This is a genomic window from Bradyrhizobium sp. CIR18 (assembly GCF_014198295.1).
Lineage (GTDB): Bacteria > Pseudomonadota > Alphaproteobacteria > Rhizobiales > Xanthobacteraceae > Bradyrhizobium.
This window is the reverse complement of the sequence record NZ_JACIHF010000019.1, coordinates 56,760-113,686: the sequence shown is the minus strand read 5'-3', so window position 1 is coordinate 113,686 and position 56,927 is coordinate 56,760. Positions and strand designations below refer to the sequence as shown.

Sequence of the window (56,927 nt, the reverse complement as noted above, 5' to 3'; positions counted from 1 at the left end):
CTGGTGATGCACGGCTCCTCCTCGGTGCCGCAGGACCTGCAGGAGATCATCAACGCCAATGGCGGCAAGATGAAGCCGACCTGGGGCGTGCCGGTGTCCGAGATCCAGCGCGGCATCAAGAACGGCGTGCGCAAGATCAACATCGACACCGACAACCGCATGGCCATGACCGGCCAGATCCGGAAAGTGCTCAAGGACAATCCGGAAGAGTTCGATCCGCGCAAATATTTGAAGCCGGCGATGGAGGCGATGACCAAGCTGTGCAAGCAGCGCCTCCAGGAGTTCAACACCGCCGGCCAGGCCTCCAAGATCAAGAAGGTCCTGACCACCGCCGATATGGCCAAGCGCTACGCCAAGGGCGAGCTGGACCCGAAGGTAGCGTAAGGGCCGCAAACGCTCTCTCGTCGCCCCTCGCCCCGCTCTTGCGGGGAGAGGGCGGGGTGAGGGGCTGTTTCCGCATAATTGGTGACAATGGACTCGCGGAGAGTCCCCCTCGCCCGCCGCGCCGGTGCGCGTCGGCCTCTCCCCGCAAGCGGGGAGAGACGAAGAACCCAGCCTCCCCCCTTTACCCTGCGACGAACGTTAACTCGGCAATTGCCCGAGAACGGTCTATTTTCACGGGCAAGGGCAGAATCGTTTTGGGAGGACCTCTCGATGAATCTGACTGAGCTCAACAGGATCGCGACCGCCATGGTCGTATCAGGCAAGGGTATCCTCGCCGCCGACGAATCCTCCGGCACCATCAAGAAGCGTTTTGACGCGATCGGCGTGGACTCGACCGAAGGCAACCGCCGCGACTATCGCGAGATGCTGTTCCGGTCCACGGAGGCCATGAGCCAGTATATTTCCGGCGTGATCCTCTATGACGAGACGATCTGGCAGGATGCCAAGGACGGCACGCCGCTGATCAGGCTGATCGAACAGAGCGGCGCCATTCCCGGCATCAAGGTCGACGAGGGCACGCAGGCCCTGCCGATGTGCCCGGGCGAACTGGTCACCGTCGGGCTCGACAAGCTCGCCGAACGGCTGAAAAAATACTATGAGCGCGGCGCGCGCTTTGCCAAATGGCGCGCGGTGATCGACATCGGCAGCGGCATCCCCTCGATGACCGCGATCAGCGTCAACGCCCATGCGCTGGCGCGCTATGCCGCGCTGTGCCAGGCCGCGCAGATCGTGCCGATCGTCGAGCCCGAGGTGCTGATGGACGGTGATCACGACATCGACCGCTGCTATGAGGTGACGACCCGCGTGCTCAACAAGACGTTCCAGGAATTGCGCGTGCAGCGCGTCGCGCTCGAAGGCATGGTGCTGAAACCGAACATGGCGATATCAGGCAAGAAATGCGCAAAGCAGGCCTCCGTCGAGGAGGTCGCCGAGAAGACGATCCGGCTGCTCAGGGCTTGCGTGCCCGCGGCCGTGCCCGGCATCGCCTTCCTCTCCGGCGGCCAGTCCGACGAGGAGGCGACCGCGCATCTCAACGCCATGCACAAGCTCGGCCCGCTGCCCTGGGGCCTGACCTTCTCCTACGGCCGTGCCCTGCAGGCCGCGCCGCAGAAAGCCTGGTCCGGCAAGGCCGAGAACGTCGCGGCCGGCCAAACCGCCTTCAGCCATCGCGCGCGAATGAACGGCCTCGCCTCCAAGGGCGAATGGCAAAGTAGCCTGGAAAAGAAGGCAGCCTAGATCTTGTCGAACAAACCGCCTCCGCCGCGCCCGGCGCCGCGCCTCTATCTCGCGACGCCTGTCGTCGATGATCCCGCTTCGCTTGTGGCCGAGCTGCCGGGCCTGCTGGCCGCCGCCGACGTCGCGGCCGTGCTGCTGCGGCTGAAGGAGACCGACCAGCGCACCATGATCTCGCGCATCAAGGCGCTCGCGCCGCCGGTGCAGAAAGCTGGCGCCGCGCTGCTCGTCGAGGATCATGCCGAGCTGGTCGCGCGCGGCGGCGCCGATGGCGCACACCTCCCCGGCATCGCCGCGCTGAAAGAGGCACTGCCATCGCTCAAGCCCGATCGCATCGCCGGTGTTGGCGGGCTGACCACGCGGCACCATTCCATGGATGCGGGCGAGATGGGCGCGGATTACGTGCTGTTCGGTGAGCCCGATGCGAAAGGCCAGCGCCCCCAGGCGCAAGCCATCGCGGAGCGGCTGGACTGGTGGGCGGAGCTGTTCGAGCCACCTTGCGTCGGCTTTGCCATGTCGCTGCAGGAAGCCCACGATTTCGCTGCCAGCGGCGCCGATTTCGTGCTGGTCGGCGACTTCATCTGGGCCGATCCGCGCGGGCCCAAGGCCGCGCTGATCGAGGTCGATGCTGCGATCAAGAAGGCCCATGCGATGGCGCTTGCGGGCCAAGATCCTGCGGGCCAGGAGCACGGCTAGCGCCCGACATGAAGCTCCCCTGCATCACCTTGCTGGCTACGCTGCTGCTCACAGTGCCCGCGGCCGCGCAGCTCCAGATTACCCCGCCGGCGACAACGCCGAGCGCGGCGCCTGAGAAGCAAAAGTCCAAGCCGCACGCGCTCACCAAGAAGAAAGAGGCCGCGCCGTCGCCCAAGCCTTCCGCCTCACCCAAGCCGACCGCCTCGCCCAAGCCGGCGACCGTGATCCCCGCGCCTTCCACCGACAATTCCAATGTCGATCTGGTGTTCGGCGCCTATCAGCGCGGCCAGTACAAGACAGCCTTCGACCTCGCCACCGCCCGCGCACAAGCCGGCGATCCCAAGGCGATGACCATGCTCGGCGAGCTCTATTCCAATGCCATGGGCATGCGGCGCGACTACGCCAAGGCAGCCGAATGGTACAAGCGCGCGGCCGATGCCGGCGACCGCGAGGCGATGTTCGCGCTCTCCATGCTGCGCATTTCGGGCCGCGGCGGCCCGATCGACAAGAGCGAGGCGGTCAAGCTGATGGCGTCCGCCGCCAAGCTCGGCGAGCCCAGGGCGGCCTATAACCTCGCTCTGCTCTATCTCGACGGCCAGACCCTGCCGCAGGACGTGAAGCGCTCCGCCGAGCTGCTGCGCCAGGCCGCCGATGCAGGCCTGCCCGAGGCGCAATACGCGCTGGCGACCTTCTACAAGGAAGGCACCGGCGTGCCGAAGGACCCGGAACGCTCGGTGCGGCTGCTGCAGGCCGCCTCCCTCGCCGACAATGTCGACGCCGAGGTCGAATATGCCATCGCCATGTTCAACGGCACCGGCACGCCGAAGAACCAGCCTGCTGCCGTCGCCCTGCTCCGCAAGGCCTCCCGCCAGGGCAGCGCGATCGCGCAGAACCGGCTGGCGTGGGTGCTGATCAACGGCGTGGGCACGTCCGTAGACAAGGTCGAGGGCTTCAAATGGCACCTGGTGGCCAAAACCGCCGGCAAAGGCGACCCGGAGCTCGACAAGCAATTGTCCGACCTGCCGGCCGAGGACCGGGCCAAGGCGGAGGCCGCCGCCAGAAAATGGCTCGGGACCAAATGACTTGACGCAATGACTTGACCTGAGGGCCCTTGCAGGGCACCCAGTCCCCCAAACAGGCGCGATTTCCCGCCATTTCCCCCGATCAAGACCAGAGCTCATGCTGTATTCCGCCACTATCAACGTCATGGTCAAAGCCGCGCGCCGCGCCGGCCGCAGCCTCAAGCGCGATCTCGGCGAGATCGAGCATCTCCAGGTCTCGCTGAAGGGGCCAGCCAATTTCGTTTCGCTCGCCGACAAGCGCGCCGAGGAGATCCTCTACCAGGACCTCGCCAAGGCGCGGCCCGGCTATGGCTTCATCGGCGAAGAGGGCGGCACGCGCGAGGGCTCCGACAAGAGCCACACCTGGATCGTCGACCCGCTCGACGGCACCACCAACTTCCTGCACGGCATCCCGCAATTCGCGATCTCGATCGGCCTCGTGCGCGAGGGCACGATCATCGCGGGCGTGATCTACAATCCCGCCAATGACGAGCTCTACATCGCCGAGCGCGGCAAGGGCGTCTTCCTCAACGACCAGCGCCTGCGCGTCGCCGGCCGCCGCCAGCTCAACGAATGCGTGGTGGCCTGCGGCCTGCCCCACATCGGCCGCGGCGATCACGAGGAATTCCGCCGCGAGATGACCGCGATCCAGGACCGCGTCGCAGGCCTGCGCCGTTTCGGCGCCGCCTCCCTCGACCTCGCCTTCGTCGCCGCCGGCCGCCTCGACGGCTATTGGGAACGCAATCTGCAATCCTGGGACATCGCCGCCGGTATGCTGATGGTGCGCGAAGCGGGCGGCACGGTGAGTGACATCAACACGCCCGGCGATCCGCTGGTCACGGGGCACGTCGTGTGCGGCAATGAGTACGTGCACGGGGAATTGGTGAAGATCTTGCGGAAACCGGCGTAGCAGTCGACGCGCGAGCCAATCACTCCGCTGTCATCATCCGCGAAGGCGGATGATCCAGAATTCCAGAGACGCTAGTGGGATCTGGAGAAGCCGCAGCGTACTGGATGCCCCGCCCCCGTGCGCAACTGCGCACCAGGCGCGCATGACAGTTTGCCTCACGGCTTGACCGGCGCCGGCGGACCGTAGGCCTCACCTTCCCTCACCGCCTCCGCCTCCCTGTCCCCTGCCAGCACGCGCTGCACGGAGACGAAGAACACCGGCACCATCAGCAGCGCCAGGATCACCACCGCGATCATGCCGCCCATCACGATGGAGCCGAGCGCCTGCTGGCTGGCACCGCCGGCGCCATGGGCGATGGCCATCGGCAGCACGCCGCAAATGAAGGCGAGGCCGGTCATCAGGATGGGGCGGAAGCGCAGGCGGCAGGCCTCGATGGTGGCTTCCACCAGCGGCTTGCCCTCTTTCCGCAGATCTTTGGCGAATTCGATGATCAGGATCGCGTCCTTTGCCGCAAGGCCGATGATCGTGATCAGGCCGACGGTGAAATAGACGTCGTTGGGCAGGCCGCGCAGCATGGCCGCGATCACCGCGCCGACGATGCCGAGCGGCACCGTGAGCAGCACCGCGAGCGGAATGGTCCAGCTCTCGTAAAGTGCGGCGAGACACAGGAACACGACGAATACCGACAGACCGAGCAGGAACGGCGCCTGCGAGCCCGACAGCTTCTCCTGGAGCGACTGCCCGGTCCATTCGTAGCCGAAGCCGCGCGGCAGCCGGCCGGCAAGACGCTCCATCTCGGCGATCGCATCACCCGAGGTGAAGCCGGGCTTGGCCTCGCCGGAGATGCGCACCGCCGGATAATAGTTGAAGCCTGCGATCTGGGTCGGGCCTCGCGCCCATTCCACCGTGGCGAAGGACGAGAACGGCACCAGCTGGCCGCGGCTGTTCTTGACGTTGTAGTTGAGGATGTCCTCGGTCCGCATGCGGTCGCGGGCGTCGGCCTGCACCACGACGCGCTGCATGCGGCCGCGGTTCGGGAAGTCGTTGATGTAGTTCGACCCGAGATTGGTCGAAATCGTGTTGTTGATGTCTTCGAAGGTGACGCCGAAGGCGCCGGCCTTCTCGCGGTCGATCATGAGATTGACCACCCCGGCCTCGGGCAGGCCTTCGACATAGACCTTCTGAAGCACGGGACTGGCGTTGGCTTCCGCGATCAACTGATCGGCGGCGCGCATCAAGGCCGGATAGCCCTTCTGTCCGCGGTCCTGGAGGCGGAACGAGAAGCCCGACGAGTTGCCGAGATTGTCGATCGGCGGCGGCTGCAGCGCGGAGATTTTGGCATCGCGGATCGACGCCCCCAGATCGCGGTTGATGTCGTTGACGATCGCCGCGGCCGAATCCTTCGGTCCACGCTCCGACCAGTCCTTCAGCGTGATGAAGGCCTGCGCGGTGTTCATGCCCTGGCCGGAGAAGCTGAAGCCGGTGAGGAAGGTGACATCTTTCACGCCTGGACGTTCGGCGAGGTATTTCTCGACCTTCTCGATCACGGCCTCGGTGCGGGGATAAGAAGAATCCGACGGCGTTTGCACGTCGGTGGTGACGAAGCCCTGGTCGTCGATCGGCAGGAAGCCGCCCGGCAGGCTGACGAAGGCCCAGGACAGGCCGACGAGCAGCGCGACATAGACCAGCATCAGGCGGCCGGTCCGCTTCAGCGAGAAGCCGACGGTGCGGGAATAGCCTTCCTTGCCGCCTTCGAGCACGCGGTTGAACCAGCCGAACACGCCCCGCTTCGCATGACCGTGGCCGGCCGCGACCGGCTTGAGCAAGGTCGCGCACAGCGCCGGCGTCAGCGACAGCGCGAGGAATGCGGAGAAGCCGATCGCAGCGACCATCGTCACGGAGAACTGGCGGTAGATGATGCCGACCGATCCCGGGAAGAACGCCATCGGCACGAACACCGCCATCAGCACCAGCGTGATGCCGATGATGGCGCCCGATATCTGCGACATCGCCTTGCGCGTCGCCTCCTTCGGCGGCAGCCCCTCCTCGCTCATGATGCGCTCGACGTTCTCGACCACGACAATGGCGTCGTCGACGAGGATGCCGACCGCGAGCACCATGCCGAACATCGAGAGCATGTTGATGGAATAGCCGGCGAGCAGCAGCGTGGTGCAGGCGCCCAGAAGCGCCACCGGCACAACGATGGTCGGGATGATGGTGTAGCGGATGTTCTGCAGGAACAGGAACATCACCACGAACACCAGCACCACGGCTTCGACCAGCGTCGTCAGCACCTTCTTGATCGAAGCCTCGACCACCGGCGTGATGTTGTAGGGAATCTCGTAAGTGATGTTGGCCGGAAAGAACCGCGACAGCTCCTTCATCTTCTCTTCGACCGCGCTCGCGGTCGCCAACGCATTGCCGGTCGGCGACATCAACACAGAGAGACCGGCGGTCGGCTTGCCATTCAGGCGCGTGTTGAACTGGTAGCTGAGGCCGCCGACCTCGATGCGCGCAACGTCGCGCAGGCGCACGGTCGAGCCGTCGGCATTGGCGCGCAGGATGATGGCGCCGAATTCATCCGGGGAAGACAGCTGGCCCTTGACCAGCACCAGCGAGGAGGTGCGCTGGCTCGAGGTCGACGGCTCGGCGCCGATGCTGCCCGAGGCAACCTGCGCGTTCTGCGCGGCAATGGCCTTGTTGACGTCGTCGGCGGTGAGCCCATAGCCGACGAGCTTGGCCGGATCGACCCAGACGCGAAGCGAGCGCTCGGTCGAATAGAGCGTGGCGCGGCCGACGCCGGGGATGCGGCGGACTTCACCGAGCACGTTGCGGATCATGAAGTCGCCGAGCCCGACCTCGTCGAGGCTGCCGTCGGTCGAATTCAGCGTGATGATCTGGAGCACCGCGCTCGAGGCTTCCTCGATCAGGATACCCTGCTGAATCACCGCGCGCGGCAGGCGCGCCTCGACCCGCTTGATGCGGTTCTGCACCTCGACCGAGGCCGCGCTGGTATCGGTGCCGGGCACGAAATTGGCGATGATCTCGACCTGGCCGAGCGAGTCGCTGGTCGATTCGAAATTGAGGATGCCGGAGGCGCCGTTGAGCTCCTCCTCGATCAGGCGCGTGACGCTGTTGTAGAGGTTTTCGGGCGAGGCGCCAGGATAGCTGGTCGAGATCGAGATCGAGGGCGGCGCGATGATCGGATATTGCGCGATCGGCAGCAGCGGCACGGCAATAGCGCCGATCAAGCAGATGAACAGCGCGACCACCCAGGCAAAGATTGGCCTGTCGATAAAGAAACTCGCCATGGCGCGTTATCGCGTGAGCTTCAGGGCGTGCCGGTTGTCCGCGGTCGCGTCCGCCTCCGACCAGGATTGCGGCTTGACCTTGTCGCCGGCGGCGAACTTCTGGAAGCCTTCAACCACGACCTTGTCGCCGGCCTTCAGGCCTTCGGTGACGAACCAGATTCCGTCCTGCACCGACCCCGTGCGCACCGGCTGCACCGCGATGTGGTTGTCGTCCTTGACGACGAACACTTCGCTGCCGCCGCCGCCATTGCGCTGGATCGCTTGCTGCGGCACCGCGATCGCGTCGCTATCGAGACCCTGGTCGATGCGGACGCGGACATACATGCCCGGCAGCAGTTCGCGCTTGGGATTGGGGAACTCGCCGCGCAACGTCACCTGCCCGGTGTGGGCGTCGACCTTGGCGTCGGAGAACAGCAGCTTGCCGTCGAGCGAATAAAGCGTGTTGTCGTCGAGCACGAGGCGCACCTTGGCGGCGTCGGACGCGATACGCTCGAGATCGCCGGTCTCGAAGGCGCGGCGGAGCTGGTTGAGCTCGGTCACCGACTGGGTGAAGTCGGCGTAGATCGGATCGAGCTGCTGGATGGTGGCGAGATTGGTCTCGTTCTGCACGGCGAGCGCGCCTTCGCTGACGAGGGCCGCACCGACGACGCCGTCGATCGGCGCGCGCACGGTGGCATAATCGAGATTGAGCTTTGCCCGCGCGAGCTCGGCCTTGCGTCCCTCGACCTCGGCGTGGGCCTGACGCTCAGCCGCGATCGCCTTTTCGTTCTCGGCTTCCGGGGCGGCGCGGTCCTTGGTGAGCGCAGCGACGCGGCGTGCCTGCTGGTGCGCCTGCATCGCAGCGGCCTCGGCCTTGGCGAGCGCCGCCTCGTTGGCCAGCACCTCGACCTCGAACGGACGTGGATCGATGCGGTAGAGCGGATCGCCTGCCTTCACCTCGCTGCCCTGGCGGAACAGGCGCTCGACCACGATGCCGGAGACGCGCGGCCGCACGTCCGAGACACGCGTCGGCGCGATGCGTCCCGGCAATTCCCGGACCACTGCGCGCGGCTGCGGCTTAACAATGACGATGCTGACGTCCGGATAGGTGGGCGGGGCGGCAGACACGGCGGAGCTGGATTCGTCGCAAGCACCAAGCAGCGGCGCCAGGGCCGCGAGCAGTATTGCAACGCATGCCGATCGCGCGCGAAGTCCTGACATGAAATGGGGTGCCCCGATATTGTTGAAACTAATCATGCTCGCGCGAGGCCCGTTCTGGGCCCTTTACACGCGGCTGATATCGCCAAAATAGAATGCATCTGCTGCGATGCAACGCATGACGCGGGCGGCTCATTGTCACACAGCTTACGCGATTGAAATAAGAAGGCTTTTGCCGTGTCACTTGATTGTGAGTCGGGGTTCCACCGGCGCGTGTGCGGCGGAACATCGCAATTACTCGGCGGCCTTCATCCGGTAGTGACTGACCCCCCATTCGGTTCCATCGGCATAGCCGAACAGGCCCGATGTTGCGAGCAAGAACCAGCGCCAGCGCCGCATCCACAGGCAGGTCTGTTCGCCATAGACCTGGCGCAGGGACGCCTCGATCGCATCCCGATGCGTGTCGAAATTGTCGAGCCAGTCATTAGTGGTGCGCTGATAATGTGTGCCGCTCCAGCACCATTCCTTCTCGACCGTGAAGATGTCGTGGAATTGCCTGACGAGGTGATGGCTCGGCATCAGCCCGCCGGTGAAGACGTGCTGCGCGATCCAGTCCTCGCGATCGAGCCGGTCGAACAGCTGCGAGCCGGAGCGATGGGTGACGATCTGCATGAAGAAGCGCCCATCCGGCGCGAGCCATGACCGCAGCCGCGACATCAGCTTGCGCCAGTTCATCATCTGCTCGAACATCTCGACCGAGACGATGCGGTCGAACTGGCCGTCGGGCGCGAACACGTTCATGTCCGCAGTGACCACCCGCAGGTTCAGCAAGCCGCGCCGCCGCGCCTCCTCCTCGACATGAGCGCGCTGCGCCTGCGAGGTCGACACCGCCGTCACCTTGGCGTGTGGAAACTGCCGTGCCATCCACAGCGACAGCGAGCCCCAGCCGCAGCCGAGCTCGAGGATGGTCTGGCCGTCGGCGAGGCCGGCATGCTCGACCGTCTGGCGCAGCGCCTCCTCCTCCGCCTCCTGCAAGGTGGTCGCATCGGTCTTGTAGAAGCAGCAGGAATATTTGCGGCTGGGGCCGAGCATTTCGGCGAAGAACGCCGCGGGCACCTCCTCACGCCCGGCCTCAGCGTTTTCGGCGATCGGCCGCAGCATCATACGGCCGGCGAATGCGGCGTCGGCGGCCGCGTCATGCGTGGCGAGGCGGGTTGCGCTGCGGGAGCACAGGCGCTGGATCGCGGCGCGGATCACGACGTCCGGCAGCGGCACGCGTTCGGCAGTCCCGATGATCGCGGAAACGACACTCATGCGCCCCCCGAATGGCGAATCTCTGCAGATAGCTGCTTATCAAAGCCCCGCTTCCGGTCCGGGTTCCCCGAGCTGTCCCCGAAATCGGCGCATCCGGCGCTTTTTTTGGGCCGGCGCTGTGCCATAGTGCGCGCCGCAAGCAAGCTTTTGGAATGGATGATACCGGCCATGCCGTCAGGCGCCTCGCCCCGCTCCACCATGGATATCGAGTACACAAAGCTGTCCTCACCCAGCGTCTTCCTGGTGAGGATGCTGGTCTTCCTGGTGCTGTGCACGCTGGTCAGCGTGGTGCTCTACAAGCAGATCATCCAGGCCTTCTTCGCTAATCCCGGCCTCAATGCCCTGATCGGCGGCGTGCTGTTCATCGGCATCATCCTGGCCTTCCGCCAGGTCATCCGACTCTACCCTGAGGTCTCCTGGGTCAACAATTTCCGCATCGCCGATCCTGGCCTGGCGCCGGCCCGGCACCCGAAACTGCTGGCGCCGATGGCGGCGATCCTCGGCGGCGAGCGCTCCGGGCGAATGTCGATCACCCAGACCACGATGCGGCATTTGCTCGATTCGATCGCGACCCGCCTGGATGAAGCCCGCGACATCTCGCGCTACATGACCGGCCTCCTGGTGTTCCTCGGCCTGCTCGGCACCTTCTGGGGCCTGATCGAGACGGTCGGCTCGGTCGGCAAGGTGATCGACGGGCTCAAGGTCGGCGGCGATTCCGGCGCGCTGTTCGACACGCTGAAGGAGGGCCTCGCAGCCCCGCTGGGCGGCATGGGCATCTCGTTCTCCAGCTCGCTGTTCGGCCTCGCGGGATCGCTGATCCTCGGCTTCCTCGATTTGCAATCGAGCCAGGCGCAGAACCGTTTTTACACCGACCTGGAAGACTGGCTCGCCACCACGGTGCGCGAATATGGCAGCGGCGAGGTCGCGGTCGCTTCCGGCGGCGGCGGCGGAGTCGCCGGCGGCGAGCTCCAGGCCGCGGTCGAACGCTTACGCTCCGTGCTCGAGGAAGGCAGCGCCAGCCGCGGCACCACGGCGGCGATGGCGAGCCTTGCCGAAGCCATCCAGGCGCTGGTCTCGCACATGCGCACCGAGCAGCAGATGATCCGCGAATGGGCCGACGGCCAGGGCGAGCAGAACCGCGAGATCCGGCGTCTGCTGGAGCGCATCGCCCGCCAGCCGGAAAAGAGCTGAGACGATCTCGTGCCCCGGACGCGACGCAGCATGAAATGATGCGTCGCTGAGCCGGGGCCCAGCGTCAGGGACAATATGGTCCCGGCTCTGCGAAGCAGCGTTGCACGCTGCATCGCGTCCGGGACACGAAAGTGGAGACGGACAACATGGCTCTAGCGCGCGGCCGCCGCAGCGAAGGCGCCTTCAACTACTGGCCCGGCTTCGTCGACGCGCTGTCGACGCTGGTGCTGTCGATCGTGTTCCTGCTGTCGGTGTTCCTGGTGGTGCAGTTCTTCCTGTCGCAGGAGGTCACCGGCAAGGACAAGGCGCTGGAGCTGCTCAACGCCAAGATCGCCCAGCTCAACGAGCTGTTGTCGCTGGAGAAGCTCGGCAAGCTCACGCTCGACGACCAGGTTTCGCAATTGAAGGCCGGTCTCGCCTCGGCCGAGACCGAGCGCGACCGCATCAAGGGCCTCTATGATGGCCTCGCTGCCGCCGGCAGCGATGCGCAAGGCAAGACCTCCGAGCTCGGCAAGGCGCTGGATTCGGAGAAGGCGGTCTCGGCGCGGGCACTGGCCCAGATCGAGGTGCTGAACCAGCAGATCAGCGCGCTCCGGCGGCAATTGGCGGCGCTGGAAGAGGCGCTCGACGCGAGCGAGAAGCGCGACAAGGAATCGCAGAACCGGATTGCCGATCTGGGCTCGCGCCTCAACGTGGCGCTGGCGCAGCGCGTGCAGGAATTGTCGCGCTACCGCTCGGAATTCTTCGGCCGCCTGCGCGCCATCCTCGGCAACCGGCCCGACATCCGCATCGTCGGCGACCGCTTCGTGTTCCAGTCCGAAGTGTTCTTCGACACTGGACAGGCGGTGCTTCTGCCCGAGGGCCGCGCCGAGCTCGACACCTTGGCGGCCGCGCTAATCGAGCTCGACAAGAAGATCCCGAGCGACATCCCCTGGGTGCTGCGCGTCGACGGCCACACCGATGTGCGTCCGGTCAACGGTCCGAACTTCAAGTCGAACTGGGATCTGTCCGCGGCACGTTCGATCTCGGTGGTGCAATATCTGGTCTCGCTCGGCGTACCCGCCCAGCGCCTCGTCGCGGCCGGCTTCGGCGAATTCCAGCCGCTCGATCCCGGCAACACGGAAGAGGCCTACAAGCGCAATCGCCGCATCGAGCTGAAGCTGACGGAGCGGTAGTGAGCGCGATCCACCTCCGCCCCTACGCGGCCTCCGACGAAGCCGCCGCGATCGATCTCTGGCATCGCACCTGGCAGCAGGCCTATCCGCAGATCGACTTCGCGGCACGGCTCGAATGGTGGCGCGAGCGCTGGCTGAGGGATCTGGTGCCGAAGGCGTCCATTGTCGTCGCCGAGCAGAATGGTGCCCTCACCGGCTTCGTCACCATCGACGGCGACGGCTATCTCGACCAGCTCGTGGTCGACCCTGATCACTGGGGCTCGGACGCAGCCCGGCTGCTGGTCGAAGAGGCCAAGCGCCTGTCGCCATCAGGCATCACGCTGCTCGTCAACAAGGACAATTCCCGCGCCATCCGCTTCTACGAGCGCAACGGCTTTGCTCATGCCGGCGACGATGTGAACCCGACCTCGGGCCGGCCGGTGCTGAAGATGGCCTGGCGGGCGTAATTCTGGCGGGCGTGAGGCCTGTCACGCAGGGATCCTGCGAGGTCGGTTATTCGTTGTGTCAGCGATGACAAGCGAATGGAGGCGATCGATGCGGCTGCGCGATCTTGCCAAGGGTTCCTCGGTGTTTCTGGGCGTCATCGTCGCCGGATATTTATCGACGACCTATGTCGACCAGCGTTTTGCCGAGCCGCCCAAGGTCTCCGAACGGACAGAGTCGGCATCAGCCTCGGCCTGCGTCGGGGAGGACGGCAGCTGGAAGAATTGGCCGTGGCCAAACGTGCCTGCGCTGTCGCCGAAGTGCCGGTAAACCCGCCGGCCCAAGACAAAACGTCGAAAACAACCCCATGCACAGTAAACGGCGCAAGCAAAGTCAATAGCTTACGAACCGGCCCTGAGGGCCTCAAGCCCCCTCGAACTGCAACCTCGCCAGCCGCGCATAGAGCCCGTTCGCGGCCACGAGCTCGGCATGCGTGCCCTGCTCGACGATCTTGCCCTGGTCCATCACCAGGATGCGGTCGCAGGACAGCACGGTGGCGAGGCGGTGCGCGATCACCAGCGTGGTGCGGTGGCGCATCAGCTCTTCCAGCGCGGTCTGCACCAGCGTTTCGCTTTCGGCATCCAGCGCGGAGGTGGCTTCATCGAGCAGCAGCAGCGGCGCATCGCGCAGGATGGCGCGTGCGATTGCGATGCGCTGGCGCTGGCCGCCGGACAGCGTCACACCGCGCTCGCCGAGCGGGGTGTCGAAACCTTCGGGCAGGCGGCGGATGAATTCGGCGGCATGCGCGAGCTCGGCGGCGCGCTCGACCTCGGCGTCGGTTGCATCGGGCCGGCCGAAGCGGATGTTCTCGCGGGCGCTGGCGGCGAACACGTTCGATTCCTGCGGCACCAGTGCGATGCGCGCGCGGAAATCGCGGGGATCTGCGGACTTGACCGCCACGCCGTCGAGCGAGATCACGCCGCTGCGTGGATCGTAGAAGCGCAGCAACAGGTGAAAGATGGTGCTCTTGCCGGCGCCGGACGGACCGACGATCGCGACCTTCTCGCCGGGGCGCACCGTGAATGACACGGCATCGAGCACATTGACGTCGCGCCGCACCGGATAGGCGAAGCTGACCCGGTCGAAGCCGACCTCGCCGCGTGCCGGCACCGGCAGCGCGCGGGGAGACGCGGGGGCCTTGATGTCGGGCTGCACATGCAGGATCTCGAACAGCCGTTCGGCCGCGCCTGATGCCGCCGAGACCTCGCCCCAGACCTCGCTGAGCTGGCCGAGGCCGGCTGCGGCGAACACCGCATAAAGCACGAACTGACCGAGCCGGCCCGGCGAAATCGCGCCGGTGAGCACGTCATGCGAGCCGATCCAGAGGATCGCGACCACGCTTGCGAACACGATGAAGATGATGATGGCGGTGAGCACGGCGCGCGCCTGGGTCGAGGTGCGCGCGGCCTCATAGGCCTGCTCGACCTCGCCGCCGAAGCGCTTCTCGGCGAATTGCTCGCTGGTGTAAGCCTGCACGGTGCGGATCGCGCCGACCAGCTCGCCCGCATAAGCCGAGGCGTCGGCAAGCGTGTCCTGCGCATTGCGCGACAGACGCCGCACCCAGCGCCCGAAGGCGACCAGCGGCAGCACGATCAAGGGAATGGCCAGCAGCACGAAGCCCGACAGCTTCGGGCTCGTGATCACCATCATCGCCGCGGCGCCCAGAAACATCATCAAATTGCGCAGCGCGATCGACACCGAGGCGCCGACGGCCGATTTGAGCTGGGTGGTGTCGGCGGTGAGCCGCGAGATCAATTCGCCGCTGCGAGCGGAATCGAAGAAGGCGGGAGACAGCGAGAGCAGATGGGCGAAGACGTCGCGCCTGAGATCGGCGACGATGCGCTCGCCGATCGTCATCACGAGGTAGTAGCGCGCGGCGCTGGCGAGCGCGAGCACGCCGACCACCGCGAGCATCACCGAGAAGTAGCTGTTGATCAGCTCGATGCCCTCGGGCGTCAGGCCGAAATCGATCATCCGGCGCACCGCGACCGGCACCAGCAGCGTGGTCAGGGCCGCGACCGTGAGTGCGACGAAGGCCAGCGCCGCGCGGCCGCGATAGCGGCTGACATAGGGCGCCAGCGCGAGCAGCGGCCGCAGCTTGGCGCGACCCTTGGCCGGCTCTTCGATCAGCTCGGCCTCGATCGACGGGGTGTCCGCGGCATTCATTCCGGGCCGATCGACATACTGGTCATCAAGCCGTTCCACTGCGCTCATGAGATCCAACCCATTGCATTCGTTTGCTCCCAATAGGCCGGTGCAAGGGTAGTGGCAAATCCGGGAAGTCCCTTAGGGGCAAACCCGGTTCACCGCCCCGGAGTGGCTTGTTTTAGCGGGTTTCGTGAGGTATAGAGCCGCCCAAATCCGTCATTCGATAGCCACCCAAGAAGGCGCCGGGGCGCCGAGGAATTGCCATGAAAGCCGAAATTCACCCGAACTATCATACGATTAAGGTCGTGATGACCGACGGAACCGAGTACCTGACCCGCTCGACCTGGGGCAAGGAAGGTGACACGCTGAACCTCGACATCGACCCGAAGTCGCACCCGGCCTGGACCGGCGGCAATGCCCAGCTGATGGATCGCGGCGGCCGCGTCTCGCGCTTCCAGAAGAAGTTTTCGGGCTTTCTCAAAAAGGATTGATCCGGCCCGCAATGGCTGGAGACGAAAAACGCCCCTGGGAAGACCAGGGGCGTTTTTGTCTTTGGGGGTCTCGCGCCGCTGCCAGACCCGTCATCCTGAGGTGCGAGTGGCGCGATGCAACGCATCGCGCCGGGAGCCTCGAAGGATGAACGGCCACAGCCGGGCCGTCGCCCTTCGAGGCCCGCTACGCGGGCACCTCAGGGTGACGGTCAGAGATTGAGTCTTACCGCTCGAACGCCGCCTTCAGCGCGTTGAGGTGCGGCACCAGCGGATTGCCGATCGCGATGTGTTCAGCCGGCGGGGTGTGGATGGTGGTGTCGAGGCGGCGGACGCGGGTCTGCAGGCTCATCGAGCGATGGATCAGGTCCTGGAGCTGCGAGGGCAGCTTCTCGATGGTGTCGGTGGGGCCGGGATCGGCAGCGCTGAGCTTGACCTTGGTCTTCTCCCGATTGGCCTGGCTCAACGTCATCTCGCCTTCCTTCACCGCGCGGTGCAGCAGCAGCCACGAGGCGAGCTGCATCAGGCGGGTGGTGAGACGCATGCTCTCGGTCGCGTAGGTGAGGCTGACGGGACGGTCGAGCGCCTTGGCCTCGGTGCGGCCGGCGCCGTCGAGATAGGCGGCGGTCTCTTCGACGAGGTCCATGCCCTCGCGGAACAGGACGCCGAACGCCGCAGAATTGGTGAACCGCTCGCTGAGTTGAACGAGAGCGCCGTCGGCCTGCAAACGTTCCATGGTTAACGCCTCTTACGCAACTGTTTGACTGCCCGGCTTTGGCGCCGGCTTATGATGAACAAATCATTGCGCGGGCGGGACGCGGAGTCCAGTGACAAGCACGGTTATGGTTTCCGCGGGTCATTCCTCGGAATGCAACTGGGCGGAGACTCTTGTTTTGATGCGGATTCTTGACGCGAAGCGGTAGCCACGCCACTCGAGACGCTGTGCGCAAAAAAAGAGCCGCCGGAGACCGGCGGCTTTGAAAGTTGATAACAGGGAGGCGTCAAACAGAGTGGACAGGAGCCACTCGGTGTCCAAACGAGGACAGTTCCAGTCATAAACCCGAAAGCTTAATCGACCGTAAACGAGCGAATTTTTTGAGGGTTCGTTAGCCATGTCGGCCAGTGACCGAGCGGGGGTGGAACAAACTCTGCCCGCCGTTCTGACGTCTTGGGGTTATGGATTCCGGGCTCGGCGCTGCGCGCCGTCCCGGAATGGACGCGAAGGTGCGGCTGCGCGAGACGTGGGTCCCGGCTCTGCGGAGCGTCACTGCGTGCCGCACCGCGTCCGGGACACGAGAGGCGTGAAAATCCTACGACTTGAAAAAGCTGTTCGCCGCATCGCGTGAGGCGCGCTTCTTCGTAGCGGCTTCTTCCAGCCTTGCGATCTCGGTCTTGAGCAGCGTGACGCGCTCGGTCAGTTCCTCGACCGACAAGAGCGAGAGGTCCTGCCCGATTTCATGGCTGATCTTCTTGCGCGGGCGGTCGTCGTCTTCCGTCGCCATCCTCGTTCCTCCAAAGTTCGCGCACACAATGCTGAGGCGGTTGCCAGCTTGGATCACGCTGGCTAAGCAAGGGCCTCGTTCATCCCGCACCTTCACCCAAGGACACATCATGGACAAGCTGCCCGCGCAAATGACCGTGGTCGCCATATCCAAGCCCGGCGGACCGGAAGTGCTGGTGCCGGAACAACGCAGCATTCCGCAGCCCGGTCCCGACGAGATCCTGGTCAAGGTGATGGCCGCCGGCGTCAACCGGCCCGACGTTGCGCAGCGCTCGGGAGCCTATCCGCCGCCGCCCGGCGCCAGCGACCTGCCCGGTCTCGAGATCGCGGGCGAAGTGGTTGCCGTCGGCAGCAATGCCAAGCGGCACAAGATCGGCGACAAGGTGATGTCGCTGGTCGCCGGCGGTGGCTATGCGCAGTACTGCATCGCCCAGGACGCCCAGGCGATGAGCGTGCCGCCCGCGCTGTCCATGAAGGAAGCCGGCGCGCTGCCGGAAACCCTGATGACGGTCTGGCACAACGTGTTCGAGCGCGGTGGCCTGAAGGCAGGAGAGACGCTGCTGATCCATGGCGGCTCCTCCGGCATCGGCACCATGGCGATCCAGCTGGCGAAAGCGTTCGGTGCGAAAGTGTTCGTCACCGTCGGATCGCAGGACAAGATCGACGCCTGCCTCAAGTTAGGCGCCGACCGCGCCATCAATTACAAGACCGAGGACTTCGTCGCCGTCGTCAAGGAAGCGACCAACAAGGAAGGCGTCAACCTGATCCTCGACATGGTCGCCGGCGAATATGTCGACCGCAATTATGATGCCGCCGCGGTCGACGGCCGCATCGTGCAGATTGCGACGCTGAATGGCCCCAAGGTCAGCGTCAACATCGCCAAGGTGATGGTCAAGCGCCTCACCCACACCGGCTCGACCCTGCGCCCCCGTAGTAATGCGGACAAGGCGGCGATGGTGGCCGCAATCGAGCAGAAAGTGATGCCACTTTTGCGCGAAGGCCGCGTCAAACCGCTGATGGACAGCACTTTCCCGCTGGAAAAGGCAGCCGATGCGCACCGGCGCATGGAAACGAGCGCACATATTGGCAAAATTGTGTTGGAGGTCTAGGCCAACGGCCCACGGGAGACGCCGGAAACCCTTTGATTTTCCTCGCTTTCGTGGCATCTATCGCGACGCACCGAACCACTTCCGTTCGGTTTGAAATCGTCTTCACTGAAGAGTTTGCGTCGAACGCGGAGAACTGGCCTTGCGTCTGATCAGGTGCCTCGCGCCCATCGCGCTGGGCCTCATGATTCTTGTCGCCGCGTATCCCGCGCGCGCGCTCGACGCCGTCAGCGTCCGCAGTGACGCGCCCGCGATCGACCTCACCGGCGTGCTCGAGCATCAGCGCAGCGATGCCGACCGCATCCAGGTCTCCACCGCGCCCGGCACCGACGGCATCGTCCGCCGCATCGAAGTGCGCGCCCGCGAGGGCGGACAGAACTGGGTGGTGTTCGCGCTCGCCAACAACACCGACGACCAGCTCGACCGCCTGATCGTCGCGCCGCATTACCGTATCGTTTCCTCGGGGCTGTTGTGGCCCGACCTCGGCCTGTCGCGCATTGCGACCATCACGCCCTCCACCGGCGACCGGCCGGAGCGACAGGAAAGCCCGACCGCCGACGTCTTCCGCGTCACGCTCGACCCCGGCGCCGTCATCACCTTCGTCGCGGAGCTGCGCACCGACAAGCTGCCGCAGCTCTATCTGTGGGAGCCGGAAGCCTACAAGGACAAGGTCAACTCGTTCACGCTGTACCAGGGCATCGTGATCGGCATCTCGGGCCTGCTGGCGCTGGTGCTGACCATTCTGTTCGTGGTGAAGGGCAGCATCATGTTCCCGGCCGCCGCGGCGCTGGCCTGGGCGGTGCTGGTCTATATCGGCGTCGATTTCGGCTTCTGGGGCAAGGTGCTCGACATGTCGAACAACGCCGAGCGCATCTGGCGCGCGGCGGGTGAAGCGATCCTGGCGGCCACGCTCTTGGTGTTTCTGTTCGCCTATCTCAATCTCAGCCGTTGGCACGTGCGCTATTCGCACATCACGGTGGGCTGGCTCGCGTTCCTGGGCTCGCTGGTGGCGCTGGCCCTGTTCGACCCCGCGGTGGCCTCCGGCATCGCGCGCATTTCGCTGGTGCTGATCGCCTTCGCGGGCTTCGCGCTGATTGTCTATCTCTCCACCCACGGCTTCGACCGCGCGGTGCTTTTGATCCCGACCTGGTTCCTGCTGGTGGTCTGGGTGGTCGCGGCTGGCATGACGGTCGCGGGTTCCGTGACCAACGACATCGTCGGCCCGGCCCTGCTCGGCGGCCTCGTGCTGATCGTGATGCTGATCGGCTTCACGGTGATGCAGCACGCCTTTGCCGGCGGCGGCGCCACCACCGGCGTCGTCTCCGACATCGAGCGCCGCGCCCTGGCGCTGGCCGGCTCCGGCGATCTGATCTGGGACTGGGACGTTTCCGCCGACAAGGTTTTTACGAGCCCCGAGACCGAAGCCCTGCTCGGCCTCAAGCGCGGCACGCTCGAAGGCCCGGCCGCCTCGTGGCTCGAGGTGCTGCACCCGCTGGACCAGGACCGTTTCCGCGCCGCGCTCGACAGCGTGCTCGACCAGCGCCGCGGCCGCCTGGTGCAGGATTTCCGCCTGCGCACCCCCGACGGCCATTTCATGTGGTTCGCGCTGAAGGCACGCCCGGTGGTCGGCTCGGACGGCGAGGTCTCGCGCGTGGTCGGCACGCTCACCGACGTCACCGAGCTACGCAACGCCGAGGAACGCCTGTTGCACGATTCCGTGCATGACAACCTCACCGGCCTGCCCAATCGAAAACTGTTCATGGACCGGCTGGGCGCGGTCGCGCATTTCGCCAAGACCATGCCGACGCTGCGCCCGACGCTGATGGTGATCGACCTCGACCGCTTCAAGCAGGTCAACGATTCCGTCGGCATCGCGGTCGGCGATTCCATCCTGCTCACCCTCGCCCGCCGCCTCACCCGCATCCTGAAGCCGCAGGACACGCTGGCGCGGCTTGCCGGCGACCAGTTCGGCCTGATCCTGCTCTCGGAGCAGGACCCCGCCCGCATCACCGCCTTCGCCGAGACCATCCGCAAGACCATCCGCGCGCCGATCGCCTTCAACGACCGCGAGATTTTTCTCACGGCGTCGATCGGTCTCGCGCTTTCTGATCCGCAGGTTCAGCTCACGGACGAGATCATCAAGGACGCCGAGCTTGCGATGTATCACTCCAAGCGCATCGGCGGCGACCGCATCGACGTCTACAAGCCCGCGATGCGCGCGCGGAAGACCGATCGCCTGACGCTGGAGAGCGAGTTGCGCCGCGCCATCGAGCGGCAGGAGCTCACGATCCTGTACCAGCCGATCGTGCGGCTGGAGGATCGTTCGGTCGCCGGCTTCGAAGCGCTGGTGCGCTGGGATCACCCGAAGCTCGGCCGCATGGCGCCCTCGGAATTCATCACCATCGCCGAAGAGACCGGCCTGATCGTCGACCTCGGCATGTTCGTGCTGGACCAGACCGCCAAGCAGCTCTCGATCTGGCAGCGCGCGATGCGCTCGCGCGAGCCGATCTTCGCCTCGGTCAACGTCTCCTCGCGGCAGTTGCTGCGCCACGATCTGATCCACGACATCCGCACCGTGCTGTCGCGCTCCTCGGTGGCGCGCGGCACGCTCAAGCTGGAATTGACGGAATCGCTGGTGATGGAGAATCCGGAGCACGCAGCGCAGATGCTGACGCGGATCCGCGAGCTCGGCACCGGGCTCTCGCTCGACGATTTCGGCACCGGTCATTCGTCACTGGCCTATCTCCAGCGCTTCCCGTTCGACACCATCAAGATCGACCAGTCCTTCGTGCGCACCACCAACCGCGGCACACGGCCGGTGATCCTGAAGTCGATCATCGCGCTTGCGCACGACCTCGGCATGGACGTTGTGGCCGAAGGCGCCGAGACCGATTCCGACGCGGTCGAGCTCTACCAGATGGGCTGCGAATACGCGCAAGGCTTTGCCTTCGGCGAGCCGATGGACGCGGACGCCGCGATGCGGCTGCTGACCGAAGTGCGGCTCGAAGCGGCGAGCTAGGCTTCTCTTTTCCCTTCTCCCCTTGTGGGAGAAGGTGGCGCGAAGCGCCGGATGAGGGGTCTCTCTCCTCTCGAGACCTTGGAGAGAGACCCCTCACCCAAGCGAGCCTGTGTCTACTGGCGTCGCTGCCCTCTCCCACAAGGGGCGAGGGCACATCAATGTGCGTCTCGCTCGTCGCGAATGCGAAGCAAGTGTCGTAGGGTGGGCAAAGGCGCACTTGCGCCGTGCCCACCATCCATCCAGCACTGCGACAGAAGTCGTGGGCACGCTTCGCTTTGCCCACCCTACGATACTGTTGGATATGGAGAGACCTTCACCCACCTGACCGGGTGCTGCGCCGCTACCGCCGCCCGTCCTTCTTCATCTTCGTGAACCGCACGCTCTGGCCGTCCGGCATCCGCACCGCCTTGAACCCGGCAGCAAGACAGGCTTCGCGTTGCGGCATCTGGATGTCGGGGCTGCGCAGGCTGTCCCACCATGAGGCACGATTGGCGGCGCGCGGCAGGGCCGCGCCGATGATCTCTTCGATCTGTTCGAAGCTCAGGATGAATTCGGCCTGCTTCTGCCGCAGCAGATAGTCGCGCAACGCGTCGTAGTCGTTCACATCCGTCCTCTTGTCCGAAACCGGGTCTGCTCGCAGGAGATCTGCCCAAAACCGTGAGCGGCGTAAACCGATTCTTAACTCACTACGGCAGCGCTGTTCCACCTTAAACACTACTCAAGATTTCGGGCGCATCCACTAAGGGATCGGGAGCAAACGATGCTGTCTGGATGGCGCGAAGTCATGGCCCGCCGGCCGTGGCAGATTTCGGCGAAGCTGCTGATCATCTCGTCCGTGGTGACGGTGATCGGCTTTTCCGCCATTTGCGTCAACGTCATGCTCGACATGCGCCGGGGCGAGGAGGCGCTCGCCCGCCAGACGCTGGAGAACCTCGCGACCACCATCCAGTCCGACGTCAGCCGCAACGTCGAGATCTACGACCTGTCGCTGAAGGCGGTCGCCAGCAACATGCTGCTGCCCGAGCTCGCGACCGTGTCGAAGCCGATCCGTCACCTGATCCTGTTCGATCATGCGACGACGGCGAGGCATTTCGGCGCCATCCAGGTGTTCGACGCCGAGGGCAGGCTTGCCATCGACGCGTCCACCCTCGATCCCCTCCCCGAGAACCGGAGCGAGGAGGAGTATTTCAGGGTTCATCGCGACAATCCCGAGGCCGGGCTCTTCATCAGCCGCCCGATGCTATTCCGCGGCGCCTACGCAATCGTGCTGAGCCGTCGCATCAGCGATACCGATGGCGGTTTCCTCGGCGTCGTCGCCGGCTCGATCCGCTTCAGCTATTTCCACGAATTGTTCGAGCGACTGAACCTCGATCCCGAAGACACCATCACCGTGCTCAGGCGCGACCGCACCATCATGATGCGTCGGCCGTTCGATCTCGACATCATCGGTACGAACCTGAACGACCGGCGGGCCTGGAAGCCCGACAATCTCCCGATCGGCGCCTCCTATTCGGGAAAGGGCCCGGTCGATCCGACGCCGCGGCTCTATGTCCGCAGCGCCGACAACGGGCCGCTGTTCGTGGTGGCGGGCAAGCCGCTGGCCGCGGTCTTCGCGCTCTGGCAGAAGGAGGCGTTTCGCATCGGCGCCGTGGTGCTGGCGCTTGCGTTGTTCGTGCTGGGATCGACGCTGGTGCTCGCGCGCGAGATCGGCCGGCGCGCCGAGGCCGAGCGCAAGCTGGAGGAGATGGCGACGACGGACGCGCTCACCGGCCTGAAGAACCGCCGCAAGTTCGATACCGTCATCGACGTCGAATGGCGGCGCGCGATGCGGCAGAAGGCGCCGGTCGCGCTCTTGATGATCGATGCCGATCACTTCAAGGCCTACAATGACACGTTCGGCCACCAGGCGGGCGACCAGGTGCTGGTCGGCATCGCCATCTGCATTTCCGATTCGGTGAGCCGCGCGGGCGACTGTGCCGCCCGCTATGGCGGCGAGGAGTTCGCGGTGCTGCTGCCGAATACTTCAGCCATCGACGCCTTCAAGGTCGCCGAGGCGATCCGCACCAAGGTGCAGGGCTGGTCCGACGAGCAGGTGACCTTGACGGTGTCCTGCGGCGTCGCCAGCCTCGTTCCCACCGCCGGGATGGACTGGCCGGTCCTGGTCGCCGCCGCCGACAAGGCGCTCTATGCGGCGAAGGCGGGCGGACGCAATCAGTCGGTGGTTGCGAGCTTGCCGAAGCTGTCGCTGGTGGCGTGAGGGGTTCGCTCGTCGTCATTGCGAGCGAAGCAATCCACCACACCATTGGTGTCGTCCCTGCGAACGCAGGGACCCATAACCACAGGAAGTTGTTTGGCGAAGACTCGTCGTTCGGTACTGCTACCGAACACGACCGATGGATCACGCGGTATGGGTCCCCGCGTTCGCGGGGACGACGGCGGAGCTTGTGGCGACTACTGCCCCAGATACTTCTTCATCTCCGCGATCAGCCCGTCACGCAGCTCCGGGCGCTTCAGGCCGTAGGCGATGTTGGCGCGGAGGAAGCCGGGCTTGGAGCCGCAATCATGGCGCTCGCCCTCGAACTCGACGCCGTAGAATTTCTGCGATTTGGCGAGCCCGATCATGGCGTCGGTGAGCTGGATCTCGCCGCCGGCGCCGCGCTCCTGCGTCTCGAGGATCTTGAAGATCTCAGGCTGCAGGATGTAGCGGCCGGTGATCGAGAGATTGGAGGGCGCGGTGCCCTTGGCCGGCTTCTCGACCATGCCGTCGACCTCGAACATCTTGCCGCTGCGCTTGCCGACGCCGCAGATGCCGTATTGATGGGTGAGATGGTCGGGCACCGCCTCGACCGCGACCAGGTTGGATTTCTCGCCGAGCGTGGACGCCGTCTCGATCATCTGCTTGAGGCAACCGGGCGAGTTGAGCACGAGCTCGTCGGGCAGCACGACGGCGAACGGCTCGTTGCCGACGATGTCGCGCGCGCACCAGACCGCGTGGCCGAGGCCGAGCGGCGCCTGCTGGCGGGTGAAGCTGACGGCGCCGGCTTCGGGCTGGTTCTGCGCCAAAATCTCCTGCTCGGCCTTCTTGCCGCGCTGGCTGAGCGTCGCGTCGAGCTCGAACATCCGGTCGAAGTGATCTTCGATGACGTTCTTGTTGCGGCCGGTGACGAAGATGAAGTGCTCGATGCCGGCCTCCCTCGCCTCGTCATAGACGTACTGGATCAGCGGCTTGTCGACGATGGTCAGCATTTCCTTCGGCATCGCCTTGGTGGCGGGCAGGACACGGGTGCCGAGGCCGGCGACGGGGAATACGGCTTTGCGAATTTTCATGTGATTGTTCGAATACCTGGGGGCACATGGGAACGAGGCTGGGAACGGAGCAATGGCATCTTGCTAGCCTGTTTGCAGCCGCCAACAAAGGCGGATGTGGGGCCTCATCCGCGCAGAGTTAAGAAAAAGGCCGTCACCAAAATTTCACCTTTGTTAAGCTATTGGCAACCGTAACCGGGCCTCCTGATGGCAGATTCTTGGAAGGCCGATGGGTGGGATATGACGCGATTGGTGGCTAGGCAGGCAAGACGGGCGGGATCCGTGACCGGCGCGGCGATGATCGCGGCCGTCCTGCTGCTGCCCGTCAGCGCACACGCCCAGGCGCAGAACGGCCTGTCCAATCTGTTCGGCGGCATCTTCTCCGGCCCCAATGCTGCGCCCTCGCAAGCCCCGCCGGGACCCGGCGGCGCCTTGCCCTGGAGCGGCGAGGACGGGGCTTCCGGCCATCCGCTGATGACGGCCGCGGCGATCCGCGAGGCCGCCGGCAATTTCAGCAATTGCGTTGCCGCGATGTGGCCCGATGCCGCACGGCGCAACATCACCCAGGAAAACTTCCAGCGCTTCACGGCCGGGCTCTCACCCGATCTGCGCATCATGGACCTGATGGACTCGCAGCCGGAGTTCACAAAATCGATCTGGGACTATCTCGACATCCTGGTGAACGACAACCGCCTCGCCAAGGGCCGCGAGATCCTCGCCAAATACAAGGCGCAGTTCGACGCCACCGAAAAGGCCACTGGCGTCGACCGCTACATCATCGCCTCGATCTGGGGCATCGAGTCCAATTACTCGACGCAGATGGGCGATCGCAGCGTGCTGCAATCGACCGCGACGCTCGCCTGCATCGGCCGGCGCCAGGCCTATTTCAAGGACGAGTTCCTCTCCGCGCTGGAGATCCTCAACCGCGGCGACCTCAGGCCGGAGCAGATGCGCGGCTCCTGGGCCGGCGCGTTCGGCCCGACCCAGTTCATGCCGACTGCATTCAAGCGCTTTGCCGTCGACGGCGATGGCGACGGCAGACGCGACGTCGTCGACAATCCGACCGACCTGATTGCATCGACCGCCAACAACCTCAAGAAAGACGGCTGGCAGGCCGGCCAGACCTGGGGCTTCGAGGTCGTGGTGCCGCAAGGGTTCAACTACATGCTGGCCGACCGCGCCAAGGCGATGACGATCGCGCAATGGGAGAAGCTCGGGCTGAAGCGGGCGACGGGCCAGCCGTTCCCGCATCCGGCGGAGAAGGCCTATCTGCTGGCGCCGGCCGGCGCGCAGGGGCCCGGCTTCCTGATGCTGCAGAACTACCGGGTCATCATGAAGTACAACCCGGCCGAGGCCTATGCGCTGGCGATCGGTCATTTCGCCGACCGCCTACGCGGAGGGCAGCCCTTCGTGCAGCCCTGGCCGCGGCAGGAACGCGAGCTATCCCGCACCGAGCGGCTGGAGCTGCAGCAACTGCTGGCCCAGCGCGGCTTCTACAAGGGCACCCCGGACGGCCAGTTCGGCGGCCAGACCCGGGAAGCCCTGCGCAACTTCCAGGCCTCGATCGGAGTGCCCGCGGACGGTTTTGCCTCCTCCGACGCACTGGAACGGCTGCGCGGACGGTAAAATCGCGCCGAAAGTAACCCTGAACTGGGATTTTGGCAGGCAGCCTTGACGCAGGCGGCTGTTCCCCGGTGTATGAGCCCAAGAATCTGCAACGGAATTTGCCCGTTTGGCGCCCGATTCCGTTATTATATTGAGCTACCTCCGATCCCCATTGCGCTGGCCCGAGATCGCATGTCGAAGCCGAAGTCCCTGTTCAAGGCGCTGACCGAGACCGGCCCGCTGATCGCGCTGGGGACGGCGCTTGCGATTCTGGTCTCGGTCGCCGGGCCTGCCTCTGCGCAGTTCTTCAACTTCCCGGGCTTCGGCGGCCCGCCGCAGCGTTCGGCTCCGCCGCCACAACGGGGCGGCGGCGGAGGCGGCGGCTGGTTCGGCGGCGACTTCTTCGCGCCGTTCCAGCAGCAACAGCCGCAGGCGCCGCGCCAGGATTTTTCGCGCGCGCCGGCGCCAGCCAAGCGCGACACCATCCCTGAGAAGAACGTGCTGGTGATCGGCGACGCCATGGCCGACTGGCTCGCCTATGGCCTGGAAGACGCCTACACCGAGCAGCCCGACATGGGCGTGATCCGCAAGCACAAGACCACGTCCGGCCTGATCAAGTACCAGCCGCGCGGCGAGCCTGCGGATTGGACGACTGCTGCAAGGGGCATCCTCGAGACCGAGAAGCCCGACGTGATCGTCGTCATGCTGGGCCTCAACGACCGCAGCGCGATCCGCGAGCCCGTCGCCGAAAAGACGGACAAGGCCGCCGCAGACAAGGACAAGAAGAACGACAAGGGCGCGCGCGCCAAACAGCCAGCGAAGCCGGGGGACGCCAAGCCCGGCAACGACACCGCCGCCAAGCCCGACGACAAGCCTGCCGATGCCGATCTGCCGCAGGACGACGCCGACAACGCCGACGCGCCGGCGGCGGCGCCCGAAAAGACGGCCCGCAATCCGAACGGCCTCTACGAATTCCGTGACGACCGCTGGGTCGAGCTCTACGGCAAGAAGATCGAGGAGCTCGCCAGCGTCCTCAAGGCCAAGGGCGTGCCGGTGCTGTGGGTCGGCCTTCCCGCCATCCGCGGGCAGAAGGGCACGGCGGACATGCTGTTCCTGGATTCGCTCTATCGCGAAGGCGCGGCCAAGGCCGGCATTACCTATGTCGACGTCTGGGACGGGTTTGTCGACGAGGCCGGCCGCTTCCTCCAGAAGGGTCCTGACTTCGAAGGCCAGATCCGTCAGCTCCGCAGCTCTGACGGCGTCTTCTTCACAAAGCCCGGCGCGCGCAAGCTCGCGCATTATGTCGAGCGCGAAATCACGCGTCTGCTGGCAGGACGCTCCGGCCCGATCGCACTGCCGAGCGAGCCGGCGACGCCCGACACCAGCGCCGAGCCCGGCAAGCCCGCACCGCGGCCGCTGGCGGGGCCGATCGTGCCGCTGGTTGCAGCCTCGATCTCGACCGATCAGTTGCTGGGCGGCCCGGGCTCGCGTCCCGCCGCCGTCGATGCGCTGGCTGCGAAGACAATGGTGAAGGGCGAGCCGCTGGCGGCTCCGGCCGGCCGCGCCGACGATTATGCCTGGCCGCGCCGCGAAGTCGGCCGCGAGCAGGCCAAGGGCGATACGCCGATGGCCGCAACAACGCCTGAGGGCGGCGTCACCAATCCCACCGCGCCGGGAGCCGCCGCCGCGATCGCCCCGCCGAAACTTGCGCCGAAGAAGCCGCCGGTCCCACCGCAGCAACCGGCACAGGCTACGCCCTCATTCCGCGATTTCTTCGGCTTCGGCTCTCCGCAGCCACCGCCGCCGCGTCAACTGACGCCGGCGCCCGGGCCGCGCAATCCGAATCCCAATCCCGTGGTCCCGCGTCCGCCGGGTAACGTCGGCCGCTCGGCCGAGATGTTCCGGTAAGGTAAGGTCTCGTGTCGCGGATGCGACGCGGCGCCTCTTGGTGAGGAGGCGCAGAGCCGGGACCCAATTCGTGCGGCATTCACAAAAGATGGGCCCCGGCTTAGCGATGCAGCGTTTCCGGACGATGCTACGCATCGCCTAGGCTGCATCGCGTCCGGGGCACGAGTGATAGGCGTTCGGCGACTAGCCTTAATAGCGCCAGCGCGACGGCGGCGGACGGCGTGCGGGACGCGACATCAGAAGCGCGAGCGCGAAACCGATGCCGCCGGCGACCAGCAGCGCGCCGAGCGGATTGTCCTGCACCTTCTTCGACAATGCTTGCGTGCCATCGCGAAGAGTTTCGCCGCTGTTGTCGTAGGCGTCCTTGGCGTAGTCAGCCGCAGTCTCGCCGGCCTCGCGCACGGCATCCTTGGCCTGGCCGTAGAGATTCTGCACCGTGCCCGCGGCTTCCCGCGCCTTGCCCGACGCCTGCGTCTTCGCATCGCCTGCCATGTCTCCGATCGCGCCTTCCGCGCGTCCGGCATATTCCTTGGCCGATCCAACAATCCGATCCGTGTCCATGATGATCCTCCTCGGTGGTCAGCCGAAGTAACCGATCAGGCGCGGCCCAGTTCCAAGTGTTTGCGAAAGTGTAGCTCCTACGAAAGTGTGTAGCCCGGATGGAGCGCAGCGTAATCCGGGCTACGGGCCAGCTAAAGGATGAGCCCGCCATCGACGACCAGCGTCTGTCCGACGATATAGGACGACAGCGGCGAGGCCAGGAACAGGGCTGCGCCCGCCATGTCGGCCGGCGTGCCCAGGCGCCGCAATGGAATGCGTGACAATGCACCTTCGAGCCGCTTGGGATTGTCGGTCGTCACCTTCGTCATCTTGGTGTCGACGAGCCCCGGCGCGATACCGTTGACGCGGATGCCGTCCTCGGCCCAGGCCTCGCCCAGTGTCCGCGTCAATCCGACCGCACCGGTCTTCGAGGCGTTATAGGCGGGATTGCCCATGGTGGAATGATAGGCCGCGGTCGAGGACACCATGATCAGCGACCCCTTCGAATCCCGCAACATGGAATGAAATCGCGTGGCACAGGCCATCAGGCTCATCAAATTGACCTCGACCACCTTGCGGAAACCGCTCATCTCGAACTCGCTGCGGCGATAGAGCACCGCGCCTTGCGCCAGCACGAGCACGTCGAGCCGATCGAAGGACGGCTTGAACGCTTCGATCGCAGTGGGGTTGCTGACGTCGAGCTGCGCGTAAGACAGGCCCGTGAGATCAGAACCTTCCTCGATCGAATAATCCTTTGGCTGCGCACGCGTGCCGCAGACCGCGACATGCGCGCCCCTCGTGCGAAACGCTTGCGCGATGCCGTTGCCGATACCGCTGGAACCACCGACCACCAGCACCTGCCTGCCTGAGAAATCGAGCTCGTTCGCCATCGCGGCCTCCCCTTTTGTCTTGCTTGTTTGACCTGTCTGCGGATCGATGCCAGCCTTGTCAATCATAACAAGAACAAGCAGGGCGCGAGGAAACAGCATGTCCGAGTTCAAACGGCTCAGCCGGTCCGTGAAGGGCCTGACCGTTCTCGTCACCGGCGCGGCCAGCGGCATGGGACGCGCCACCGCGCAATTGTTCGCCGCGGAGGGCGCGAACGTTGCCGTCACCGACTATGACGAGCAAGGCGCGCTCGCCGTCGCGGAGCAGATCGCGGCGAGCGGCGGTTCGGCAAAAGCCTGGAAGCTCGACGTTGCCGATGGCACCGAGATCAGGCGCGTGGTGAATGATGTCGCGGCACATTTCGGCGGGCTCGATATCGTCGTCAACAATGCCGGCATCTCCGTACGCGTCGCGATCGACGACGAGGCCTATGAGGACGCCTGGGCCAGGGGCATCGCCGTGATGCTGACGGCGCATCCGCGCATCATCCGCGCCGCACTGCCTTACCTGCGCAAATCGAAGAGCCCGCGCATCGTCAACATCGCCTCGACCGAGGCGCTCGGCGCCACCGCATTGCACAGCCCCTATTCGGCAGCGAAGGGCGGCGTGGCGAGCCTCACGCGCTCGCTCGCCGTCGAGCTCGGCCGCGAGGGCATCACCGTCAATTGCATCTGCCCGGGCCCGATCCGCACTGGGATCACCGACCGCATCTCGGAGGAGCACAAGACGATCTATGCCAAGCGTCGCACCGCGCTTGGCCGCTACGGCGACCCTGAAGAGGTCGCGCATATGACGCTGAGCCTGTGCCTGCCGGCGGCATCCTTCCTCACCGGCGCGGTGATCCCGGTCGACGGCGGGTTGATGGCACGGAATGCGTGAGAGCCATGCGCGCCGAGCGTTGACAACGGCGAGTGCGGGAGTAGCTTTTTCGCCGACAGAGCGGGACCAACCGCTCGCACATGCGGGAGAGAACGCCATGACGATCGCCATCCGGCAGCTTCAGAAGCACTTTGCCGGCGAGGTTTCCGGCCTCGATTTGCGAAAGCCCCTCACCGAGGTCGAGGCGCGCGAGGTCGAGGCCGCCATGGACAAATACGCCGTGCTGGTTTTCCACGACCAGGACATCACCGACGAGCAGCAGATGGCTTTTGCGCTGAACTTTGGTCAGCGTGAGGATGCGCGTGGTGGCAACATTACCAAGGCCAGCGAACACCGCCTCAACTCGGGCTTGAACGATGTTTCGAATCTCGGCAAGGACGGCAAGCCGCTGCCGAAGGACAGCCGCGCCAATCTGTTCAACCTCGGCAATTGCCTGTGGCACTCCGACAGCTCGTTCCGGCCTATCCCTGCAAAGTTCTCGCTGTTGTCGGCGCGCGTGGTGAACCCCAAGGGCGGCAACACCGAATTCGCCGACATGCGCGCCGCCTATGATGCGCTCGACGACGACACCAAGGCGGAGATCGACGATCTCGTCTGCGAGCACTCGCTGATGTATTCGCGGGGATCGCTCGGCTTCACCGAATACACGGACGAGGAGAAGGAGATGTTCAAGCCGGTGCTGCAAAGGCTGGTGCGGACGCATCCCGTGCATCACCGCAAGTCGCTGTATCTGTCATCCCATGCCGGCAAGATCGTTGGCATGAGCGTGCCGGAGGGACGCCTCCTGCTGCGCGATCTCAACGAGCACGCCACGCAGCCCGAATTCGTCTACGTCCACAAATGGAAGCTGCATGACCTCGTGATGTGGGACAACCGCCAGACCATGCACCGCGTCCGCCGCTACGACCAGTCGCAGCCTCGCGACATGCGCCGCGCGACGGTGGCGGGGACGGAGCCCACGGTGCAGCAGCAGGCGGCGGAGTAGCGCGGCAATCTCCGCTGTCGTCCCGGACGAGCGAAGCGAAAATCCGGGACCCAGCCACAAAACGTGGTTTGGCGAAGACTCGGAGTGACCGGCCTGCCTTAAACATCACCCTGGGAGTATGGGTCCCGGATCTACGCGCGCTTGAGGCGCGCTTGTCCGGGACGACAGCGGAGGATGAGGCACCACCGCGGAGTATGTCGCGGTAACGACTAAAGCACCTACGCGTGTCCCGCTTCGTTCGAGAGCATGCCGGGATCGATGCCGATCTTGCGCAGGGCGCGTCCGTACTTGTCGTCGACGTCGTCACCGAAGATCAGATCCGCATCCGCATCGCAATGCAGCCAGCCGTTGCTCTGGATCTCGGTCTCGAGCTGGCCGGGTGCCCAGCCGGCATAGCCGAGCGCGAGAATGGCGTGCTTGGGGCCGGAACCGTTGGCGATCGCGCGCAGGATGTCGACGGTCGCGGTGAGGCAGACGCCGTCGTCGATCCGCAGCGTCGCGTTCTCGATGTAGAAGTCGCTGGAATGCAGCACGAAGCCACGCCCGGTATCGACCGGACCGCCGCGCAGCACTTTCATGCTTTCGGCATTCTCGGGCAGCTTGATGTGCTCGCCCTTCTTGATGATGCCGAGTTGCTCCAAGAGCTCGGGGAAGTCGATGCTGCCGGCCGGGTGGTTCACGATGATGCCCATCGCTCCCTCCGCCGAATGGGCGCAGAGATAGATCACCGAGCGTTCGAAGCGGGAATCGCCCATCACGGGCATCGCGATCAAGAGCCGGCCGTCGAGATAACCGGCCGAATTAGGGAGCATGGGTCCCGCGCTGCGGGTGCTTTCGCCCGTCCTCTTGCCTGTGGGAGCCATCGGTTAAGCACTCCGGTTTCAATTCCTATCCTGATGTCGGGCCGGGCTGCTGTCAAATCAAGGCTTGCAGAGACGCAATTCCAGTGCATCCATCACAAGCAATTCAATGGTTTGCCTCAGGGCGACCCTGTAAAGACGTGCTATGCTCACAAGAGTTCCCCTGCGTGCGGCGATTGGCGTCGCGACAACCCTTTTTGCGTCGTCGCTGGCCATCGTAGCCCGTGCCGATGACGCTTCGCCGTGGCAGCGCGACGGACATTCCGCGGTGCGGCTATTGGCGGGATCGCGCAGCGGCGCCGTCCTGCTCGGCGGTATCGCCATCCAGCTCCAGCAGGGGTGGAAGACCTATTGGCGCTCCCCCGGCGATTCCGGCGTCCCGCCGCGGTTCGATTTTTCCAAATCCGACAATGTCGAGGCGGTGACGGTGATGTGGCCTGCGCCGCTGAAATTCGACGACGGCGCCGGCGGCCATTCGATCGGCTATCACAACCAGATCGTGCTCCCCCTGCGCATCGTCGCCAAGGCGGCCGACAAGCCCGTGACCCTGCGCGCAGAGATCAATTACGCGGTGTGCGAAAAACTCTGCATTCCGGTCGAGGCCAGTGCCGAGCTCGGCTTCAACAGCGTGGCCTCGACCGAGGATGCCAATCTGCGTGCGGCACTCGATACCGTGCCCAAGCCCGCCAATATCGGCGATCCCAATCCCCTCACCATCCGCGACGTCAAGCGCGACGGACCCAAGAATGTGGTGGTCGACGTGGTGACGCCGGACCCGCGCAACGTCAATCTGTTCGTGGAGGGTCCGACGCCCGACTGGGCGCTGCCGATTCCGGCGCCGGTCAAGGACAGCCCGGCTGGCGTGAAGCGTTTTTCGTTCGAGCTCGACGGCTTGCCGCCGGGCGCCAAGCCCGATGGCGCAGCGCTGAAGTTCACGCTGGTCGGCCCGGAGAAGTCGTACGAGTTCAATACGAATTTGGAGTGAGTGCCGGTCAGCTCGTCCGGGACGACACCGAGTATGGAACGCCACCCAACCGAATCTTAACGAATGGTTGCTAAGCCCCAGGGCCACCGCAGCAAGCCTGCGGCATGCGGAAGACCGGGGACTTTTCGTGGCCGTGATGGATGCACCACCCGCAACGACCGGACCGGCCGGGCTGATCGCGCGGCTGCGGGCCAGGCTGACGGGCGGCTCGAGCGAGGCATCGCTGACGCGGCGGCTGGCCGGCACCATCTTCATCATCCGCGTCATCAGTGCAGGCCTTGCCTATGTCTCACAGGTGCTGCTCGCACGCTGGATGGGAACGTCCGACTACGGCATCTACGTCTATGTCTGGACCTGGGTGCTGCTGCTCGGCAGCATGATGGATTTCGGCATCTCGGCCTCGGCGCAGAAGATCATTCCAGAGTATCGCGCCAGCGGCGAGCAGGCGTTGCTGCGCGGCTTTCTCTCCGGCAGCCGCTGGCTGACCTTTGCGGTGTCCACGCTGGTCTCGCTCGCCCTCGCCGGCGTCGTCAGGCTGCTGTCGCCCTGGATCGACCCGGCCGAGGAGCTGCCGCTCTATATCGGCTGCATGACGCTGCCCGCCTTCGTCGTCGCCAACACCCAGGACGGCATCGCGCGCTCGCATGACTGGATGCAGCTCGGCCTGATGCCGCAATTCATCATCCGCCAGGGGCTGATCATCGGAATTACGGCTATCGCCTTTCTGCTCGGCTATCATCTCGGCGCCGTCGCCGCGATGGTTGCGAGCGCCGGTGCAGTGTGGATCGCGATGACCGGGCAGATGGTGGTGCTGAACCGCAAGCTCGCCGGCCATGTCGCGCCCGGCCCCAAGACCTATGACATCGGCGGCTGGCTCGCCGTCTCGCTGCCGATCCTGCTGGTCGAAAGCTTCTACCTGCTCTTGTCCTATACCGACGTGCTGGTGCTGCAGCAATTTCGCCCCTCCGACGAGGTCGGCGTCTACTTCGCGGTGGTGAAGACGCTGGCGCTGGTCTCGTTCATCCACTACGCGATGTCGGCGACGACGGCGCACCGCTTCGCCGAATACAACGCAAGCGGCGACAAGACACGCCTGTCGGCCTATGTGACACATGCGATCAACTGGACGTTCTGGCCATCGCTGGCGGCGACCATCGTGCTGCTCGCGCTCGGCAAGCCGCTACTCTGGCTGTTCGGGCCGCAATTCGTGGTCGGCTACGACATCATGTTCGTCGCGGCGATCGGGCTCGTGGTGCGCTCTGCGATCGGACCGGTCGAGCGGCTGCTCAACATGCTCGGCCAGCAGAAGATCTGTGCGCTCGCTTATGCATCGGCCTTCGTGATGAACCTCATGCTCTGCGTCGCACTGGTGCCGCGCTACGGCGGCCACGGCGCCGCGGCCGCGACCTCGATCTCGCTTACCTTCGAGACGGTGCTGCTGTTCTGGATCGTGCGGCAGCGGCTGGGGCTGCACGTGCTGGCGTTTGGTAAATAGGTACTACAGAGCGCCGCCATTGCTCGCTCCCCTTGGGGAACGAGTGTTTCGCGGCGCGCCTGGGAACAACCGGAAACACCTCTCCATTTCCGACGCGCAGTACAATTTTTCTTATTCTGCCCAAGCGGTTGCGCCCCAGGGAAAGTTTATTCTACGTCGTATTGCCCAACCGACGAGATCAACCTAAGATTCTCCAGACATGATCGATCCACTCTACGTCGCCTCCGGTTTCGGCGTCGGCCTGCTCGTCGGGATGACCGGCGTGGGCGGCGGTTCCTTGATGACGCCGCTGCTGATCCTGCTGTTCGGTGTTCATCCCTCCACCGCGGTCGGCACCGATCTGCTCTATGCCGCCGCCACCAAGGCCGGCGGCAGCGTGGTGCATGGCTGGTCGCGCAGCGTGCACTGGCCCGCGGTGCTGCGGCTCGCCTGCGGCAGCATTCCGGCGAGCGCAGTGACGCTGCTGGTGCTGTGGAAGCTCGACCTCAGAAGCGATTCCGAGCGCAGCCTGGTCAATCTGGTGCTGTGCTTCGCCCTGCTGCTGACCGCGACCTCGCTGATCTTCCGCAAATCCATCATGGAGCGCTATCGCGGCCGGCTCGAGCAGGTCGACGAGCGCACCACCGCGATTGCCACCGTCGTCACCGGCATCGTGCTCGGCGTGCTGGTGTCGATTTCGTCGGTGGGCGCCGGTGCGGTCGGCGTGACCGTGCTGCTGCTGCTCTACCCTCGCCTGCCCATGGCAACCATCGTCGGCTCCGACATCGCCCATGCGGTGCCGCTGACGCTGGTCGCCGGCATCGGGCACTGGGCGCTCGGCGACGTGGATTGGGCGCTGATGGGCGTGCTGCTGATGGGCTCGCTGCCCGGCATCATCGTCGGCAGTTACAGCGCGACGCGGGTGCCCGAGACGGTGCTGCGGCTGACGCTTGCCAGCGTGCTGTTCGTGGTCGCCGGCAAGATCATGTTTGCGGAATTGAACCTGTCGTCGGCGTTCGTGACGGCGCTGGCCTGGACGCATTGAGCGGGACGCGGCCGCCTGGTTCTCAGTCTCGTAGGGTGGGCAAAGGCGCAGTTGCGCCGTGCCCACCATTCAGAGGTGGTGGGCACGCTTTCGCTTTGCCCACCCTACGGCTTCTACGGCTCCTCGTTCCGAAGACCCCTACTCCGCCGTCCAGCCGCCGTCGATCGAGAGATTGGTGCCGGTGATCTGGGCGGCATCATCGCCGCACAGGAACAGCGCCAGTGCCGCGACCTGCTCGGACGTCACGAACTCCTTGGTCGGCTGCGCATCGAGCAGGACGTCGTTGATGACCTGCTCGCGCGTGAGATTGCGTGCCTTCATCGTGTCGGGGATCTGCCGCTCCACCAGCGGGGTCCAGACGTAGCCGGGGCTGATGCAGTTGCAGGTGATCTTGTGGGTCGCGACCTCCAGCGCCACGGTCTTGGTGAGACCGGCGATGCCGTGCTTGGCCGAGACGTAGGCCGACTTGAAGGGCGAGGCGACCAGGGAATGCGCGGAGGCCGTGTTGATGATGCGGCCCCAGCCCTTCTTCTTCATGCCTGGCACCGCTGCGCGGATGGCATGAAAGGCCGAGGACAGGTTGATGGCGATGATCTGGTCCCACTTCTCGAGCGGGAACTCCTCGATCGGCGAGACGAACTGAATGCCGGCATTGTTGACGAGGATGTTGACAGAACCAAAAGTCTTCTCGCCGAGTGCGATCATGCCGGCGATCTCGGCCGGCTTGGTCATGTCGGCGGGCGAATAGATCGCCTTCACCTTGAAGTCCTGTTCGATCTTGGCGCGCTCCTTCTCGATATCCTCCGGGGAGCCGAAGCCGTTGATGACGACATTGGCGCCGGCGGCGGCGAAGGCACGTGCGTAGGCGAGCCCGATGCCGCTGGTGGATCCGGTCACGACGGCATTCTTGCCTGACAGACTACCCATAATCATTCGCTCCTTTTTGGCGGGGGTGCGGTGACGTCCCCCGTGAGATCGTAGGTCACCATGGTCTCGCCGGACTGCGGCCGCTCGAGCCAGTCCTTGTGGCGCATCGACAGATGCACGTCGCGCACGCCGGCCTCCCAATGCTCGACCATGGCGACGTGCGAGAAGTCGTAATCCTTGGACGAGGATTCGTAGTTCTTGCTGCGGTAGATCAGATGCACCACCGTGACCGTGCTCTCGCGCGACACCTTCGCCAGGAATTCGACGGACGGGTCGTTCTTCAGATAATCCGGCAATTTTCCGATCAGGTCGCGCACGGCCCTGCGGGCGTTGTGGATCTGCTTGTTCTTGTCGGTGTTCATCCGCGTGCGGCTGGAATAGCGGATGTCCTTCTCGCGCTCGGCGGCCTCCAGCAGCGAGGTCGGCAGATCGCCGCGCGCGGAAAACAGGTCGACCTGGAAGATCAGCATGTCGCGATCGACCTCGGCATCGAGCACGTAGTCGAGCGGCGTGTTGGAGGCGATGCCGCCGTCCCAATAATGCTCGCCCTCGATCATCACGGAGGGAAAGCCGGGCGGCAGCGCACCGGAGGCCATGATGTGCTCGGGGCCGATGGTCTTGCCGAGCTTCCTGAACTGGTAATTGTCGAAATATTTGAAGTTGCCGGAGGTGACGCCGACCGCGCCGACCGACAGGCGCGTCTTCAAATCGTTGATGCGGTCGAAATCGACCAGACGCTCCAGCGTCTTTTTCAGCGGCGCGGTGTCGTAATAGCTCTCGGCCTGCGGGCTGCCGGGCGGCCAGAGCGGCGCCGGTGGAATCCGCGGCGTGAAGAAGCCGGGCACGCCGAAGGTCGCAATCAGCGCGGCACTGGTCGAATTGAACAGCTCGCGGCTGTGGTCGCTCTTGCCGATCGGTTTCCACGGCACCGGCGCGGAGACCATCTCCCAGAATTCCTTGAGCCGCTTGACGCGCGTCGGGCCCTCGTTGCCGGCGATGATGGCGGCGTTGACCGCACCGATCGAGATGCCGGCGACCCATTCCGGCTCGAAACCGTGGCCGCACAGCGCCTGATAGGCGCCGGCCTGGTAGGAGCCAAGCGCGCCGCCGCCCTGAAGGACAAGGACGCGCTGCGCATTCGCGGGGATGCTGGCGGATTCCGGGCTACGATCTGTCATGCAGGAACAATAGCAAAAGGCGAGCCACCGTGGCGACCCTCTGCCGCGGCGTCAATGCATCCCGAGATCAAGTCTGGCTTATCGGGGCTCGGTCGAGGCCAGGATCATGGTCCAGAACACCTTGTATTTGGTGCCGGGAGCATAGCTTGCCGCGATGCCCAGTTTTGTGGCACCGCCCTTGAGCATGTTGGCGCGGTGGGGTGGCGAGTCGCGCCAGCCGGAAAACGCTTCCGCCAGCGTATGATAGCCGGCCGAGACGTTCTCGACGGCAACGGTGGCGGGATAGCCGCCGGTGGCAAGGCGCTTGGCCAGCGGCGCGCGGACGTCGTGATCCATCTTGTTGGCGGCGGCCATGGCCTTGGACTGGGATTCGGCGAGCCGCATCAGATCGGGATCGATGACAACGGTGCCGAGCGCGTTGTTCTGGCGATATTGCGAGATCATGATCGCGGCCGCCTGCGCATCGAGCTTGGAGCCCGGGACCGCCATATCGGCGTACATGGACGGCTGCTGGACCGGTGCCTCGTTGCCGGCACAGCCGGCAAGCAGCAAAGTGATGAGAATTGCGGCCGCAGCGCGCATGTAGGAGCCTCCGAATGAGGGGCCGTTGTTGCATACCAACCGTGGCTGAAAGGTGAATTTTGATGAAAATCTGCTCGGTGTCATTCCGGGGCAGTGCGCGGCACTAAACTATGGTGCGCAATTGCGCACCTGAGGTCTGGTCCTTCGGACCATCCCGGAATGACGGGAATTTCTACCCCGCAAATACCCGGTAACGGCGCGGCTCGAGGCCGATGGTGTCCCCGGCGCGCAGTTCCTTGTCGCGGGGAGCGTCGATCTCGATGGTCTCGCCGCCGGACAATGCGACCTCGGCGCGCTGCACCGGACCGAAATTGCGGACGTGCTGAACCGCGCCCTCGAAGGCGCCGCTGCCGGGGGGCCCGACCAGCATGTCGTGTCGCCGCACGAACAGTTTTGACGCGCCAGGCGCAAGCCCGTCCGCCGCGAGCCGAAGCGGCCGGTCGCCGAGCCGGATCACCCCAGCTTCGACCTGGACCGGCAGCTCGATGGATTCACCGATGAAGCCGTGGACGAACGCGCTTGCCGGGCTTTCATAGACGTCATCGGGCGAACCGATCTGCTCGATCCTGCCCTTGTCCATGACGACGACGCGGTTGGCGACTTCGAGCGCTTCCTCCTGGTCGTGGGTGACGAAGATCGAGGTGACGTTGATCTCATGATGCAGCGAGCGCAACCATCGGCGCAGCTCTTTCCGCACCTTGGCATCGAGCGCGCCGAAGGGCTCGTCGAGCAGCAGGATTCGCGGCTCGATCGCGAGCGCGCGGGCGAGCGCAATGCGCTGGCGCTGGCCGCCGGAAAGCTGGCTCGGATAACGATCGGCGAGCCAGTCGAGCTGCACGAGATCGAGCAGCTCTTTCACCCGGGCCCGGATCGCGGCCTCGTCCTTGCGGACCGCACGCGGCTGCACGCGCAGGCCGAAGGCGACGTTCTCGAACACGGTCATGTGGCGGAACAGCGCGTAGTGCTGGAATACGAAACCGACATGCCGCTCGCGCGCGCCCTGCGCCAGCGCGTCCTCGCCATTGAAGGTGACCTCGCCGGAATCAGGCCAGTCGAGGCCTGCGATGATCCGGAGCAAGGTGGTCTTGCCGGAGCCTGATGGACCGAGCAGCGCCAGCAATTCTCCATTGTCGACCTTGAGGTCGACGCCGTCGAGGGCGGCAAAACTGCCGAACTTCTTGGCGAGATTCTTGACTTCAATGGTCACTGGCGTCGTGTCCTTCGTCGAGGTGACGTTCGAGAACCGTCTTTGCGATCAGCGTGATCAGCGCCAGCATCGCCAGCAGCGAGGCGATCGCGAAGGCGGCGACGAACTGGTATTCGTTGTAGAGGATCTCGACCAGCAGCGGCATCGTGTTGGTCTCGCCTCGGATGTGGCCGGAGACGACGGAGACCGCGCCGAACTCACCCATCGCGCGCGCATTGCAGAGCAGGACGCCGTAGAGCACGCCCCATTTGATGTTGGGCAACGTGACGCGGAAGAAGGTCTGCAAGCCGGAGGCGCCGAGCGAAACCGCAGCCTCCTCCTCCTGCGTGCCCTGCTCCTGCATCAGGGGGATCAGCGCGCGTGCGACGAACGGGAACGTCACGAAGGTGGTGGCGAGCGCGATGCCGGGCACGGCGAACAGGATCTGGATGTCGTGGTCCCTAAGCCAGCTGCCGAAATAGCCCTGTGCGCCGAACAGCAGCACGAAGACAAGGCCGGAGATCACCGGGCTCACCGAGAACGGCAGGTCGATCAGCGTGACCAGGAAGGTCTTGCCCGGGAAATCGAATTTTGCAATCGCCCAGGCGGCGACGAGACCGAAGACAAGGTTGAGGCCGACCGAGATCGCCGCGACGATCAACGTCAGCTTGATCGCAGCCAGCGCCTCGGGCTCGGCGAGCGCGGAGAGATAGGCGAGGATTCCCTTCGAGAACGCCTGCGCGAACACCACCACCAGCGGCAGCACGACGAAGACGGAAAGAAAGATGATCGCCAGCGCGATGATGATGATGCGCACCGCGCGCGGCTCGGTGCGGAGATTGTCTTGCGCCGCCGCCGCATGCGCCCGGGCCCTCGCACGTGCCTTGGCGTCGGGAGCCGAGAGCGACACGGAGTCTGCGATCTGCATCGTCATCGCATCCTCCTCAGCGCGCCGGAATCCGGCTCCGCGCCCAGCGCTGGAGCCGGTTGACGGCGAAAATGATGACGAAGGAGACGACGAGCATGACCACCGCGATGGCGGTCGCGTCGGCGTAGCGGAACTCGGACAGCCGGATCACGATCAAGAGCGGCGCGATCTCGGAGACATTCGGCAGATTGCCGGCGATGAAGATCACCGAGCCGTATTCACCGACCGCGCGGGCAAAGGCGAGCGCGAGTCCGGTGAGCAGCGCCGGCGCCAGCGAAGGCAGGATCACGCGGATGATGGTCTGCCAGCGGCTGGCGCCCAGGCTTCCCGCGGCTTCCTCGATCTCGGGGTCGAGATCCTGCAGCACCGGCTGCACCGTGCGCACCACGAAGGGAATGCCGATGAAGATCATGGCGACGAAGATGCCGACCGGCGTGAAGGCCACCTTGATGCCGAGCGCCGCGAGCGGTGCCCCGAGCCAGCCCTTCTCGGCGAACAGCGCAGTCAGCGCGACGCCGGCGACCGCCGTCGGCAGCGCGAAGGGCACGTCGACGATGGCGTCGAACAGCCGCCGGCCGGGGAAGCGGTAGCGCACCAGCGCCCAGACGATGATGCTGCCCATGACGAGGTTGACGCAGGCCGCCGCGAACGCAAGGCCAAAGGAAACCCTGAGGGCATTCAGGGTGCGGCGGCTGGAGAGGATGTTCCAGAATTGCTCGGGGCTGAGCTCGAGCGATTTCAGGAACAGCCCGGCGAGCGGAATCAGGATGATGATCGACAGCCAGGAAAGCGTCAGTCCCATGGTGAGACCGAAGCCCGGCAATGTCCGGCGTCGTGCTGCGAGTGCGCTCACCAGGCCCCCTGCTAAAGCCCATTAAGACAGCGCCAGATCAGTTCTTATAGATCTGGTCAAAGATGCCGCCGTCGGCAAAATGTTCCTTCTGTGCCTTGGTCCAACCACCGAAAACGTCGTCGATCGTGAATAGTTCGACCTTTGCGAAGGCATTTTCGTATTTTTTGGCAATGTCGGCATCGCGCGGGCGGTAGAAGTTGCGCGCGGCGATCTCCTGCCCCTCCTTGGTGTACCAGTACTGGAGGTAGGCATCGGCGGCATTGCGGGTGCCTTTTTTATCGGCAACCTTGTCGACGATCGCGACCGGCGGCTCGGCGAGGATGGATTGCGGCGGCGCCACGATCTCGAATTTCTCCCGGCCGAATTCCTTCAGGGCGAGAAACGCCTCATTCTCCCAGGCCAGCAGCACGTCGCCGACGCCGCGCTCGACGAAGGTCACGGTGGCGCCGCGCGCGCCGGTATCGAGCACCGGCACCTGCTGGTAGAGCTTTCCGATGAAATCCTTGGCCTTGTCGGCGGAGCCGTATTTCTTCTGCGCAAAGCCCCAGGCCGCCAGATAATTCCAGCGCGCGCCGCCCGACGTCTTCGGGTTCGGCGTGATCACGGCAACGCCCGGCTTGATCAGATCGTCCCAATCCTTGATCGCCTTGGGATTACCCTTGCGCACCAGGAACACGATGGTGGAGGTGTAGGGTGACGCATTCTGCGGCAACCGCTTCTGCCAGTCCGTCGCCGTGAGGCCCTTGCCGGCGATCGCGTCGATGTCGTAGGCGAGCGCGAGCGTCACCACATCGGCCTGCAATCCGTCGATCACCGCGCGCGCCTGCGAACCGCTACCACCATGCGACTGCTTGACCTCGACGCTCTTGCCGGTTTCCTTCTGATAGGCGTTCGCGAACGCCTTGTTGAATTCGGCATAAAGCTCGCGCGTCGGATCATACGACACGTTGAGCAGATTGATGTCGGCAGCGAGAGCCGCGCTTGCCACAAAAACCGTCGCGAGAAGTCCTGCAGCGAGCGGAACGATACGGCGCATCATGTCCATCTCCATTCACTTCGACGACATCGGTGTCAGCGAAGGCAGGCGAAACTCGCGGCGAAACGCGCTTAAGTCAACGAAACCGGATTTTCTTGTTCGCAGCGTGGCAGCGTGACTGTGCTACGAAGTCTTCATCGTGTGGATGCCGCATTCTGTCTTGGCCCGGCCGCGCCAGCGACCGGCACGTTCATCCTCACCCTCGGCCGTTCTGCTCGTGCAAGGCATACACCCAACCGACAGGAAACCGGAGGCGGCGAGTGGATGACGCGGCAATTTGGCGCGGACGAAGATGGCCTCCAGTTCCTCGCGCGAGACGTTGGCGAAGGGGTTGAACTTCAACCGCACGCCATCGTCTTCAACCACCGGAATGTCGGCGCGCGCGTTGCCCTGGAAGCGCTTGCGGCCGTTGAGCCAGGCCGAGAACGGCTTCAATGCCCGCGCCAGCGGCTCGACTTTACGAATGCGGCAGCAAGCATCGGGATCGGAGAACCAGAGATCGCGATCGGGATCGTCACGCGACAGTGTTTCTTCGGCCGGCTTGATCGAGCGGACGTCCTTCAGGCCAAGCGTCGCGATCAGCGTATCGCGATAGGCCAGCGTCTCCTCGAACAGCCAGCCGGTATCGAGGAAGACCACGGGAATCGCGGGGTCGACGTCCGCCATGACCTTCAGCAGCGTCGCCGATTCCGTGCCGAACGACGACACCAGCGCAAGCTTTTCGCGCCCGACCGTCTTCAGCGCCGCGGCGACGATCTCCGCGGGCGAGGCATCGCGCAGCGCGCGATCGAGTTCGTCCGCAGACGGCAGCGCAGAGGCGGACGTCGGCGAAACCTGAGGCGCGATCGCGTTCACGTGCCGACGCCCTCGGAATGGCGCAGCTGCATGCGCCGGTGCAAGGCCGTGATGCGGCCATCGCCGGTCGGCTGGTAGAACACCGAATAGCGCTTGGCGGTCTGCATGAAGGCTTCCGCGTCGGCCTGCTTCTTGACGTCGAAGGAATCGAAGCCGGCCCGCAGCATGAACACGAACTGGTCGCGCAGCACCTGGCCGGTGGCGCGCAATTCGCCGCGGTAATTGTAGCGCTCGCGCAGCAGGCGGGCCTGGCTGTAGGCGCGGCCGTCGCGGAAGGTCGGGAACACCAGCGCGACGACGGCGATCTTGCCGAGATAGGGCACGAGCTCGCTGATGTCGCGGTTGTTCGGCCAGATCACACCGACCTTGCCCGCGCGCTTGAGCAGCGCATCGGCCTCGCCGATGAAGCGCTCGGCCGGCACCAGGATGTCGCCGCCCTCGGGCAGCGGCGTGTCGACGGCCAGCTTGACGAAACTGTCGCCCGTGATCTTTCCGCCGTTAACGAGTGGCATAAACGCGCTCCTTGAAGGGTTCGACGCCGAGGCGTTTCACGGTGTCCATGAACAGCTCTTCGGGCCGCTCGCGCAGCGCCAGATAGGCTTCCACGATGTCCTCGACGACGTCGGCGACCTCGTCGAACTTGACGCCCGGTCCGATCAGGTTCCCGAGCGCAGCATTTTCGTCGGCACGGCCGCCAATGGTGATCTGGTAGACCTCCTCGCCGTTCTTCTCGACGCCGAGAATGCCGATATGGCCGACATGGTGATGGCCGCAGGCGTTGATGCAGCCGGAGATGTTGATGTGGAGCCGGCCGATCAGGTTGGCGAGCTCGTGGTTGGCGAAGCGCCGCGTCAGCTCCTGCGCGATCGGGATCGAGCGCGCATTCGCCAGCGAGCAATAGTCGAGACCCGGGCAGGCGATGATGTCGGTGATCAGATTGACGTTCGGCGTCGCGAGGCCAAGCTTGTCGAGCGCCTTCCACAGCGCCGGCAGGTCACGCTTGGCGACGTGCGGCAGCGCCAGGTTCTGCTCGTGGCCGACGCGGATTTCGCCGAAGGAATATCTGTCGGCGAGATCGGCCAGCGCATCCATCTGCTCCGCCGTGGCATCGCCCGGAGGCGCGCCGATCGGCTTCAGCGAAATCGTGACGATGGCATAGCCCTGGTTCTTGTGCGGAGAGACCGAGTTCTTGCGCCACGCTTCGAAGTCGGGATCGGCCGCCGCCTGCCGCAGCTCGTCCGGCATGTGCGGCAGCTTTTCGTAAGGAGGATAGGAGAAGCGCGAACGGATGTCCTCGATCACCTCGTCGTCGATCTGGAGCGAGGAGTTGCGGATGTGCTGCCACTCCTCCTCGACCTCGCGGGAAAACTTCTCGATGCCGAGCTCATGGACCAGGATCTTGATGCGCGCCTTGTAGATGTTGTCGCGGCGGCCATACTGATTGTAGACGCGCAGGATGGCCTCGATATAGCTGAGGATATCGCGACCGTGCACGAAGTGCTTGATGGTCTTGGCGATGAACGGCGTGCGGCCAAGTCCGCCGCCGACCAGCACCTCGAAGCCGGTCTCGCCCTTCTCGTTCTTGATCAGGCGGAGGCCGATGTCGTGGATCTTGATCGCGGCGCGGTCGTGGTCCGACGCGGTGATCGCGATCTTGAACTTGCGCGGCAGGAACGAGAATTCCGGATGCAGCGTGGTGTGCTGGCGGATCAGCTCCGACCAGATGCGGGGATCCTCGATCTCACCGGGCGCGACGCCGGCCCACTGGTCCGAGGTGACGTTACGCATGTTGTTGCCGGAGGTCTGCATCGCGTGGATGCCGACCTTGGCGAGATCTTCCAGCGCGTCCGGCAATTCGGCGAGCTTGATCCAGTTGAACTGGATGTTCTGCCGCGTGGTGAAATGGCCATAGCCGCGGTCATATTTGCGCGCGACATGGGCGAGCGCCCGCAGCTGGTTCGTCGCCAGCGTGCCATAGGGGATCGCGACGCGGAACATATAGGCGTGCAGTTGCAGATAGACGCCGTTCTGCAGGCGCAGAATCTTGAACTCGTCCTCGGTGAGCTCGCCGGAGAGGCGCCGCTTCACCTGGTCGCGGAACTCCGAGACGCGCTCGTCGACGAGCGTGCGATCGATTTCGTCGTAAGCATACATAAGAAAGCGCCTTAAACCTGGGCCGACTGTCCGATGGTCACACCGGTGCGGCGGATCTGTTCGCGCAGATTGCCGGGTTCGATCTTGCCATCCGCGCCGACCTGCACCGGGGCGATATAGGGACCGATCGCGCCGACGTCATCGGCGACGGACTCCGCAAGCAACGCCTTGGCCTCGTCGGAGTTGCGCACGATCGCAGCTTCCGACAGGTCCGCAGACCAGCTCTTGGCGTTGGTGCGATAAACCACGATGCCGTCCCAGGTCCGGTTGGCGGTCACGATCGAGGGGCCGGCGATCTTGATCTTCTTCTGTTCAAGCGGCGAGGTCATTCGGCTGCATCCAATAGGTCAGAGATGATTTGCTTTGGGGTTTCGCGACGAAGGGAACCGGCATGCCGGACCACCTCGCCGATGATGAGAATGGCGGGACCGCCGCTGACCCGCCGCACCAGTTCGGGGAGATCGCGCAGCGTGCCGATCGCGCCTTGCGCATCGGGACGGCTCACGCGCGCGAACACGCCGACCGGCGTCTCCGGCGAACGGCCGGCGGCGAACAGGCCGGCGCGCACTGCGGGCGCGGCGGTCATGCCCATGTAGACCACGACGGTCATTTTGGTGTCGGTCAGCGTCGACCAGTCCACGATTTCCGCATCGCGCGCCTTGTGCGCGGTGAGGAAGGTGATGCGGGTCGCTTCATGACGATAAGTGAGCGGCACCTCGAAATCGGCGGCGCCGCCGAGCCCTGCGGTGATGCCGGGGATGATCGAATAGGCGACACCTGCCGCGCGCAGGGCTTCAACCTCTTCGCCGCCGCGGCCGAACACGAAGGGATCGCCGCCCTTCAGCCGCACCACCCGCTGGCCGGCTTGCGCCGCTTCGATCATGCGCTTGTTGATGGCGTCCTGGCCGATGCCGGGCTTGCCGACGCGGCGGCCGACCGGAACGCGCGTGGTGTCGCGGCGGATGCGGTCGAGAATTTCGCCCGAGACCAGCTCGTCATGGAAGACGATGTCCGCATCCTGCAATGCGCGCAGCGCCTTGATGGTGAGAAGATCGGGATCGCCAGGACCGGCGCCAACCAGCGCGACCGAGCCTTCCGGCTTTTCGGCACGCGCGAATTCGGAGGGATCGGCAATTGCCTTGAGCGCAGCATCCGCCTCGCTCCTACGGCCGCCGAGCACGGCGGCGCCGATCGGGCCGTCGATGACGTGCTCCCAGAACCGGCGGCGCAGCGAAAACTCGGTGATGCGCTCGTTGATGGACTTGCGAAAGCCGCCGATGAACTCGGCGAGCTCGCCGATACGCGCCGGCAGCAGCGCCTCGATCTTCTCCCGCACGCGCCGTGCCACGACGGGCGAAGTGCCGCCGGTACCGACCGCGACCACGACATCGCCGCGATCGACGATCGCGGGAAAGATGAAGCTGGAATGTTCGAGATCGTCCATGACGTTGACGGGCAGGCCGAGCGCCTTGGCGCGAACCGACATCGCCACGCCGACATCACCCGCGCCTGCGCAGACGACGGCGATGACTCCCGAGAGATCGGCAGTGAGCGGATCGCCCGACGCGATCTCGATACGCGCCGCATCCCCGGAGTTCAGGCCCAGCTCATGATTGCCGTCGATCGCATGCACGCGGATGCGCGCACCGGCGGCAGAGAGCACGCGCAGCTTGGCACGCAAAAGCTCACCCGCGCCGATGAGGATCACCGGACCGGCCTTGAGATCGAGAAACACCGGCAAGAACCGCATGCGATAACTCGCTTCCCCCACATCCGGGGTTGACTGGAATTATTTTCTATATATGTGTCGTTTCGAGCGCGCAAAGAGAAAATTTTTTCTTCTCTTCCGCACCGCAACTATAGAATTTTCGCCTCCAAACGCAAAGTGGCAGAGATGCATCTTCTCAAGGACGATTCCGCAGCGAGCGGACTGAGCAGCGCGGCCCCGGCCGAGCGCGCACGCACGCAAGAATTTTCTGCTGACCTTGCCCCCAGCATGGACCATCTCGACCAGCTCGAGGCGCAGAGCATCTACATCTTCCGCGAGGCGTTCGCCCGGCTGAAGAAGATCGCGCTGCTGTGGTCGCTCGGGAAGGACTCCAACGTCATGATCTGGCTGGCGCGGAAGGCGTTCTTCGGCCGCGTGCCGTTCCCGGCGCTGCATGTCGACACCGGCAAGAAGTTTCCGGAGATGTACCGCTTTCGAGATCACTACGGCAAAGAGTGGGATCTCGATTTGCGCGTCGAGCCCTGCCCGCCCATCGATGCCGTCGATCCGACGCTGCCGCCGGCCGCCCGCTCCGCTGCGCGCAAGACCGAAGGCCTCAAGATGGCGCTCGGCAAATTCGGCTTTGACGGCCTGATCGCCGGCATCCGCCGCGACGAGGAGGCGACGCGCGCCAAGGAGCGTGTGTTCTCGCCGCGCGGCCTGGAAGGCAATTGGGACGTGCGCGACCAGCCGCCGGAGTTCTGGGACCATTTCAACGCCTCGCCGCCGCAGGGCGCGCATCTGCGCATCCACCCGATCCTGCATTGGACCGAGGCCGACATCTGGGCCTACACCAAGCGCGAGAACATCCCGATCATCCCGCTGTATCTCGCCAAGGACGGCAAGCGCTATCGCTCGCTGGGGGATCAGGACATCACCAATCCGGTCGCATCGACCGCGTCCAACATCGACGAGATCCTGATCGAGCTCGAGCAGACCAAGGTGCCGGAGCGCGCCGGCCGCGCACTCGACCACGAGACCGAGGACGCCTTCGAGCGCCTGCGCGTCGCCGGCTATCTCTGATCTCAGGACGCGAGCGCGATATGAACATGATCGTCACTCCCACTTCGCCGGCCACTCCGAACGGCACCACCCGTCCGCAGGTCCGCATCGTCATCGTCGGCCACGTCGACCACGGCAAATCGACGCTGGTCGGCCGCCTCCTGCACGAGACCGGCAGCCTGCCCGACGGCAAGCTCGAAATGCTCAAAGCCGTCAGCGCGCGGCGCGGCATGCCGTTCGAATGGTCGTTCCTGCTCGATGCGCTGCAGACCGAGCGCGACCAGGGTATCACCATCGACACCACGCAGATCCGCTTCCGCACCAATTCGCGCGACATCGTTCTGATCGACGCGCCCGGCCACGCCGAATTCCTGCGCAACATGATCACCGGCGCCTCCCAGGCGGACGGCGCGGTGCTGATCATCGACGCGCTCGAAGGCGTGCGCGACCAGACACGGCGGCACGGCTATCTCCTGCATCTGCTCGGCGTGAAGCAGGTCGCGATCGTCGTCAACAAGATGGACCGCGTCGACTTCTCCGCAGAGCGTTTCAAGGAGATCAGCGACGAGATCTCCGCGCATCTGAACGGCCTCGGCGTAAAGCCCACGGCCGTGATCCCGATCTCCGCGCGCGACGGCGACGGCGTTGCGATGCGCACCGACCGTATCTCCTGGTACAGGGGCCCGACGGTTGTCGAGGCGCTCGACGCCCTCGAACCGGCGCGGCCGCTGGAAGCGCTGGCGCTGCGGCTGCCGGTGCAGGCGATCTACAAGTTCGACGACCGCCGCATCGTGGCGGGCCGTATCGAGTCCGGCAGCCTCATTGCCGGCGACGAGATCGTGATCATGCCGGCCGGCAAGATCGCGAAGATCAAGACGGTCGAGAGCTGGCCGGCGACGCCGGTTGCGGGACGGCAGGGCGCGGGCCGCTCGGTCGGCATCACGCTCGACCGCGAACTGTTCATCGAGCGCGGCGACATCGTCGCGCATGCCGGCAGCGCCCCGCGCGAGACGCGCCGGCTGCGTGCGCGTATCTTCTGGCTGCACGACAAGCCGCTCGCCAAGGGCGACCAGCTGCTGGTTCGCTGCGGGCCGAAGGAAAGCCGCGCCACCGTCGTGGCGATCGAGAAGGCGGTCGATCCCGGCGAGCTCTCGAGCAGCGAGAACAAGGCGATCGGACGCAACCATGTCGGCGAGATCGACATCTCGCTGTCCAATCCGATCGCCACCGATCCCTACACCGAGAATCCGCGCACCGGCCGTCTCGTGATCGAAGTCTCCGGGCGCATCGCCGGTGGCGGTCTGGTGCTGTCGGTCGATGCCGGCCAGCGCGCCTTGCCGGTGGACATCGTGCCAGTGGAATCCGCGCTTCGCCCCGACGAACGCTCCGCGCGCTATCAGCACAACGGCGCCGTGGTCTGGCTCACCGGCTTGCCGGCGTCGGGCAAGTCGACGCTCGCCAAGGCGCTGGAGCGGAGGCTGTTCACCAATGGCGGCTCGCCGATCCTGCTCGACGGCGACACGCTGCGCGCCGGGCTCAACAGCGATCTCGGCTTCTCCACTGCTGATCGCAGCGAGAACATCCGCCGCCTTGCCGAAGTCGCAACGCATCTCGCACGTAACGGCCATATCGCCATCGTCGCCGCGGTCTCGCCCGCGCGCGAGGACCGCGCCGCGGCGCGCCGCATCGCCGACACCGCGTTCCGCGAGATCCATGTCGCGACGCCGGCAGAGGTCTGCGAGGATCGCGATCCCAAGGGGCACTACAAGAAGGCTCGCGCCGGCGCGCTGGCGTCGTTCACCGGCATCGGTAACGACTACGAAGCACCGCAGGCAGCCGAGCTCGTGATCGACACCTCGACGCGGACCGTCGCCGAGGCGGCTGACGAGATCGAGCAGATGCTGAAGACAACGGGCGTGCTGTTCGACGAGGCCGTGGACCTCGCCGCCAATATCTAGGGCCGCCCTATTCCCCGCTGTCGTCGCCCGGCTTGACCGGGCGACCCAGTATTCCAGAGACAGCTTTGGGATACGGAGAAGCTGCGGCGTACTGGATTCCCCGCTTTCGCGGGGAATGACACCGGTGCGTGGGGCCCACACCTCCTCTTGACATTTTGACAAACCCTTGGGGGTCTTCTCACCGCCCTGGTTTTGGGGCTAATAGGGCCCCGAAAGCCGCCCCCTATGGGCGCATTTTGCTGCTGTCGGGTCAAAAGCAGCCAAAAACAGCAATTTCCAACAAGAAAGCCCATCATGAAACGCGTCGACGCCCACGGATTGAAGATCGCTCCCGTCCTGTTTGATTTCATCGCCAAGGAAGCGGCCCCGAAAACGGGGATCGCGCCGGATGCGTTCTGGGCCGGGCTTGCCGCCATCATCAGGGATCTGGGGCCGAAGAACCGTGCGCTGCTGGCGGTGCGTGACACGTTGCAGGCCAAGATCGACGACTGGCACCGTGCCAACAAGGGCAAGGCGTTCGACCTCAACGCCTATACCGCCTTCCTGAAGGAGATCGGCTATCTCGTTCCGGAGCCGGCGACGCAGAAGGTCGAGACCGCCAATGTCGACGAGGAAATCGGCAAGATCTGCGGCCCGCAGCTCGTCGTGCCCCTCACCAATGCGCGCTATGCACTCAACGCGGCGAACGCACGCTGGGGCTCGCTTTATGACGCCTTCTACGGCACCGACGCGATCCCGCATGACGCTGCCGAGAGCGGCAAAGGCTACAACAAGGCGCGCGGCGACAAGGTGATCGCCAAGGCCAAGGCGTTCCTCGACGCCGCCGTGCCGCTCGCAACCGGCAGCCATACCGACGTCACCGCCTACAGCGTCGTCGCGGGCCAGCTCGCGGTGAAGCTGAAGAGCGGCAATGCCACCGCACTGAAGAACGCGGCGCAATTCGCGGGCTTTCAGGGCGATGCGGCTGCGCCCTCGGCCGTGCTGCTCGCCAACAACGGCCTGCATGTCGAGGTCAAGATCGACCGCAGCAGCGCGATCGGCAAGGACGATCCCGCCGGCGTCGCCGACATGATCATGGAGGCCGCGGTCTCCACCATTCTGGACATGGAAGACTCGGTCGCCGCGGTCGATGCCGAGGACAAGGTGCTGGTCTACCGCAACACGCTCGGCCTGATGAACGGCACGCTGTCGGCTGACTTCGAAAAGGGCGGCAAGACGCTGACGCGTTCGCTCAACGCAGACCGCGTCTACAAGACGCCGGACGGCAAGGGCGAAGTGAAGCTGCACGGCCGCAGCCTGCTGTTGATGCGCAATTGCGGTCACCACATGTTCACCGACGCGGTGCTGGACGAGAAGGGCGAGGAGATTCCGGAAGGCCTTCTGGACGCCGCCGTCTCCGGCCTGCTCGCCATCCACGACCTCAAGGGCAATTCGAAGGTCAAGAACAGCCGCACCGGATCTGCCTATATCGTCAAGCCGAAGATGCACGGCCCGGACGAGGTGTCGCTGACCTGCGAGATCTTCGATCGCATCGAGAAGATGCTGTCGCTGCCCGAGAACACGCTCAAGGTCGGCATCATGGACGAGGAGCGCCGCACCACCATCAATCTCAAGGCCTGCATCCAGCGCGCCTCCAAGCGCATCATGTTCATCAACACCGGCTTCCTCGACCGCACCGGCGACGAGATCCACACCTCGATGGAAGCGGGCCCGATGATCCGCAAGAACGAGATGAAGGCGCAGGCCTGGATCAAGGCCTATGAGGACTGGAACGTCGACATGGGCCTGACCTGTGGCCTGCCCGGCCATGCCCAGATCGGCAAGGGCATGTGGGCTGCCCCCGACAAGATGGCGGACATGCTTCAACAGAAGCTTGGCCATCCGCAGGCCGGCGCCACCACCGCCTGGGTGCCCTCGCCGACCGCGGCCACGCTGCACGCGCTGCACTACCACCAGGTCAACGTGATCGCTCGCCAGGAAGAGCTCACCAAAGGCGGACCGCGCGCAAAGCTTTCGGACATCCTCACCATTCCGGTGTCGAAGTCGAACTGGGCGCCCGATGACGTCAAGCAGGAGATCGACAACAACTGCCAGGGCATCCTCGGCTATGTCGTGCGCTGGATCGACCAGGGCGTCGGCTGTTCCAAGGTGCCCGACATCCACGACGTCGGCCTGATGGAAGACCGCGCCACCTTGCGCATCTCCAGCCAGCATCTCGCCAACTGGCTGCACCAAGGCGTGATCACCGAGGCGCAGGTGATGGAATCGCTCAAGCGCATGGCGGTCGTGGTCGACAAGCAGAACGCCGGCGACGCCATCTACAAGCCGATGGCGCCCGCCTTCGACGGCGTCGCCTTCAAGGCCGCCTGCGACCTCATCTTCAAAGGCCGCGAGCAGCCGAACGGCTACACCGAATACATTCTTACCGCGCGCCGCCGCGAGGCCAAGGCGAACGGCTGAGCGAAAGTCACAGAAACGTCAAAAGCCCCGGCGCGAACCGGGGCTTTTTTGTTGGGCGAAACGTCGCGGCGCGGCGCGGAACAGGCTGCACGCGCCTCGCGTTGTCGTGCCATCAACCATTGGGAGATGGTCATGGACTGGAATCGGATCGAAGGAAACTGGAAGCAGTTCAAGGGATCGGCCAAGGAGAAGTGGGGCAAGCTCACCGACGACGACCTCCAATTGATCGAGGGACGCCGCGAGCAGCTCGAGGGCCGGCTTCAGGAACGTTACGGCAAGGCCAAGGACCAGGTTCGTCAGGATGTCGACGACTGGCTGAAATCGCTGCACTAAAGCGGCACGAACGAAGCCCCGGCGAAAGCCGGGGCTTTTTTGTCTAGGAGCGGCAGCCCGGATGTCGCTTCGCTCATCCGGGCTATGATCCCTTGCTAGAACACCGCGAGATATTTCAGCAGCGAGACGATGCCGATGATGATGACGACCACGCGCGCGATCTGCTTGGCGCGGCCGTCCATCGGCAGCATGTTGATGAGATAAAGGACGAGAATAACGACGAGAAAAGTGACGAGTACGCCCACCAGCATCGCGAGACCCCCTTCAGGCAAATTGCGACCACCATCCTAACGCCTGTCTCCCGCACCGGTTCCATCGCGGCAACCCACTGCAACTTCTAGTAAATACGTACTTCTACGATCGGACGGCCTGCCTAAAATTTTACCCTTTTGCATTCAGATCGGAGGACCGTTTGCGCTCTGAGCCGCAAACGGCATGCGATTGCCGATCTGCCGCGCCCCCGTTTGTCGATGTTGCCGGGCGTCTTCTTGAGTTTTGCAATGGGAATTGGGGGACTTCGATGCTGAATCGTCTGACCGTATCCGCGCTGCTGAAGGCGGTGATCGCGATCACGTCGGCCTGCGTGGTGCTCGCGCTCTCGCTCACTGCCTATGAATCCTGGGATCGCCTCAAGACCGCCAACCGCATCTCGCAGACCGCCGACGCATCCGCCGATCTGTTCAAGGCGATGCACAGCCTGCGCACCGACCGCTCGACCACGACACGGCTCCTCAGCTCGGCCGAACCGATGGATGCCGAGATCGAGAAATATCTGCGCGCGATCCGGGACACCGAGATGCCCGCAATGGCACGCGCGCTGGAACTGCTGCCGGTCATGGACTTCCCGCAATCGGCCACGCTGGTGCCGGAGCTCGCGCGCCTCCACAAGCTCCTGACCGAAGAGCAGAAACAGTTCTGGGCGGATATGGCCAAGCCCAGGGATCAGCGTCGTGCCGGTCTGCCGAAGGAATATATGGAGACGACGGGCGGCCTGCTCGAAACGCTCGACAAGCTGTCGAACGTCCTGGCCGCCACCGTCAATCACCAGGACCCCGTGATCGACCAATTGCTGTCGATCAAGCAGAACGCCTGGCTGCTCCGCAACACCGCGGGCGAAGCTTCGCTGGTCGTCTCGACCGGTCTTGCCGCTGGCAAGATCACACCGGAAGCCCGCAACAACTACACCCAGCATGTCGGCGGCACGTCGGCGACGTGGAAGGCGCTGGAATTGTCAGCCTCGGGCATGCAGTTGCCGCCCGCGCTCGTCTCCGCCATGGCCGCGGCCAAGACCGCCTATTTCGAGCCGCAATACCTGACCCTGCGGGACCGCCTCGCTGACACGCTGGTCAAGGGCGAGAAGGCCGAGATGACCGCCAACCAATGGAGCCCGCTCACGGTCGGCCGCCTTTCCAGCGCTGTCACCGTGGCGGAAGCCGCCCTCGACGCCGCCAAGGTCCATACGCTGGAGCAGCGCGGCGCCGCGCAGCGCGCGCTGATCGTGCAGCTCGGATTGCTGGCGCTCGCCATCGGCCTTGCCGTCGGCGCTGTCATGCTCGTGAGCCGCCGCGTGATCCATCCCCTGAACACCATCCGCGACGCCATGTTGAAGGTCGCCGGCGGCGACCTTGCCGTCGACAGCGGCTATCTCGATCGCCAGGACGAGATCGGCGCACTGGCGGGCGCGCTGGAGACCTTCAAGCAGCAGGCCACCGACAAGCTCAAGATCGAAGAGCAGGAACGCGAGCGCAATACGGGCGCTGCCGCACGCCAGCGCGCCGTCGAGGCCTATGTCGGCGAGTTCGAGGGCGCAGTGCGCAAGACGCTGGGCGAATTGAGCGAAGCCTCCGGCGAGATGCGCAAGACCTCGGGCGACCTCTCTGCCGTGTCGCGCCAGACCAACGACCGCGTGCAGGTCGCCGGCAAGGCCTCCAACGACGCCTCCATGAGCGTCGACAGCGTCGCCGCCGCCGCCGAGGAGCTCTCGGCCTCAATCAACGACATCAGCCAGCAGGCCGCCCATGCCGCAGGCATCGCCAGCCGCGCCGTCACGCAGGCGCGCGAGACCGACAGCACCGTTCAGGGGCTGGCGCAATCGGCGGGGCGCATCGGCGAGGTGGTCGGCCTCATCAACACCATCGCGGCGCAGACCAATTTGCTCGCGCTCAACGCCACCATCGAAGCGGCGCGCGCCGGCGAAGCCGGCCGCGGATTTGCCGTGGTCGCCTCCGAAGTGAAGTCGCTGGCAAGCCAGACCGCGAAGGCGACCGAGGAGATCTCCGAGCAGATCGCCGACATCCAGAAAGTCGCCGGCGACGCCATCAACGCGATCCAGACCATCGGCGGCATCATCGGCGAAGTGAACGAAGTGGCGACCGCCATTGCCGCCGCCGTGCAGGAGCAGGGTGCGGCGACGCAGGAGATCACGCGCAGCACGCAATTCGCGGCGCAGGGCACCAAGAACGTCTCGGACAACATCACCGGCGTCAAAGCCGATGCGGACGCTGCCGCCGCAGCCGCCGACAATGTGAAGCAGGCCTCCGAGATGCTGGAGAGCCAGAGCCGCCAGCTCGGCCATGAGGTCAGCGACTTCCTCGGCAAGATCCGCGCGGCGTAACATTGGTTAGATAGAAGCTGCCCCTACACCTCCGGTGTCATCCCCGCGAACGCGGGGATCCATAACCACAGGGAGTAGTTTGGCGAAGACTCGTGGTTGCCGGCTCGTGCCGTAACTCCTCCCTGTGGTTATGGATCCCGGATCTGCGCTTCGCTTGTCCGGGCTGAAAGCGGAGATTGAGGCGGGAGCGCTGGGCCCCACGTGAAGCCGCCGCCCTACTCCTTCGCCACCACCGGCACCTGGCGGAATTTGGCGCGCACCGATTCCGGCAGCGGCGAAAAATTCATCGCGACGCCGCGGCGGTCGTTGGCATTGCGGCTGGCGACCACCAGGCCATCGGCGCCGGCGACGATATCGCCCTTGCGCAGGGTAGGATCGTCCTCGACCTTGACCTGCGCAAGCCCGACCGGATCCTTGCCGTTGCAGGTGCAGCCCGCGACAATCTCATTGCGATAGCGGTACGCATTGGGCAATTCGGAATAAGATTTTCCCTTGTCGGTCGTGGCGTCGTCGATGTTGCCGCCATAGACGAGCGAGGTCTCCGACGCCGGGCAGAAGCTCTTGCAGGATTGCGCCTTGCTCTCGGCATCATTGCCCTGCGCCGGGAAGTAGCGGCCGTCGCAGCCGCGCACGCAATAGGCCGTGCCGCCGCCATAGGCGGCGCGTTGCCGGGGGACATCGTAGCGCGGCATGTCATCGTTCGGGAACGGCGTCCGGATCTGTGGAGGCCGCCCTCCGAACGCACCGAACAGCGCCGAGAAGAAATCCTCCGCGTGCGCCGACGGTGCGAATGCCAGACCGGCGGAGACGACGACCATGATCGCCGTACCGCCAGCCACTTTGCCAATCAGGCGTCTGCTCATTTGGCTCACTCTTACTCCTAGTTCACAGCCGACGTCGCGATGTTCAGCGCCTGCCGGCCCGACGGCATCGCCGTCACGGCTGGACGCTTACGCGCGGGGTCGCTGCCTTTGGCCATCAGCGGCGCGTTCTTCGGCAGCACCACGACCTTGGCGCCGACATTGACGCGGCTGAACAGGTCGGTGACGTCCTCGTTGGTCATGCGGATGCAGCCGGAGGAGACGAACTTGCCGATCGTAGAGGGATCGTTGGTGCCGTGGATGCGGTATTCGCTGGAGCCGAGATACATCGCACGCGCCCCGAGCGGGTTGCCGGGACCGCCGGCGACGAAGCGCGGCAGATAGGGCTGGCGCGCAATCATCTCGGCCGGCGGATGCCAGTCCGGCCATTCCGCCTTGCGGCTGACACTCTGCACGCCGGACCAGGTGAAGCCTTCGCGGCCGACGCCGACGCCGTAACGGATCGCACGACCATTGCCGAGCACGTAGTAGAGATAGGTGTTGTTGGTATCGATGACGATGGTGCCGGCCGGCTCGCTGC

51 protein-coding genes (2 of these 51 cut by a window edge) are annotated in these 56,927 nt (G+C 65.0%); 25 read left to right on the top strand and 26 right to left on the bottom strand.

What is annotated here, in order from left to right; all coding sequences use genetic code 11:
* The 5 genes from fba to GGD65_RS35725 form a co-directional block, all read left to right on the top strand.
* On the top strand, positions 1-384 hold the 3' portion of the coding sequence (gene fba, locus GGD65_RS35745) for a class II fructose-bisphosphate aldolase (protein ID WP_183238258.1). Its footprint begins 684 nt before the window's first position; only the last 384 of its 1,068 coding nucleotides appear in the window; its start codon lies beyond the left edge, outside the window; it ends in the stop codon at positions 382-384.
* A 270-nt stretch (positions 385-654) separates the two neighbouring features.
* Positions 655-1,680: a class I fructose-bisphosphate aldolase gene (locus tag GGD65_RS35740; RefSeq protein ID WP_183238257.1), complete on the top strand. Its 1,026-nt coding sequence runs from the start codon at positions 655-657 to the stop codon at positions 1,678-1,680.
* 3 nt (positions 1,681-1,683) lie between these two features.
* On the top strand, positions 1,684-2,373 hold the full coding sequence (locus GGD65_RS35735; protein WP_183238256.1) for a thiamine phosphate synthase: 690 nt from the start codon (positions 1,684-1,686) through the stop codon (positions 2,371-2,373).
* 8 nt (positions 2,374-2,381) lie between these two features.
* The gene (locus GGD65_RS35730; protein WP_183238255.1) at positions 2,382-3,455 is read left to right on the top strand and encodes a tetratricopeptide repeat protein; all 1,074 of its coding nucleotides are present in this window, start codon (positions 2,382-2,384) and stop codon (positions 3,453-3,455) included.
* Between the two features lie 97 nt (positions 3,456-3,552).
* Positions 3,553-4,344 (top strand): inositol monophosphatase family protein, encoded by a 792-nt coding sequence (locus tag GGD65_RS35725; RefSeq protein WP_183238254.1) that lies wholly within the window; start codon positions 3,553-3,555, stop codon positions 4,342-4,344.
* A 155-nt stretch (positions 4,345-4,499) separates the two neighbouring features.
* On the opposite strand, the gene GGD65_RS35720 is transcribed toward GGD65_RS35725, so the two are convergent.
* The 3 genes from GGD65_RS35720 to GGD65_RS35710 form a co-directional block, all read right to left on the bottom strand.
* Entirely contained in the window at positions 4,500-7,655 is a 3,156-nt protein-coding gene (locus tag GGD65_RS35720) for a multidrug efflux RND transporter permease subunit (protein ID WP_183238253.1), read from the bottom strand.
* Between the two features lie 6 nt (positions 7,656-7,661).
* Positions 7,662-8,855, bottom strand: coding sequence for an efflux RND transporter periplasmic adaptor subunit (locus GGD65_RS35715; protein ID WP_018318713.1), 1,194 nt, complete (start codon positions 8,853-8,855; stop codon positions 7,662-7,664).
* A gap of 231 nt (positions 8,856-9,086) precedes the next feature.
* Positions 9,087-10,106, bottom strand: a complete 1,020-nt coding sequence (locus GGD65_RS35710) for a cyclopropane-fatty-acyl-phospholipid synthase family protein (protein ID WP_183238252.1) — start codon at positions 10,104-10,106, stop codon at positions 9,087-9,089.
* Positions 10,107-10,274: 168 nt separating this feature from the next.
* On the opposite strand from GGD65_RS35710, the gene GGD65_RS35705 reads away from it, so the two are divergent.
* The 4 genes from GGD65_RS35705 (at position 10,275) to GGD65_RS35690 (ending at position 13,225) form a co-directional block, all read left to right on the top strand.
* Complete coding sequence (locus GGD65_RS35705) at positions 10,275-11,297, top strand: flagellar motor protein MotA (RefSeq protein WP_183238251.1); 1,023 nt, start codon at positions 10,275-10,277, stop codon at positions 11,295-11,297.
* Positions 11,298-11,443: 146 nt separating this feature from the next.
* The gene (locus GGD65_RS35700) at positions 11,444-12,472 is read left to right on the top strand and encodes a peptidoglycan -binding protein (RefSeq protein ID WP_026202059.1); all 1,029 of its coding nucleotides are present in this window, start codon (positions 11,444-11,446) and stop codon (positions 12,470-12,472) included.
* Positions 12,472-12,918: a GNAT family N-acetyltransferase gene (locus tag GGD65_RS35695; RefSeq protein ID WP_018318717.1), complete on the top strand. Its 447-nt coding sequence runs from the start codon at positions 12,472-12,474 to the stop codon at positions 12,916-12,918. Before GGD65_RS35700 ends, GGD65_RS35695 begins: the two co-directional genes overlap by 1 nt.
* Positions 12,919-13,006: 88 nt before the next feature.
* Entirely contained in the window at positions 13,007-13,225 is a 219-nt protein-coding gene (locus GGD65_RS35690) for a hypothetical protein (RefSeq protein WP_183238250.1), read from the top strand.
* Positions 13,226-13,318: 93 nt separating this feature from the next.
* Here GGD65_RS35690 and GGD65_RS35685 read toward each other — a convergent pair whose 3' ends face one another.
* Entirely contained in the window at positions 13,319-15,169 is a 1,851-nt protein-coding gene (locus GGD65_RS35685) for an ABC transporter ATP-binding protein/permease (protein WP_183238249.1), read from the bottom strand.
* Positions 15,170-15,366: 197 nt separating this feature from the next.
* Here GGD65_RS35685 and rpmE point away from each other — a divergent pair, with 197 nt between their 5' ends.
* Complete coding sequence (gene rpmE, locus GGD65_RS35680; RefSeq protein WP_007599895.1) at positions 15,367-15,594, top strand: 50S ribosomal protein L31; 228 nt, start codon at positions 15,367-15,369, stop codon at positions 15,592-15,594.
* A 223-nt stretch (positions 15,595-15,817) separates the two neighbouring features.
* On the opposite strand, the gene GGD65_RS35675 is transcribed toward rpmE, so the two are convergent.
* Together GGD65_RS35675 and GGD65_RS35670 are read right to left on the bottom strand one after the other, a co-directional pair.
* Entirely contained in the window at positions 15,818-16,327 is a 510-nt protein-coding gene (locus tag GGD65_RS35675) for a DUF1465 family protein (protein ID WP_183238248.1), read from the bottom strand.
* Positions 16,328-16,901: 574 nt separating this feature from the next.
* A complete protein-coding gene (locus GGD65_RS35670) occupies positions 16,902-17,093 on the bottom strand; it encodes a DUF1192 domain-containing protein (RefSeq protein ID WP_018318721.1) in 192 nt (63 codons plus the stop codon).
* 109 nt (positions 17,094-17,202) lie between these two features.
* Between GGD65_RS35670 and GGD65_RS35665 the strand changes: the two genes are divergently transcribed.
* Together GGD65_RS35665 and GGD65_RS35660 are read left to right on the top strand one after the other, a co-directional pair.
* Positions 17,203-18,201, top strand: a complete 999-nt coding sequence (locus tag GGD65_RS35665) for an NAD(P)H-quinone oxidoreductase (RefSeq protein ID WP_018318722.1) — start codon at positions 17,203-17,205, stop codon at positions 18,199-18,201.
* 139 nt (positions 18,202-18,340) lie between these two features.
* Entirely contained in the window at positions 18,341-21,217 is a 2,877-nt protein-coding gene (locus tag GGD65_RS35660) for an EAL domain-containing protein (RefSeq protein WP_018318723.1), read from the top strand.
* A 340-nt stretch (positions 21,218-21,557) separates the two neighbouring features.
* Here GGD65_RS35660 and GGD65_RS35655 read toward each other — a convergent pair whose 3' ends face one another.
* Positions 21,558-21,821, bottom strand: a complete 264-nt coding sequence (locus GGD65_RS35655; protein ID WP_183238247.1) for a hypothetical protein — start codon at positions 21,819-21,821, stop codon at positions 21,558-21,560.
* Between the two features lie 156 nt (positions 21,822-21,977).
* Here GGD65_RS35655 and GGD65_RS35650 point away from each other — a divergent pair, with 156 nt between their 5' ends.
* Positions 21,978-23,474 (top strand): diguanylate cyclase, encoded by a 1,497-nt coding sequence (locus GGD65_RS35650; RefSeq protein ID WP_179738127.1) that lies wholly within the window; start codon positions 21,978-21,980, stop codon positions 23,472-23,474.
* Between the two features lie 194 nt (positions 23,475-23,668).
* On the opposite strand, the gene galU is transcribed toward GGD65_RS35650, so the two are convergent.
* Positions 23,669-24,544: a UTP--glucose-1-phosphate uridylyltransferase GalU gene (galU, locus tag GGD65_RS35645; protein WP_018318726.1), complete on the bottom strand. Its 876-nt coding sequence runs from the start codon at positions 24,542-24,544 to the stop codon at positions 23,669-23,671.
* 219 nt (positions 24,545-24,763) lie between these two features.
* Between galU and GGD65_RS35640 the strand changes: the two genes are divergently transcribed.
* Both GGD65_RS35640 and GGD65_RS35635 read left to right on the top strand, forming a co-directional pair.
* A complete protein-coding gene (locus GGD65_RS35640) occupies positions 24,764-26,149 on the top strand; it encodes a lytic murein transglycosylase (protein ID WP_183238246.1) in 1,386 nt (461 codons plus the stop codon).
* A gap of 171 nt (positions 26,150-26,320) precedes the next feature.
* Positions 26,321-28,036 carry an SGNH family hydrolase gene (locus GGD65_RS35635; RefSeq protein ID WP_183238245.1) on the top strand — a complete coding sequence of 572 codons (1,716 nt, stop codon included), beginning with the start codon at positions 26,321-26,323 and terminating at the stop codon, positions 28,034-28,036.
* 189 nt (positions 28,037-28,225) lie between these two features.
* Here GGD65_RS35635 and GGD65_RS35630 read toward each other — a convergent pair whose 3' ends face one another.
* Complete coding sequence (locus GGD65_RS35630) at positions 28,226-28,597, bottom strand: CsbD family protein (protein WP_018318729.1); 372 nt, start codon at positions 28,595-28,597, stop codon at positions 28,226-28,228.
* A 131-nt stretch (positions 28,598-28,728) separates the two neighbouring features.
* Positions 28,729-29,466, bottom strand: coding sequence for an SDR family NAD(P)-dependent oxidoreductase (locus GGD65_RS35625; protein WP_183238244.1), 738 nt, complete (start codon positions 29,464-29,466; stop codon positions 28,729-28,731).
* Positions 29,467-29,563: 97 nt separating this feature from the next.
* On the opposite strand from GGD65_RS35625, the gene GGD65_RS35620 reads away from it, so the two are divergent.
* The gene (locus tag GGD65_RS35620; RefSeq protein ID WP_183238243.1) at positions 29,564-30,343 is read left to right on the top strand and encodes an SDR family NAD(P)-dependent oxidoreductase; all 780 of its coding nucleotides are present in this window, start codon (positions 29,564-29,566) and stop codon (positions 30,341-30,343) included.
* A gap of 97 nt (positions 30,344-30,440) precedes the next feature.
* Positions 30,441-31,328 carry a TauD/TfdA family dioxygenase gene (locus GGD65_RS35615; RefSeq protein WP_018318732.1) on the top strand — a complete coding sequence of 296 codons (888 nt, stop codon included), beginning with the start codon at positions 30,441-30,443 and terminating at the stop codon, positions 31,326-31,328.
* A 218-nt stretch (positions 31,329-31,546) separates the two neighbouring features.
* Here the strand turns inward: GGD65_RS35615 and GGD65_RS35610 are convergent, their stop codons facing one another.
* Positions 31,547-32,191, bottom strand: a complete 645-nt coding sequence (locus tag GGD65_RS35610; protein WP_018318733.1) for a YqgE/AlgH family protein — start codon at positions 32,189-32,191, stop codon at positions 31,547-31,549.
* Between the two features lie 142 nt (positions 32,192-32,333).
* Here GGD65_RS35610 and GGD65_RS35605 point away from each other — a divergent pair, with 142 nt between their 5' ends.
* The 3 genes from GGD65_RS35605 to GGD65_RS35595 all read left to right on the top strand — a co-directional run bounded on the left by GGD65_RS35605 (position 32,334) and on the right by GGD65_RS35595 (position 35,692).
* Positions 32,334-33,173 (top strand): protein-disulfide reductase DsbD domain-containing protein, encoded by an 840-nt coding sequence (locus tag GGD65_RS35605; protein WP_092254447.1) that lies wholly within the window; start codon positions 32,334-32,336, stop codon positions 33,171-33,173.
* A 127-nt stretch (positions 33,174-33,300) separates the two neighbouring features.
* Positions 33,301-34,668, top strand: a complete 1,368-nt coding sequence (locus GGD65_RS35600) for a flippase (RefSeq protein WP_409362780.1) — start codon at positions 33,301-33,303, stop codon at positions 34,666-34,668.
* 199 nt (positions 34,669-34,867) lie between these two features.
* Entirely contained in the window at positions 34,868-35,692 is an 825-nt protein-coding gene (locus tag GGD65_RS35595; protein WP_018318736.1) for a sulfite exporter TauE/SafE family protein, read from the top strand.
* 138 nt (positions 35,693-35,830) lie between these two features.
* Here GGD65_RS35595 and GGD65_RS35590 read toward each other — a convergent pair whose 3' ends face one another.
* The 12 genes from GGD65_RS35590 to cysG all read right to left on the bottom strand — a co-directional run bounded on the left by GGD65_RS35590 (position 35,831) and on the right by cysG (position 47,141).
* On the bottom strand, positions 35,831-36,619 hold the full coding sequence (locus GGD65_RS35590) for a 3-hydroxybutyrate dehydrogenase (protein ID WP_183238242.1): 789 nt from the start codon (positions 36,617-36,619) through the stop codon (positions 35,831-35,833).
* Positions 36,620-36,621: 2 nt separating this feature from the next.
* Positions 36,622-37,797, bottom strand: a complete 1,176-nt coding sequence (locus tag GGD65_RS35585; RefSeq protein ID WP_183238241.1) for a patatin-like phospholipase family protein — start codon at positions 37,795-37,797, stop codon at positions 36,622-36,624.
* Between the two features lie 78 nt (positions 37,798-37,875).
* A complete protein-coding gene (locus GGD65_RS35580) occupies positions 37,876-38,379 on the bottom strand; it encodes a CAP domain-containing protein (protein ID WP_183238240.1) in 504 nt (167 codons plus the stop codon).
* Positions 38,380-38,551: 172 nt separating this feature from the next.
* On the bottom strand, positions 38,552-39,586 hold the full coding sequence (locus tag GGD65_RS35575) for a sulfate/molybdate ABC transporter ATP-binding protein (RefSeq protein ID WP_183238239.1): 1,035 nt from the start codon (positions 39,584-39,586) through the stop codon (positions 38,552-38,554).
* Positions 39,576-40,499, bottom strand: a complete 924-nt coding sequence (cysW, locus tag GGD65_RS35570) for a sulfate ABC transporter permease subunit CysW (protein WP_179738104.1) — start codon at positions 40,497-40,499, stop codon at positions 39,576-39,578. The genes GGD65_RS35575 and cysW overlap by 11 nt, the downstream gene beginning before the upstream one ends.
* Before the next feature lie 10 nt (positions 40,500-40,509).
* Positions 40,510-41,295 carry a sulfate ABC transporter permease subunit CysT gene (cysT, locus tag GGD65_RS35565; protein ID WP_038950061.1) on the bottom strand — a complete coding sequence of 262 codons (786 nt, stop codon included), beginning with the start codon at positions 41,293-41,295 and terminating at the stop codon, positions 40,510-40,512.
* 88 nt (positions 41,296-41,383) lie between these two features.
* Positions 41,384-42,385: a sulfate ABC transporter substrate-binding protein gene (locus GGD65_RS35560; RefSeq protein WP_183238238.1), complete on the bottom strand. Its 1,002-nt coding sequence runs from the start codon at positions 42,383-42,385 to the stop codon at positions 41,384-41,386.
* Between the two features lie 120 nt (positions 42,386-42,505).
* Positions 42,506-43,237, bottom strand: a complete 732-nt coding sequence (locus tag GGD65_RS35555; RefSeq protein ID WP_092254429.1) for a phosphoadenylyl-sulfate reductase — start codon at positions 43,235-43,237, stop codon at positions 42,506-42,508.
* Positions 43,234-43,749, bottom strand: coding sequence for a DUF934 domain-containing protein (locus GGD65_RS35550; RefSeq protein ID WP_183238237.1), 516 nt, complete (start codon positions 43,747-43,749; stop codon positions 43,234-43,236). The genes GGD65_RS35555 and GGD65_RS35550 overlap by 4 nt, the downstream gene beginning before the upstream one ends.
* The gene (locus GGD65_RS35545) at positions 43,736-45,391 is read right to left on the bottom strand and encodes a nitrite/sulfite reductase (protein ID WP_183238236.1); all 1,656 of its coding nucleotides are present in this window, start codon (positions 45,389-45,391) and stop codon (positions 43,736-43,738) included. Before GGD65_RS35545 ends, GGD65_RS35550 begins: the two co-directional genes overlap by 14 nt.
* A gap of 11 nt (positions 45,392-45,402) precedes the next feature.
* Positions 45,403-45,720 carry a DUF2849 domain-containing protein gene (locus tag GGD65_RS35540; protein WP_183238235.1) on the bottom strand — a complete coding sequence of 106 codons (318 nt, stop codon included), beginning with the start codon at positions 45,718-45,720 and terminating at the stop codon, positions 45,403-45,405.
* Positions 45,717-47,141, bottom strand: coding sequence for a siroheme synthase CysG (gene cysG / locus GGD65_RS35535; RefSeq protein WP_183238234.1), 1,425 nt, complete (start codon positions 47,139-47,141; stop codon positions 45,717-45,719). The genes GGD65_RS35540 and cysG overlap by 4 nt, the downstream gene beginning before the upstream one ends.
* Positions 47,142-47,387: 246 nt before the next feature.
* Between cysG and cysD the strand changes: the two genes are divergently transcribed.
* The 4 genes from cysD to GGD65_RS35515 all read left to right on the top strand — a co-directional run bounded on the left by cysD (position 47,388) and on the right by GGD65_RS35515 (position 52,912).
* On the top strand, positions 47,388-48,182 hold the full coding sequence (gene cysD, locus GGD65_RS35530) for a sulfate adenylyltransferase subunit CysD (protein WP_026202064.1): 795 nt from the start codon (positions 47,388-47,390) through the stop codon (positions 48,180-48,182).
* A 20-nt stretch (positions 48,183-48,202) separates the two neighbouring features.
* Positions 48,203-50,119, top strand: coding sequence for an adenylyl-sulfate kinase (gene cysC / locus GGD65_RS35525; RefSeq protein WP_183238233.1), 1,917 nt, complete (start codon positions 48,203-48,205; stop codon positions 50,117-50,119).
* Between the two features lie 294 nt (positions 50,120-50,413).
* Positions 50,414-52,579 carry a malate synthase G gene (locus GGD65_RS35520; protein WP_183238232.1) on the top strand — a complete coding sequence of 722 codons (2,166 nt, stop codon included), beginning with the start codon at positions 50,414-50,416 and terminating at the stop codon, positions 52,577-52,579.
* Positions 52,580-52,711: 132 nt separating this feature from the next.
* On the top strand, positions 52,712-52,912 hold the full coding sequence (locus GGD65_RS35515; RefSeq protein WP_008546815.1) for a CsbD family protein: 201 nt from the start codon (positions 52,712-52,714) through the stop codon (positions 52,910-52,912).
* A 95-nt stretch (positions 52,913-53,007) separates the two neighbouring features.
* Here the strand turns inward: GGD65_RS35515 and GGD65_RS35510 are convergent, their stop codons facing one another.
* Entirely contained in the window at positions 53,008-53,163 is a 156-nt protein-coding gene (locus GGD65_RS35510; protein WP_007599832.1) for a Thivi_2564 family membrane protein, read from the bottom strand.
* A 269-nt stretch (positions 53,164-53,432) separates the two neighbouring features.
* Between GGD65_RS35510 and GGD65_RS35505 the strand changes: the two genes are divergently transcribed.
* Positions 53,433-55,526 (top strand): methyl-accepting chemotaxis protein, encoded by a 2,094-nt coding sequence (locus tag GGD65_RS35505; RefSeq protein WP_183238231.1) that lies wholly within the window; start codon positions 53,433-53,435, stop codon positions 55,524-55,526.
* Between the two features lie 215 nt (positions 55,527-55,741).
* Here GGD65_RS35505 and GGD65_RS35500 read toward each other — a convergent pair whose 3' ends face one another.
* Positions 55,742-56,389, bottom strand: coding sequence for a DUF2865 domain-containing protein (locus GGD65_RS35500; RefSeq protein WP_183238230.1), 648 nt, complete (start codon positions 56,387-56,389; stop codon positions 55,742-55,744).
* 17 nt (positions 56,390-56,406) lie between these two features.
* Positions 56,407-56,927 carry the 3' portion of a L,D-transpeptidase gene (locus GGD65_RS35495; protein WP_018318755.1) on the bottom strand. The gene runs 259 nt beyond the window's last position, so the window shows 521 of its 780 coding nt (coding positions 260-780); its start codon lies beyond the right edge, outside the window; it ends in the stop codon at positions 56,407-56,409.

Coding starts and splice junctions, on each gene's coding strand:
- rpmE (WP_007599895.1), top strand. CDS start 15,367: ATGAAAGCCGAAATTCACCCGAACTATCATACGATTAAGGTCGTGATG.
- GGD65_RS35730 (WP_183238255.1), top strand. CDS start 2,382: ATGAAGCTCCCCTGCATCACCTTGCTGGCTACGCTGCTGCTCACAGTG.
- GGD65_RS35650 (WP_179738127.1), top strand. CDS start 21,978: ATGCTGTCTGGATGGCGCGAAGTCATGGCCCGCCGGCCGTGGCAGATT.
- GGD65_RS35545 (WP_183238236.1), bottom strand. CDS start 45,391: ATGTATGCTTACGACGAAATCGATCGCACGCTCGTCGACGAGCGCGTC.
- GGD65_RS35635 (WP_183238245.1), top strand. CDS start 26,321: ATGTCGAAGCCGAAGTCCCTGTTCAAGGCGCTGACCGAGACCGGCCCG.
- GGD65_RS35665 (WP_018318722.1), top strand. CDS start 17,203: ATGGACAAGCTGCCCGCGCAAATGACCGTGGTCGCCATATCCAAGCCC.
- GGD65_RS35540 (WP_183238235.1), bottom strand. CDS start 45,720: ATGACCTCGCCGCTTGAACAGAAGAAGATCAAGATCGCCGGCCCCTCG.
- galU (WP_018318726.1), bottom strand. CDS start 24,544: ATGAAAATTCGCAAAGCCGTATTCCCCGTCGCCGGCCTCGGCACCCGT.
- GGD65_RS35670 (WP_018318721.1), bottom strand. CDS start 17,093: ATGGCGACGGAAGACGACGACCGCCCGCGCAAGAAGATCAGCCATGAA.
- GGD65_RS35685 (WP_183238249.1), bottom strand. CDS start 15,169: ATGAGCGCAGTGGAACGGCTTGATGACCAGTATGTCGATCGGCCCGGA.
- GGD65_RS35560 (WP_183238238.1), bottom strand. CDS start 42,385: ATGATGCGCCGTATCGTTCCGCTCGCTGCAGGACTTCTCGCGACGGTT.
- GGD65_RS35710 (WP_183238252.1), bottom strand. CDS start 10,106: ATGAGTGTCGTTTCCGCGATCATCGGGACTGCCGAACGCGTGCCGCTG.
- cysT (WP_038950061.1), bottom strand. CDS start 41,295: ATGGGACTGACGCTTTCCTGGCTGTCGATCATCATCCTGATTCCGCTC.
- GGD65_RS35715 (WP_018318713.1), bottom strand. CDS start 8,855: ATGTCAGGACTTCGCGCGCGATCGGCATGCGTTGCAATACTGCTCGCG.
- GGD65_RS35620 (WP_183238243.1), top strand. CDS start 29,564: ATGTCCGAGTTCAAACGGCTCAGCCGGTCCGTGAAGGGCCTGACCGTT.
- GGD65_RS35675 (WP_183238248.1), bottom strand. CDS start 16,327: ATGGAACGTTTGCAGGCCGACGGCGCTCTCGTTCAACTCAGCGAGCGG.
- GGD65_RS35700 (WP_026202059.1), top strand. CDS start 11,444: ATGGCTCTAGCGCGCGGCCGCCGCAGCGAAGGCGCCTTCAACTACTGG.
- GGD65_RS35725 (WP_183238254.1), top strand. CDS start 3,553: ATGCTGTATTCCGCCACTATCAACGTCATGGTCAAAGCCGCGCGCCGC.
- GGD65_RS35690 (WP_183238250.1), top strand. CDS start 13,007: ATGCGGCTGCGCGATCTTGCCAAGGGTTCCTCGGTGTTTCTGGGCGTC.
- GGD65_RS35625 (WP_183238244.1), bottom strand. CDS start 29,466: ATGGCGAACGAGCTCGATTTCTCAGGCAGGCAGGTGCTGGTGGTCGGT.
- GGD65_RS35640 (WP_183238246.1), top strand. CDS start 24,764: ATGACGCGATTGGTGGCTAGGCAGGCAAGACGGGCGGGATCCGTGACC.
- GGD65_RS35505 (WP_183238231.1), top strand. CDS start 53,433: ATGCTGAATCGTCTGACCGTATCCGCGCTGCTGAAGGCGGTGATCGCG.
- GGD65_RS35610 (WP_018318733.1), bottom strand. CDS start 32,191: ATGGCTCCCACAGGCAAGAGGACGGGCGAAAGCACCCGCAGCGCGGGA.
- cysD (WP_026202064.1), top strand. CDS start 47,388: ATGGACCATCTCGACCAGCTCGAGGCGCAGAGCATCTACATCTTCCGC.
- GGD65_RS35720 (WP_183238253.1), bottom strand. CDS start 7,655: ATGGCGAGTTTCTTTATCGACAGGCCAATCTTTGCCTGGGTGGTCGCG.
- cysG (WP_183238234.1), bottom strand. CDS start 47,141: ATGCGGTTCTTGCCGGTGTTTCTCGATCTCAAGGCCGGTCCGGTGATC.
- GGD65_RS35515 (WP_008546815.1), top strand. CDS start 52,712: ATGGACTGGAATCGGATCGAAGGAAACTGGAAGCAGTTCAAGGGATCG.
- GGD65_RS35500 (WP_183238230.1), bottom strand. CDS start 56,389: ATGAGCAGACGCCTGATTGGCAAAGTGGCTGGCGGTACGGCGATCATG.
- GGD65_RS35585 (WP_183238241.1), bottom strand. CDS start 37,797: ATGACAGATCGTAGCCCGGAATCCGCCAGCATCCCCGCGAATGCGCAG.
- GGD65_RS35630 (WP_018318729.1), bottom strand. CDS start 28,597: ATGGACACGGATCGGATTGTTGGATCGGCCAAGGAATATGCCGGACGC.
- GGD65_RS35595 (WP_018318736.1), top strand. CDS start 34,868: ATGATCGATCCACTCTACGTCGCCTCCGGTTTCGGCGTCGGCCTGCTC.
- GGD65_RS35590 (WP_183238242.1), bottom strand. CDS start 36,619: ATGGGTAGTCTGTCAGGCAAGAATGCCGTCGTGACCGGATCCACCAGC.
- GGD65_RS35740 (WP_183238257.1), top strand. CDS start 655: ATGAATCTGACTGAGCTCAACAGGATCGCGACCGCCATGGTCGTATCA.
- cysC (WP_183238233.1), top strand. CDS start 48,203: ATGAACATGATCGTCACTCCCACTTCGCCGGCCACTCCGAACGGCACC.
- GGD65_RS35520 (WP_183238232.1), top strand. CDS start 50,414: ATGAAACGCGTCGACGCCCACGGATTGAAGATCGCTCCCGTCCTGTTT.
- GGD65_RS35510 (WP_007599832.1), bottom strand. CDS start 53,163: ATGCTGGTGGGCGTACTCGTCACTTTTCTCGTCGTTATTCTCGTCCTT.
- GGD65_RS35580 (WP_183238240.1), bottom strand. CDS start 38,379: ATGCGCGCTGCGGCCGCAATTCTCATCACTTTGCTGCTTGCCGGCTGT.
- GGD65_RS35705 (WP_183238251.1), top strand. CDS start 10,275: ATGCCGTCAGGCGCCTCGCCCCGCTCCACCATGGATATCGAGTACACA.
- GGD65_RS35605 (WP_092254447.1), top strand. CDS start 32,334: ATGCTCACAAGAGTTCCCCTGCGTGCGGCGATTGGCGTCGCGACAACC.
- GGD65_RS35550 (WP_183238237.1), bottom strand. CDS start 43,749: ATGCCACTCGTTAACGGCGGAAAGATCACGGGCGACAGTTTCGTCAAG.
- cysW (WP_179738104.1), bottom strand. CDS start 40,499: ATGACGATGCAGATCGCAGACTCCGTGTCGCTCTCGGCTCCCGACGCC.
- GGD65_RS35615 (WP_018318732.1), top strand. CDS start 30,441: ATGACGATCGCCATCCGGCAGCTTCAGAAGCACTTTGCCGGCGAGGTT.